Origin of the sequence: Pseudalkalibacillus decolorationis, assembly GCF_024609785.1 — a bacterium.
Lineage (GTDB): Bacteria > Bacillota > Bacilli > Bacillales > Fictibacillaceae > Pseudalkalibacillus > Pseudalkalibacillus decolorationis.
In genome coordinates, this window is the sequence record NZ_JANHJQ010000012.1 from 1 (window position 1) to 57,671 (window position 57,671).

Genomic DNA, 57,671 nt, shown 5'->3' on the forward strand with positions numbered 1-57,671 from the left:
AATATTAAAACTAATGGATTAAAAACGAGGTCATTATAGACAATTTTATTCAATAAAAAAGACGACTTTAAATTCAAAAAGTGAATTTAAGTCGTCTTTTTCAATACAGTAATCCATTTTACAGAAAATACGCTAGTTTTTCAGTGGCTTCGATTTAATGTTGGCGGGCTTTTCCTTTCTCACTCCATGTCATCTTTTTATTTCGAGTGAATGATTGGATTTGATCGACGTGCCTGAATCTTAAAGCTGACCAGTCTTCATCGATGGCTACCTGACGAACTGGCTCAAAGTCAACAGTTCCAAGCGGTTCCCAGCCTATATCTCTTGTTATATCTGATTTGTAACGTTTCGATGATTTTTTAGGGTAGGCGAGCCAGACTATCGCTTCCACAGCTAACAACGGAACTACTTCTGAGACATAACGTTCAATGTCACCTTTATTAATAGCAAATATGAGAACAAAGTTGATTTTCGTTTCTTTATCCACTTCCTCCAACACGGTAACTTCTTCAGCAAGTTCTTTCTTTAGAGGTTCAAATTCCTCAGGTGTATTCACAACCAAAACTTCATGTTGATTTTTAAAGTTCATCTTTTTTAAAAGTGGATGCATCGTTTTCCTCCCTGATCCATTTTCTATCATTAGAATACCCCATGTATACAAAAAAGCAACCTTCTAGAATCTTCGCTCAAGGTCGCTTCGATTCTTCGACAAACACAAAAGCATTTTATGGAAATATTTTTCAATTAGTACCTTGCAATGTATAGTAGCTGGTGGTATATTATATTTAGATCAGTACTATACATTAAACAATACTATATGAAAAGTAGGTGTTGAATTCAATGAACCCTCAGTTTAAGAAGGGTGTTCTAACATTGTGTGTCATGGTGATGGCTTCAAAAAAGGACCGTTATGGTTATGAACTAGCAAACAGCATTTCAGAGAAGTTCGCCATCTCTGAGGGCACAGTCTATCCGGTTCTTCGGAGGCTCACGAAAGATGATTATTTTACAACTTATCTAAAGGAATCTCAGGAAGGTCCACCGCGTAAGTATTACCGATTAACTGAGAGCGGAAAAGGGGAAATGCTCGAGTTGATCAATGAGTGGAGAACATTTTCAGACGGTGTGGAGAGGATTATTAAGGAGGGGTTAACGGATGTTGAGAAGTGAGTTTATGAATGAGCTTGAACGATTGCTTAAAGATCTTCCAGAAGCGGAACAACAGGAGATCCTTTTCGATTATAAAGAGCATTTTGAAATCGGCAAGCAAGATGGAAAATCTGAGGAAGAGGTTTCTGATTCACTTGGGAGTCCAAGATCGATAGCTAACGAACTTAAGGCAGACTTTCATATCAATCAAGCTAAAGAGAATCAATCAGTCAATACTATTTCGAAGGCTGTCATTGCTACATTAAGCTTGGGATTCTTCAATCTTATCTTTGTCTTGGGGCCGTTTATAGGACTTGTAGGAGTAATGCTTGGTCTTTACACAGCTACGCTTGCTCTTGTGGCTTCACCTATCTTCATCCTAATCAAAATAATTGTATCAAGTGATCCTGGAATTCTAGAAGCACTGTTTGTCATGATGACCACGGGTGGGCTCGGTGTACTTTTATCTATAGGCATGATTTATGTGACGAAGGCTTTCTATTTTGTAATCGTAAAATATTTACAGTTTAATTTAAAGATTATTAGGGGGGACAATTCGTGAATCTGAAAGAATTGAATTTGAAAAAAATTGTATTCACTGCACTTTCAATATTTGTTATTGGAGCAGTTGGTATGACTGTAATGGGCTTTCAATCATTTAATTCACCAGAAAAAAGTGAGGAGTATACTAAATCTGTTCCACTTAGTGGTGCAAAATCTGTGGAAGCCGAGATTGAATTGGGAGTAGCCGAACTAAGTGTAACTGGAGGAGCAGAGGAACTACTGAAAGGGTTCTTTCAATTCGATGACGATAGTGAAAAACCACAAATTGACTATGAAGTGGATGGAGAGAGAGGAGAACTTGAAGTTTCAAGCGAAGAAGATGATTCATTCTTTAACTTTGATATAGGGTTTAATTTTGGGAAATCCATAACTGAATGGGAATTAAAGCTTAATAATAAAGTCCCTCTTCACTTGAAAGTTGCGACAGGTGTTGGAGATAGTAAATTGAATCTAAGTGATTTAAACCTTACAGGATTACAGATTGATTCAGGTGTTGGGGATTCTGTAATCGACCTGAGTGGAGATTGGAAAAAAAGTTTCAATGTTAGGATCGATGGAGGAGTCGGAGATACAAAGTTAATTATCCCTAAAGATGCTGGTGTTCGAATTAAAGTAGATAATGGTGTCGGAGAGATGACAATGCAGGGATTAACGATCGATGGAGATTACTATATGAATGAAGCGTATGAAAAATCAGATGTAAAGATAGAAATTGATCTGAGCGTTGGTGTTGGAGACGTTGAAGTAATAACAGGAGTGTAAAAAGTAATTGAATTTTACACGAAAAACCTGACTGGATAATTTCCCCAGTTCAGGTTTTTTAAGTTAACAATTTACCCTTGTACGCTTCTATTTTCCTCGTTTTTATCATTATAGTTCGTTTCCATCAATTGCTGCTCTTGTTCTTCTTTAACCCCAGGGTGAATCGTTCGTTCATCCACCTCTCGGATTGTTGGATGTTCGATTTCAACTGTTTTTCGTTTCGGTTGATTTTTCATTTTTTTCATACCTCCTTATCCCTAGCTTCTCCAATTCGAACGTTCCCATCGATCTAAAAAATGGTACTTACTGTCGGACAATATTTACCTGTTATAAGGATTCAGTTCTTGCAAAAAAATATAATAAAAACTTGGAACGTAAAGGGAAATGGAGAAAAAGATGAAACACAAAATGATAATCAGTTCTTTGAGCTTGGTTCTTACATTCAGCTCCTATCAGACGACGATGGCACAATCAAAGGTAGATAAACTTCCTACAATTTTGGATGGAAGTAGTCATTTCCCATATGACATTGAATTAAAACCATGGAATGAAACAAATAAGATTATTCCTACGGGGGAGATTTTTGAAGTGATTGATCGGAAAACGGGGTTGATTTTTCAAGTCCAACGAAGGGCGGGTTCACAACATGCAGATGTCCAACCGTTAACCGAAACGGATACAGCAATTATGAAGGCTATTTATAATGGGAAATGGAGCTGGAAAAGAAGAGCCATTTACATCAAAAAGGGTAAGCATATGATTGCCGCTTCTATGCACGGCATGCCACACGGGGCTGGTGCGTTATCAAACAATTTTCCTGGCCATTTTTGCATCCATTTACCTGGAAGTACAGTTCATACGACAGATAAGGAAGACCCTACTCACCAATTAATGATTTTGAAAGCTGCTGGTAAGCTGGACGATTATTTAAATAATGCTACAAGTGAGGAAATGGCTGAAGTATTCACTCATGCAGTGAATCAGGAGGACTTCACCATTTTAAGAAAAACGATTATTGAGGATATAAACAAAAAGAAGCTTGATCGGTTGGTTCTCATTGATCCCGTGAAAGTTCAACAAGAGCATGAACCGACGTCGATCCTTAAAGTTGAATTTCCGGTTAAGGTACACTACATGACAGGGAGTGGCCAAGAGAGAAAAAAAACCAACGTAACGGTTTACCGAGACAGTATAACCGCACGTTGGTATATCGATATAAACGAACTATTCCATAAATTAGGGATGAATGACAAAGCTTAATGCAACAAAGCCAAATGTAAAAAGAAAAGCAGCAAGAATCGAAGTGATTAACGTAAACCCCCACCACGGAATCATACTGAGAACATCCTCTTCAACGTTAAGAGTAATCGAGGCTAGATGGTCACGAAAATTACGGTCATCTGCCTCTTTTCTAAGATGTGCTTTTTCCTTTTCAACGAACCGAAACATGAAACCGGGACTTGCAGCTATTAATAAACCGATCAACCAAAATCCAATAGGAATAACCCAGCCAATACCAACCATACACAGTCACCTCTAATAACAATATAGTTATCATTAGTATGTACGGTTTGAAAGGATTCATGAAAAAAGAATCTAACTCAAAGAACAGGTGAAAACAGACGGGCAAAGGATTCTTTTGTCCTTAGTAAAAGGTTCCGTTTAAAGTGTGTTTCTTTGTTGATTTCAATGCTATCCTCAATATCCTCAAGGTAATGGTTAGCTAACGATTCAATCGTGGCGGTTTGGAACATGAATAAATTGACCTCGAAGTTAAGGTGGAAGCTTCGTAAGTCTACATTAGCAGTACCAAGCGTTGCAAATGATCCATCAATAATAATTGTCTTTTGGTGATGGAATCCTTTTTGGTATAAATAGACCTTTACACCGTATCGTAACAACTCACTGAAGTAGGATCGAGTGGCGTATTGAGTAAGAAATCCATCGTTTGTTTCAGGGACGATAAGCCGAACATCAATTCCTTTTACAGCTGCAATTAATAAGGCAGTACGAATTTCCTTACTGGGAATAAAATAGGGTGTTACAATCCAAATCGATTTCTTTGCTGTAGTGATCATGCTGTAATAGAGATAACTCATGACACCTTGAGAAGTATCCGGGCCACTTGGAACGACCTGAACTCCACCATCTTCTTCGGCAGGCTGTACACTTAAATAGCGTTCGTTAAATAACGATTGTTCACTGACATAGTTCCAGTCGAGAAGGAAGATGCGATGAAGGTCCCGCAACGCTTCCCCTTTTACAATCATATGGGTATCACGCCAAAATCCAAAATATGGATTGCGTCCTAAATATTCATCACCTACATTCAATCCACCCGTGAATCCAATCCTTCCATCAATAACGACAATTTTTCTGTGATTACGAAAGTTTAATTTCTGATTAAAGAATCCTTTTTGGATTGGTAAAAAGCTATACACTTCAACACCGGACTTCTTCATTTGCATAATTGCCTTGTCCGATAATTTCAGACTACCGATTCCATCAAAAATAAACCGAACCTCCACACCATTTTCTGCTTTTTCACTAAGAACCGAAATAAGCTCATTACCAATCGTGTCAGCACGGAAGATATAGTACTCCATATGAATAAAGTCTTCTGCTGTTTTCAACTCATCGATCAGTCTGCGAAACTTCTCATCGCCATTTTTTAAGATCTCCGTACTAGAAAAGAAGCTGATCGTTTGACCACTGAAAGAGGTAATCATTTGTGAAAATTCTTGTTGGGATTCATTAAGAAGATTCCATTTTTCAGATGGACTGTTCGTATGGTGCATTCTCTCTATCTGCTCACTATCATGCGAGCGTTTTTGTTCAAATAAATGCCCTTTAACTTCTAATTGACCAGAATAAATAAAGAAGATATAACCGATGACTGGTAAAAATAATATTGCATATATCCACAATAATGTCTTGTATGGAGACCGATTTTCAAGCATAAGTACATAACAAATTGAGAACACAATACCTATATAGATTGCTGCAGCCGCTAGTTTAATGTAGAGTTGAAGTCCTGTAAAAAAAACAATTGCAAAACATAAAATGATAATAATACATAGCAAAAATTGCCGTGTCCGTTTCATTGAATTTCCTCCTGAAATCGTTGGTTGCTATACCTATAATACCTTTTTTGTGCAAGTAGAACGAACTTAACGGTTCATCGATCATTCTTTAGGTGATAGTCAATATTCAATTGTTAAAAGTTAGTCAAGAATGTAGAAGGGATATTATAAGGTTTATGGTACGGTATAGGGTAAGGAAAAAGAAGCAGTTAAAATAACATCAGGTGGTGGATAGTAAATGAAAATGAAGTGGATGGCTGCCTTAGTTATGGTCATGCTACTATTTGTAAGTGCATGTGGTAATAATGAGAAAGACAACCAACAAGATGAGTCTTCACAAAAGAACAATACTGAAAAAGAATCTCCAGAGCAAAGTGAACTGGGACCGAGGTTTTCGGTGGACAAGTCTGGTTATTATAAAAAGATTAATGAAATTCAGGTTGACCATGTCCACGGTCTCGGATATGCCGGAAACAATAACACGGTTTTCATTGCTTCTCATCATGGCCTAATTACGGTAAAAGATGGAAAATGGTATCGACCTAAAGGTAATCAGCATGATTTTATGGGCTTTTCCGCGACGGAGAAGGGCTTCTATTCAAGCGGACATCCTGGGGAAGGATCCACACTTCCAAATCCGATTGGCCTCGTTAGTTCCACAAATGGAGGAGAAAACCTCAAGAAATTAGGATTCACAGGCCAATCTGATTTTCACTATTTAACTGTGGGATATAATAGTAGTGCGATTTATTTAGTTAACCAGCATCCGAATGATCAGTTAGGTACAGGAATGTATTATAGCTTAAATGATGGTGGAAGTTGGGAGCAGAGTGAAATGAAAGGCATACCATCTGATGCGGCATACCTTTTTGCTCATCCGACTGACGAAAATAAAATTGGGCTGACTTCCTCTGATGGTGTTTATGTGTCAACCAATAACGGTGATACTTTTGAACGAGCGACAAAAAGTACTGTCGTTACGGCTGCCCATTTTACTGAAGAATCATTGTTATATACGACAGCTGAGGGCAAGCTTTTTGAGCAATCCTTTAAGGATAAAAGTAACCTGAAAGATTGGAATTCACCTGAACTGGGGCAGGAAGAGGCGATTATGTATCTTGCTCAGAATCCTCAACAAAATGAGGAGGTTACCTTTATTACTTCGAAAAATAATGTATTTCAGACAACAGATGGTGGGAAAACGTGGGTACAATTAATGGATAATGGAACGATATAACTTTCATTGGAATAACATTAAACGAAATCCACTTTGCCGTTGACATATCTCTAAGTTTCACTGCAACCCATGATTTATAGGGGCAAACTCCCTCTGCATGGCAACTTTTTTGATAAAGAACACGATATAACGAATAAAAAGGCTGATCCGCTATTTGCGAATCAGCCTCTTTAGCCATTACATTTGTACAATGTCTAGCTCAGCGCCTAACCCTTTGGATCACTTCTTGGCTAACCCGGGCGCTCGCTTTTCGGCCTGCTCCAGTGCTGTGCTTATCATACCTAAACAGAGGGCTTAGGCTTAAGCTCTTTCAGCTTCCTTTTTCTCCCAAATAAGGCTTGCACAATATTTAATAATGTCTCTGCGACGAATGATTCCAATAAAGTGTCCGTTATCATCAGTTATTGGAATGAAATTTTGGTCTGTGGCTAAAGGTATTAAATCTTCCATATTTGCATTAATTGTTATCGGAATATTTTTCACTCTTTGAGGGACATCTTTTAATCTGATTTTTTGGACTTCATCATATTCTTCTTCAGCTTCAAGATCTTCTTTTAATTTCCACAATAGGTCACCCTCGGTTAAGGTACCAGTGTATTTCCCTTCATTATCAACAAGGGGTACTGACGTATACTTATGAAAAGACATTTTTTCAAGCGCTTGACGTATAGTGGATTCAGGGTTCAAAAACTTCACTTCACTTTTCGGTAGTAAGTAAAAGCTAATATTCATCTGAACTCTTCCTTTCAAAAACAATAATTCCTGTTAGCCAGTCACTTTTTGAACAACCTCTTCTAGTATAGTATAAATTGAATGATTTTCATAACCGTAACTGTATGAATGTCGTTAACATATATAGATGCGTCTATTCTTTTCTTACACGTTAAGAAAGTATAAAAGTTTGCGGCATGGATGTAATGTCTAGCTTCAGCGCCTAGGTGCTCGAGGTCGCTTCGATTCTTCCACAAACACAAAAAGCGTGTTATGTTACAGAATCTCCAGCGCTTGTCGCACCTGGTCAAGGCGCTTCCGCTTTTCTTATTTTCTCAAGTCGTTTTATAATCCCTTTCCGCCAGCTGCTTGCAAGCGGTTTCAATTGGATGAGGCGTTCAAGTGCTGTTTCATTATCAGGGTCATGATATACAATATGATTCATAGTAGAAATTGAGAATTTTGAAGGATGCTCATAGGTTTTTATAAGCGGATCACCTGGCGTTACCCAGCCCTCTTTTTCAACACGTAAATAAAAGCCAGAATACCCTGTATCCTGTACATACTGAGCTAGCTTTGGTTCATTCCATTTAATTCCGAGCTTAAAGCAAGGTCTCCTAGGCTGTGAAACTTCAACGATTGCTTCGCCTAATTGAAATCGATCACCAATATAAATGTCCGTTTCCGTTATTCCCTCGAGAGTTAGGTTTTCACCGAATGCACCGTCCATCATTTGCTGTTGTAGTATAGATTCCCAATAAGGATAATGCTCAGATGAGTACACACAAATCGCTTTATCAGGTCCTCCGTGGTTTTTAAGGTCAGCTTGTTCGTCTCCATCAAAATTGACCTTTGACAGATAGACTTTTTCCGAAACGTTATATTTATAAATGCCTGACTTAACAGGATTGCGTGTTTCCCCGATTATTTTTGGTTTGCCAACAAGTATAGAACGTACTTTAATGGATTGTGCCGTCATGAATTCTCCTCTCCTTTTTGACACTCCTATTATACCAGATTGTGGAAGGCTATTGTGGGTAAATTCATCAATAACTGAGAATCGGTAAAAAGACGTATAAGGTTTCGAATAATATGTATCTTTGGTATGATAATAGTGATTCATTTTGAAGAACGATTTTGATATATTGGGTGTGGACTATGAATAATCGCCAGTTGTTAATTGCAGATTTAGAAAAGAGCTTTCGTAAAGTATTCCGTATGTTCCGTCGTGAACTAAACGATTTATTTCAGGATCAAATAACATCAATGGAATTTACGTATCTAAAGTTTATAATGGAGAAAAAACAAGTCATGACTTCGATGCTTTCTCAAGAATTTAACGTTTCGACAAGTCATATTACCGCTGTGACTGATCGACTAGTACAACGTGAGCTTGTTACACGGAAAAGAGCTGAGGACGACCGTCGGGTAATCAATCTTTGTATTACGGAAAAAGGCGGAACCTTAGTTCAGATGTTAGAAAAAAGAAAGCATACGTATATGAAAAATAAATTTCAAAATCTTTCTGATGAGGAAATTGAAAAGCTACTTCAATTATTCTCTAAAATTACGTAACTAAAATAGTGCTATCAGGAACGCTTCTGATGGTGCTATTTTTTTTCTTGAGAATAAAGGAATATTCCATCTTATTGTGAATATAGTTTTTATCCGGGCAAAAAGACGTGTTGTCAAAGAAATGTGGTAGCTCAATACAAAAAAATCACATCCCATAGATTAAAGGCCAACATTCTAATTAGATGGGTATCAGAGGGGGTAACAATGAAGAAGTTTCCTGAACTTCATTCAGAAAGGTTAGTTTTAAGAGAAATTAATCAAGGGGATTTAGAGGGAATTTTCGCAATTTTCTCTGATCCAGAGGTGCTTACTTATTATGGTATGGACCCTATCCAATCAAAAGAGGAAGTGAACGATTTAATACAAAAATATCGGGTTGGGTTCGAACATGGTACCGTTTACAGGTGGGCAATCGTCAGAAAAGAAGACAATCAATTTCTAGGGACTTGCGGCTACCATAATTGGCACCATCGTTATTATCGTGCAGAAATTGGTTATGAGCTTTCTCCTGCTTATTGGGGAATGGGATATATGCAGGAGGCGGCTAGTAAAATAATCGAATACGGACATTCTGAACTCGGTATTCATCGTATAGGTGCCTTAATTTCGCCGTTTAATAAAAGCTCGATTCGCTTGGTTGAAAGGCTAGGGTTTAGTAAGGAAGGGGTATTAAAGGATTATGCCTATAGTGGGGAAAGTTATCACGATCTGACCATGTACGCAAAAATTCATTCATGATATTGTATGAGGACAATCTAGCATTAAAAGTAGCAATACTAGGAAAAGATATAAGAACCACAGTACATTGTACTGTGGTTCTTTGGTCATTGTACGAGCTTGGTGTAAACGACTAGGCGATCTGCACGTTCTGTTGTTTCGGGATTATACTCACCAGTACATGTAATTAAGTTAAGTGTACTCGCATATGTGAAACCGAAAATATCCAAAAGTGGCGCGTCTAGGCGTGGGAAAATCTTCTTTTTATAGACTTCAAAGGTTAATGTCTTACCTTTTTTTCCCTTAACGTGAATTTTATCACCTTTTTCTAATTTATGAAGGTTATAAAAGACCGCGGGACTTGTTAAGTCATCTACATGGCCAGCAATTACGGCATTACCTGGGTCTCCTGGTTTGGTGCCAGGCTCATACCAAGCGACATTATCTGTATTATCGGGAACCCCCATACGACCATCCGGTAGCTTACCAACATGTTCGATGTCTGCTTTTACATCAATTGCTGGTATATCGATCGTTACAGGATTAATACCTTTCCGGTTATCCTTAATGATTTCAATATCTTCTGTAGATAGCTTTTCAGCTGACTCTGCTGACTCTTTTGATTCATTTGATTTAGTTTTATTATCAGCTGCTTCTTCATCCGTTTTTTCTTCTGCATTGGAGGATGGCTTCATCTGATTGTCTTCAGCACCTGGTGACTGAGACATGCATCCTGTCAAAAGTAAAATGAGGATAGCAAAGCTTGTTAAGAAAGAAAATCGTTTCATTTATTTTCACCCTTTAGGAGAAAAATAGAGAAGGGGAAGCCCTTCTCTCAATTGGAATTTTTGTTGCATGGATGTAGTCTAAGCTCCAGCGCCCAACCCCTTGATCGTTCGGGGCTAACCAGGGCGCTTGCGCTTTTCTTATTTCTGTTTGCTGAGACGACGAGATACTACAATCGCTGCAGCCATCATTGCAGTTAGTCCTGCTAGAATCATAGCTTCAGTAGACATTCCTTGATCAGCTGTACCGCCCATACCTGTTTTAGGCATTTCATCAGGCATTTCTCCAGCAAACTTATCAGGGAATTGAGCTACAATAGCTCCAGATAATGCTTTAGATGTTCCGAACATATGAGCATATGCTTCACGAATAGTAGGATAAGTTGTTGCATAGTCTTCAGCTACATAAGTGTCAAATGCTTTCACGAGTTGTTCCACATGCATTTGAAGTCCTTCAGCTAATACGTCAGCTGGTACGCGTCCTTCTGTTGCAGTTGAGATGAACTCAGAGAAATTCTTTTTGTATTCGGCAAGAGCATCAAGAGCTGCTTTCTTTGCATCTTCATCTTTTGCACCCGTTGCTTTTACATAATCAACGAAGTTACCAATGTGTGCGGACCACATGTCTTTGAACTTTTGACCAGCTTCTTCACCGTATACTGAACCAATTGCTGCACTTAGGTCTTCAGTGTTAGCAGCTAATGCAGCCGCAGAAGCTTCAAAGTCTTCAGATCCTTCAATACCATTTTGCATTGCCATTGCAGCTAGCCCAGCATGCTCAGAAAGTAGGTAATTTAAGTTTGAGCGTAAATCAGCTGCAGGTGTTACTGCTTTTGTGTTTTCGAATTTTTCAGGGAACTGTTGAACGATCGCACTTGATAGACCTTTACTTACCATGTACATATGATGGATCGCTTCACGTTCATATTTATATGCCTTTTCGAAATCACCTGCAACGTATGCGTTAAAAGCACCGATTAGTTGGTCAACGTGCATTTGTAAACCTTCTGCAAGGGCATCAGCTTCCAGACGCTCATCTGTTGCAGTTGATAGGAAATTAGAGAAATCTTCTTTATACTGTGCTAATTCATCAAGAGCTGCTTTTTTTGCGGCTTCGTCTTCACTAGCAGTTCCTTTTACATAGTCAACGAAGAAGCCAATGTGTGCAGACCACATGTCTTTAAACTTTTGACCTGCTTCATCTCCATAGACAGAAGCGATTGCCGCACTTAAGTCTTCAGTGTTTGCTTGGAGTGCTGCTGCAGATTGTTCGAAGTCAGGAGCGCCATCTACGCCTTTTCTCATTGTTTCAACTGCTAAGTACACGTGCTCACCTAGTAATTTATCAAGTGTTGTTCTCAAATCTACAGCCGGGTTTGTAACCGTTGGCTTGTGCTCGTGTCCTTCGTGTGCAAACGTTGTATTCGCAGCGACAGGGAGTAGTAGTGAAAAGCTGAGTGGTACAGCTACTAAAGTCTTTTTAATATTCATTCCTAAAATCTCTCCTTTATTTTTTATTTCACTAGGCTAACGAGAGAAGTTGAGAGTTTGGATCACTTTTTTTAGACATTTTTTTAAACATTTTTTAAAAGAACTTCCAAAACCCTACAGCGTGGGCTCTGAAGGCTATAATCTTTTTGGTTTTATTTTCAACTTTTGAGATAAAACGATATCATTCGACTTCGATTCCAAACTGAACCCACTCCTTCTCAAAGACACAAAAAACCTGAATGGAGAGGGTTTCTCTCTCATTCAGGTTCTTAATGCAAATGATGCTCAGTTGCGTCAGGTCTTGGCATCGGCCACGTTTATAATTTCGAAGCTAAAATAATATCTCCTTGAGGTTGTTCACTAGTTGGTGTCGGTTCGAGTGTGACTGCAATTGTATCCCAATCGTGTTCACCTTTATAATCTATCGGGAAGGATACAGCCCCTTCACCATTTTCGTTAGGTAGGAATGTACCTGCTCGAAACTTTGAACCGGATTTATCGATCAACCAAACTTGATAGGCTTCTGAACCAGTTAATTGGTTTAGATCGCTCGCTTGGACAACGAGGGCCATGCCACTCTCTTTTTGGATCATCGCTGCCTGTGCGGTTCCACTAAATCCTTCCGTAGCTGCTAATTCCACCCGGTTTACTACTTCATCTGTACCTTCTTCTTCTACCGTATCGATTGCCCCTTCATTAGGGCCTTCATCATTTAAGTAGAAATAGGCATTTGCAGAAAGCGAGAGTAACAGGGATGCGGCCAGGAGTGATTGAATCAATCCTTTATTTCTACGCATTGTACCAATTGAGCGAACATTACTTTCATTCGGCTTGCTTACTTCACTTGTCTGTAAATATTCAGGTGTTTGCTCATTTATTTCATTGTCGATTGGCTGAGCAAAAACGGAAGAAAGAATACGATTCTTCATTCCATCATTTGGTTCAATCGGTTCTGAAGAGAGAGGTAGGTCTTCTGTTAACATTTGCAATTCTTCGAGCTCTACTTGACATTCATTGCAACTAGCCAGGTGCTCTTTAAATTTAGTTTTGTCTATTTCATTCAGGCAATCATTGAAATAATCAAGTAACAAGTCACACGTATTATGCTCATTCATAACCTCTATCCCTCCCTTGCTCAGCGCTGGCTAAATCCTTTTTAAGATGCTTAAGAGCAAGACGAATTCGTCCCTTTACTGTGCCCAGCGGTATTTTTAATGTATCTGCGATTTTTTGCTGTGATAATCCTTTAAAATAAAATAGTTCAACCATTTGCTGTTGTTCTAAAGCCAATTGACTTATAGCAGATCGTATTTCTTTCCCTTTCTCTTTCCATTCCACCATTTCTTCAACAGAAGGTTCCTCGTTTTTAAGGGCATCACGGTCTTCTAATTCATACATGTTTTCATTCTTTTTACGAAGATAATCAATGCCTGTATTTCGAGTTACTGTCAAAATCCAGGATGAAAACTTTCCTTTGGATTCATCGTATATCCCAGGTTTTGTCCAGAGTTTGATAAATACTTCCTGAACGATTTCCTCAGATAGTTCTCTCCTGCGGGTGACCCGGAATGAGAATGAAAAGAGCAATTTCTCATAACGTTCGTATAGGAGCTCTAATGCGTGTTTATCTTGCTTTTGAATACGTTCATAGAGCTCGAGATCTCGTTCACTCATCCGATTCTCCTTTTGTTTACTTATTTACACCTGGCTAATGCTTGGTGTTAACCAAGTTTCCTAACCCAAGCATAAACTAGTTTTTGAATGTTTAAAAGTGAACTTATCTAGCTTACGTTTAAAATAGGGTTTCGGATCACAAAAATAGGGAAATTTCTTCCTAGAGGAGTGACTTTTTTGAGATAGACAGAGAGGAGTGAAGAATTGAAGGCTTGGCAAACACAGATTATCAAAACTGAAAGAGGAACATTTGAGGTATTTACAAAAGGGCATGGGAACCCGCTTTGTGTAACCCATCTCTATTCGGATTTCAATTGCTCGGGTGACCATTTTGCAGATACATTTACAGTAAGACATAAAGTAATACTCGTGAACCTAAAGGGCGCAGGTCAATCGGATCAGCCTCAAAGTGAAGACGAGTACAGTATGGAAGAAACGGTTAAAGATCTTGAGGCGATACGTGATTCAATGGATATAGAACGGTGGGCTTTTGCAGGCCATTCAACCGGGGGGATGCTCGGATTGCTTTATGGAATTCGGTATCCTGAATCCATTAGTCAATTAATAGTTGTCGGAAGTGCAGCCTCTGGAAATTATGCCGATGAATCGGATTGTATTTATCACCAAGACCATCCTAAATTCAATGATATGCAAGATGTGATAAACAAATTGAAGTTACCTTGTTTACATCCTGATGAAAGAAAGTTGTTATCTCGACAACGAACTAGATTATCCCTCTATCGACCTGAGCGTTATGAACGATATTTTTCAGCAAAGATTTTTAAAAAAATTGCGGTTGAACGTTTGGATTATTTTGCAGAAAAAGAGTTTCCACTGTTCGATTATCGAGTTCAATTAAGAGAACTTAAAGTTCCGACACTGATCATTTGTGGAGAGCATGATGTGCAATGTCCCATTCGCTGTTCGTATGAAATGAATCGATTAATCCCCACCTCTACATTCTTGTGTTTTCAAGAGAGCAATCATTATCCCTTTCTCGAGGAAAAAGAACGATTTCAATTTGCAATTCACTCATTTTTACTTTAAGTGCACGTTCAAAAGGAGGATAAAAAGAGCCGAGAAGTTCGAGGCGCGAAAAGTCTTGAGGACCGGAACGACGAGCGGTACTTGCATAAATACTACGAGTTGTACCGAGGAAGCTTACTTCCATGGACACGCATGTAGACGCAGGTACATATGGAACTTCGACTAACTACTTCACGTCCTGTGAAAACGTCGAAGTCAGCACGTCCTGTGCAAGTCCGAAGAGACCGAGCAACGAAGAAATTCGAAAGCTATTTTTACCGGACTTTTTGAACAACCTCTTTAAGTGCACGTTCTTTCTAAAAAGGAACGTTATGTGAACGAAGTAGAATCCGAACAGTACAGGTGGTAAGATGGATTCGTACAATTAAACGAAAGGATCTGACCATCTTATGCCAAAACCATTACTTTTAATTGCAACTATTATAATGACAATCTTACTAGTTCCGGTTGTATCATATGCACATTCTACATTAGAGGGTTCGACACCAGCTAGTGGAGAAACCGTTAACTATTCGGTTGATGTTCTTACACTTAAATTTAATACTCCTATTAAAGATGGAAGTACCGTTACGCTTACATCTGATAAAGGTGAGGATATAGAAGTTGGTTCAGTTAGTATTCAGGAGAATAACATGCTCGTACAGCTTTCTGAAACGCTACCATCTGGTGTATATACCGTTCATTATGAAATTGTCGGTGGAGACACCCATATTGTAGATGGAGATTATACCTTCACCGTCAAAGCGAATTCAGCCGAACAGAAAAATGGTGAAGAGAATGAACCAAAACCGGAAGCAGAGGAGCCTTCTTCTGAGCAGTCGACTGAAGACGATACGAACGAGAAAAATGCTGCAGAAAAAAGCTCAAATGCGCAGAATGTACCATCTGAACAACCCGAGGAAGATGGAGGCCTCTCTGGATCGATGATTGCTATTGCAACAGTTCTTATTGCCATAGGACTTGGTTTCATTTGGTGGGTGATGCGGAAGAAGGGTTCTGAATGATCATTTTCTTTAAAGGGATTCTTTATCTCGCATTCTCCTTTTTGCTTGGGGGATTAATACTTGAATCGATTCCGAAGCATAGGAAACCAAATGTGAAGGTTCCTAAAGAACTTCTACTTTGGTCAATCGTACTGATCCCTATTTTGATTTTTGTCCTCCTTTTACAGATTATCCAGTACCTATCACAAAGCATTGGCTATTGGGAAACATTTACCTCTGTATTGTTTAACTTTGATGTTGGAAAAGCATGGCTTGCAAGTATTTTAATAGCAGTCGTCCTGTATCTCTTAGTTCGACGAAACGAGTTGCAGGAAACAACATTTTACGCAAGATTAGGGGCATTTCTGACAGTTGTATTAATTAGCTCCTATTCCTTTTCAAGTCATGCTGCATCTCTGTATCCGTTGCTTGGATTTTTCGCACACTTTCTCCATGTAGTCGCTGTTTCAGCATGGATCGGCGTTCTTTTTTATGTCGCCTGGTTTTCGAATAAACGCTCAGAGTGGATTCCGTTTCTAAACTGGTATACTCCGTTTTCAATTGGTGCGGTTCTGCTGTTATCAGGCGGCGGTTTGCTCTTGACCGAAATAGTAGCGCCTCAATACATCGACGCATGGGTGCTCAGTTATGGACAAGCCCTTTTGATGAAACATTTGCTATTAATTCCAGTCCTGCTCTATGCGGTCTTACACGGATTCTTTTTGAAAAGATCATTGCTGAAAAAGGGAGAAGCCAACGTTAAACGTTCTCTGCAAGGCGAAGCGATTATCATTCTTGTTGTCTTCGGTGTTACGGGCTTTTTATCACAACAGACTCCTCCTCATGAGGTTTGGAGGACATTGTTGCAGAACTCTCCATCTCCATTTTTCTTAAAATGGTTTGACGGCTCGATTGATGAAAAATCCATCATTTCCTTTGTTGCAACATCTGAAACCTATATGTGGGCTGCCGGTGCATTGGTTATGTTACTGTTTACAGCTTACACAGTAATTAAACGGTGGCCAGGTTGGATAGGTGCACTACTCGGAGTCGCAGCATCCGCTCTAGCATATGCTGCATTAATGTCCGGTGTTGTATAGAATCTACAGCTTTAGTCGTAGAAAAGAATTAAACTTCTTAGACGAAAGTATTAGAGTAGAACCCTCCTTTTTCCGGAGGGTTTTTTCGTTCGTATAGGTTATGATGAAGCTAAAAGAGGTAGGTTCTCTGGGAGGGTGCTTCCGCTTTTCTTGTGGTAATCTGGAATTAGATTATAAATGATAGTTTTTTGAGCGATTGATGAGGGTGGTGTAGGTTTTGTCGAGGGTGAATACATTGAAAATCATTGCCGAAACATTGAATCAATCCAATGATTTACGCGAAGTGCTTCAATCAGTGCTTGAAAAGCTTTTAGAAATCACAGGGCTTTCCACAGGCTGGATCTTTTTAATAGATGAGGAGCCTATTTATTCTTTCGTTGCAGATGTGAACTTGCCTCCTGCTTTGTCGTGGGGTGATAAACAGCCGATGTGTAAAGGAAGCTGCTGGTGTTTGGAGAAGATTTGGGATGGACGCCTCCAAAAAGCAGTAAACATAATCAATTGCAAACGAATCGAGGATGCAATCGAACACGATTGGGGTGACACGCAGGCTATTACTCATCATGCAACAGTGCCCCTTATTGCAGGTGGTGAAAAATTCGGTGTCTTAAACATCGCTGCACCACATAAAAATGAATTTACGGAAGATGAATTGGATCTCCTGCAGTCGGTTGCGTTTCAAATTGGGACTGCTATTAAAAGGACCCGACTTTACGAGGCCCAACAACAACGTGCCGAACAGTATACGAAACTAGACGAGATCAGCCGAATGATTTGGAAGATGAACGATCTTCACCTTTTGCCCGAATATGCAGTCGAAAAGATTAGTCATGTCTTTGAACTTAATTCGCTCGCCTTTTTAATAAAAGAAGAGAATGTCCTTGCTTTGCGTTCAATCTCTCATAATGGAACCGCTCAGAATGTTCATAAGCGGTATCGAGTGGATGAATACAGTGCCCCTGAAGAAATTCTCCAATGCTCTTCATTCCGTGAAGATGTTGGACAATATGGTCTATCTCTGGATGATTCATTTATTATTCCTTTATCGATCGGTGAGGAATGGATAGGGTGTTTGATCGGCAATCATTCATCATCGCCGTGGAACAGTATTCATCCGGATGTGATCAAAGCACTTGGCGACCACTTATCGCTTGTGGTCGAAAATGCTCGATTGTACGAAAGAGGCAGGGAGCTCGCTCTGATCGAGGAAAGAAACCGATTAGCCCGAGACCTACATGATTCTGTTAACCAAAAGTTATTTTCGATCAGTTTAACTGCAAGAGGGCTGAAGGAACATGTGAAGCGACTACCAGATAACGATGTATTAATCGAGTCACTTGATGAAATGCAATCTCTTTCTCAAGAAGTCGTTGGGGAGATGAGAGCTATGATCTGGCAGCTTAGGCCTGTTGGGTTAGAAGAAGGGGTAGTCGTCTCGTTGAAAAAATACGGGGAGTCTCTCGGTTTGAAAATTTCAGAACAGATTGAAGGTGTCGGAAATCTACCTCGCCTTGTAGAAGAAACAATGTGGCGTGTCGGACAGGAAGCATTGAACAATGTCCACAAACATGCAAGAACAGATAGTGCCAGCATTAGTTTAAGACGAATGTCCGATCGAGTACAGCTTTCAATCAAGGATGAGGGGCGCGGATTTGTGACCTATTCAAATGGTACTCCTGAATGGTCATTCGGCTTATCAAGCATGAAAGAGAGGACAGAAATCATGGGTGGTTCGCTTGTAATTGATAGTCAAGCGGATGTTGGAACAACAATTATGGTTATCTTTCCAAATAGGTTATTCAAAAAGTAACCGAATGAAATAGGAAGCAGGTGATTGTATGGAAATTAAGGTATTGTTAGTAGATGACCATCTCATGGTACGAAAAGGGCTTCGTTTCTTTCTTGGTACGCAGGATGAGATTGAATTGATTGGGGAAGCCAGCAATGGGGAAGAAGCAATTGAAAAGGTTCATACCCTTCAGCCGGACGTTGTGCTAATGGATTTGACGATGCCCGTTATGGACGGCATTGAGGCGACAAAGCAAATTAAAAACCAATCTCCTGAAGTGAAAATTATCGTACTTACTAGCTTTTCGGATCAAGATCATGTAGTGCCTGCTTTACAGGCAGGTGCGGATGGTTATCAATTGAAAGATATTGAGCCTGATGAGCTTGTAAAATCGATCAAAGCTGTGTACAGCGGAGAAACCCAGTTACATCCTGCAGCTACGACCCAATTGTTAAACCATGTTTCAACAGGTACGAACGGGACAGATTCAGAGCGCGATTTCAATGAGTTAACTCCTAGAGAGAAAGATGTCCTACGCCAAATCACCCTCGGTAAAAACAATAAAGAGATCTCATCGGAACTTTTTATAACTGAAAAAACAGTAAAAACACACGTAAGCAATCTATTAAGTAAACTTGAGCTTCATGATCGAACACAGGCAGCTATCCTCGCGATGAGAAATAAATGGTTCGATTGAGAAAAGGGTCATGATCATTCTTTACATTTAACTTTCATATGGTAAAATGGCTTCAAAAAGCAGGTGAATTGAATGGATGAGAAACTTCGCGAACAGTTCGACGGTCTTCTTACAAAATATACAGAATTGCTGCTTGGTGAATCGGATGATGAATTGAAAGAGAAGGTTCAAACTTGGGCTCTGTATACATATATGTCAAAATCAATGCCACCACTTGTGAAGCACTGGAATGAGCAGTACCCAGATGCCAAAGATGGTATAAAAGAACTCATTAACGAGATTAAAGAGCGGAATGAGCAACACCGTAAAGATCAGCAATGAATTAAGAAGAAAGCGCCCGTTCAGGTGATAAAGAAAAATTGGCTCAGCCAAGCCTTGGCGCCGGCTGAGCCTTAGCTACGCTTATACTATAGAAAGTATTTTTATACTTTCTTAACGTGTAAAGAAAACTTGGCAAGATTTCGCCTTACCAAGTTTCTGTATAATTTTGATAGATATCTACTTTTCGCGATTTGATAGCTCGGATAAACGTTCATTAGCTTCGTCCTCGTCAAATGAACTGTACCACCGATGGTTTTCTCGGTCGAGTATCCGGAAGTGTTTGCTAACGACATTCTGCTGAAGACGATAACCATCTCTACCACTTTCCACCACACTTTTCCTCCCATCGTTCGATCCCTGGGTCGTTCAATACCTTGGTGAGCAAAAATTTCTACGAGCTCAACAGGATCTCCTCCAACCGCACTATGAAGAATTTCACCTTCACGAAAAAGAAAACAACTGACACATCGAAATAAATGCAAACACAAGAAGTTTTCAGGTGATCGTTTCAACCGTATATAAGAGGTCTCAATGTCAACTTTTAAAGCAAGTTCCGGGTGTTGTTCACTTTTCTGAAATTGGAAAAAAATATTTTTTAAAAAACGTAAAAAATTTGTCGAAAAAGTGATAAAATGTCCTAGAACGTTTAACCAAAAGAGATTACGTTCACATAGATTGTAAGAGCCTTTTGTATGCGGTTTCAGTATAGGGGGATTAGGATGGAAAAGATATTAAAAAATTTCTTTCTTTTCATGGGTAAAAATAAAGCGGCGACTAAGATGGCTAAAAAGTATGGTCTTCGCTTTGGTGCAGGGCGGTTTGTTGCGGGAGCCTCATTGCAAAGTTCGATTGATGTAATTAGAAAGCTTAATGCTGAGGATCTATATGTAACGATCGATCATCTTGGTGAATTTGTTGATAATGAACAGGAAGCTAAAGAGATGACAGATCATTGCATTGAGGCAGTGAAAGGAATTGCAGAGAATAACCTGAATTCTCAGCTTTCGCTTAAATTGACTTCATTGGGGCTCGATATTAGTAGAGAGCTTGTGTTGTCGAATATGAAACGACTTCTAGCTGCGGCGGAAGAATACGATGTTTTCATTACCATCGATATGGAGGATGAAGCTCGTTGTCAGGCAACGATTGATATTCTCAAAGAGTTGAGATCTGAGTATGAAAACATAGGAACTGTATTACAGGCTTATTTATATCGAACAGTAGCAGATATACAGGATCTAGATTCATATAATCCGAACCTTCGACTGGTGAAGGGTGCCTATAAAGAATCACCTTCTGTTGCTTTTCCAGAAAAGAAAGATGTCGATGAGAACTTCAAAAAGATTATTAAAATGCATTTATTAAATGGGAATTATACAGCTGTAGCTACCCATGACGACAACATTATTTCATACACAAAAGAACTTGTGAAAGAACATAATATTCCGAACGATCAATTCGAATTTCAAATGTTATTCGGAATTCGTGTGGAACGTCAACGCCAGCTTCGGGATGAAGGCTATAAGATGAGAGTGTATGTTCCATACGGTAATGATTGGTATGGTTACTTTATGCGCCGTCTTGCCGAGCGTCCAGCTAATGTTGCCTTTGTTCTAAAAGGCGTGTTTGGAAAATAAATAGAGCAAGCAACCGTCACATTTCTTATTAAAATTGAAATATTGAAAGGACCAAAGCGGCTTAAAGCCAGCTTTGGTCCTTTTTCATCCGGAAATTAGTTTTTTCATCCGGAAATTATCTGATTACAAAGAGATTCGTACTGTTATAAAGAACATCGATGATCCGGACTTGTTACAAAAAAGATCGTTCGCACATCCGATTTTCAAGGAAATGCAGTTAGCACAATGGATTGAGTTTATTGGCTACCATGAAAGAAGGCACATTAAACAAATCGAGGAAATCCTTTCAAAAGGGGATTAAGCAGCGATAACATCAAAATAAAAGACGAAATGGTATAAATTTTCTGAAATTTGTGTTGCGAAATTGGAATCTTTTTTTTATAGTAGAGGTAGGAAGTTTAATTTTTCGCTCTAAAAATGAATGAGTATTCATTCAGACAAGGGAGGTACATTATGACCTATCAGATTCGAAAAGCAGCGGTGATCGGGTCAGGAGTTATGGGATCGGGAATTGCTGCACATTTAGCGAACATCGGGATCCCTAGTATATTGCTCGACATAGTTCCAAAAGAACTTAATGAAGAAGAGAAAAATAGGGGGCTGACTCTTGAGGATGCAAAAGTAAGGAATCGTGTTGCTGCTTCCTCGAAACAAAAGCTCTTAAAGCAGAAACCTGCACCACTCAGTTCCAAAGACCATATCGAGATGATTGAGGTCGGAAATCTTGAGGACGATCTTCAAAGGCTTAGTGAGGTCGATTGGATCATCGAGGTGGTTGTTGAAAATTTAAATGTAAAGAAGGTTGTTTTCGAACAAGTCGATCATTACCGGAAAGAGGGAACGATCATAAGCTCCAATACATCCGGAATATCGATTAATGCAATGGCAGAAGGACGAAGTGAAGATTTTAAGGCGCATTTCCTTGGGACCCACTTTTTTAATCCGCCACGGTATTTAAAGCTGTTGGAGATAATTCCAACTCAACATACGAAACCAGAAGTTTTACAGTTTATGAATGTGTTTGGAGAAGGAGTGCTTGGAAAAGGCGTTGTCGAGGCAAAAGATACGCCGAACTTTATCGCAAACCGGATTGGGACGTACGGTCTGCTTGTAACCGTTCAAGAGATGTTGAAAAACAACTATTCCGTAGGAGAGGTTGATTCACTCACAGGACCTGCGATTGGGCGGCCGAAAAGTGCGACGTTCCGAACGCTTGATGTCGTTGGACTCGATACATTTATACATGTTGCAAATAATGTACATGAACAAGTATCCGGCCATGAAAAGGATGTGTTTGATGTACCTGACTTTATGTTGAAAATGCAAGAAAATGGCTGGATCGGAAGCAAGTCTGGTCAAGGGTTTTATCTGAAAAAGAAATCAAATGGGAAAAGTGAAATCCTTGAACTGAACCCAGAAACCTTAGACTATGAACCTCGTAAAAAGTTAAAAACATCATCTACAGAAATGAGCAAACAGGCAAAATCGGTTCAAGATAAAATAAAAACACTTGTTTATGCTGATGACCGAGCAGGAGAGCTCATATGGTCGATTTTAAAACCTGTTCTCCTATATTCAGCCGAGAAGGCGTATGGGATTGCCGATGATATTAAAGCGATTGATGAAGCGATGAAATGGGGGTTTGGCTGGGAAATAGGTCCTTTTGAAACGTGGGATGCAATCGGGTTGGAAAAATCAGTTGAACGGATGAAGACAGAAAGAGAAACTGTCCCTCAGTGGATCCATGACATGCTGGATTCAGGTAATAAGCAATTTTACAAACAATCCGGAACATCTCTGCAATACTATCATCACGGAGATTATGTGTCGGCGCAAGAAAGTGAGAAGATCATTCACTTGCATCGTTTAAAAGGTGAGGACCGAGTAATTAAAAAGAATTCAGGAGCTAGTTTAATTGATGTAGGTGATGATATCGCGCTACTTGAATTCCACTCTCAGAACAATGCAATCGGTCCAGATATTATTCAGATGATTCAATATTCGATTGATGAGGTTGAAAATAATTACAAAGGACTCGTTATCGCAAACCAAAGTAAGAATTTCTGTGTTGGAGCGAACCTGATGCTGATCATGATGGAAGCACAGGACGACAATTTCTTTGAGATCGACTTCATGGTCCGTCAATTCCAAGAAACGATGGCGAAAATTCGATATAGTGCAAAGCCAGTAGTCGTTGCACCGTTCAATATGACACTCGGCGGTGGGGCAGAAGTTTCCTTACCTGCTGCGGGATTACAGGCTTCCTTTGAAACGTATATGGGACTTGTGGAAGTCGGTGTTGGAATTATTCCAGGCGGTGGTGGCAATAAAGAGCTTTATACAAGACTGCTCGAGCAAACACCTAAAAATGCTAAAGTTGATCTACAAAAAATTGCGATTCAAACGTTTGAAATGATTGCGATGGCAAAGGTTTCAACCTCAGCTCATGAGGCAAAAGAAAACGGGTTTTTACGAGCACAAGATGGAATAAGTGTAAATGCCGATCATCTGATTTATGATGCCAAACAGCAAGTTCTATCGATATATAACAGGGGGTATCGTCCTCCGCAACGCAAAAAGATTCCGGTCGCCGGAGAACCAGGATACGCTACATTGGTCCTTGGTGCACAAACGTTGAAATTCGGAAATGCAATCTCAGATCATGATCTGAAAATTGCTAAAAAGCTTGCGCACGTCATTGCAGGTGGAAAGGTTCCAGAAGGCACACTTGTTGATGAACAATATTTGTTAGACCTTGAGCGTGAAGCCTTCCTAAGCTTGGCAGGTGAACCACTCAGCCAACAACGAATGCAGTATATGCTTGCAAAAGGAAAACCACTTCGCAACTAAGGAGGGAAGAAGATGCAGGACGCAGTTATCGTTGCAGGTGCAAGAACACCTGTCGGAAAAGCAAAGAAAGGTACATTCGCAAATGTACGTCCAGATGATCTAGGCGCACTTACAGTAAAAGAAACATTAAAACGAGCTGGTGGATATGATGGGCCAATTGATGACCTCATAATCGGATGTTCCATTCCCGAAGCAGAGCAAGGAATGAACATGGCCCGAATGATTGGCGGACTCGCTGGACTGCCAGATAATGTGCCGGCAATTACGATTAACCGGTATTGTTCATCAGGACTTCAAAGTATTGCTTATGGGGCTGAAAAAATTATGCTCGGCCATGCGAATTCAATACTTGCAGGTGGAGCAGAAACGATGAGTTTAATCCCAATGCCAGGCCATGTTGTGAAACCGAATCCAACCTTGCTTGATTCGCGACCAGAATACTACATGGGTATGGGCTATACAGCAGAAGAAGTAGCAAACCGCTTCGGGATTACAAGAGAAGATCAAGATGCCTTCGCTGTACGCAGTCACCAAAAAGCGGCAAAAGCAATTGCTGAAGGAAATTTTAAGGACGAAATTGTTCCGGTTGATGTTCCGCTCAGGTGGGTGGATGAAAAGAATAAGCTTCAAGAAAAATTGGTTACACTTACCACAGATGAAGGCGTTCGAGCCGAAACGTCTGTTGAGGTACTCGGCAAGTTACGCCCGGCCTTTTCACCAAAAGGGACTGTCACGGCAGGGAACTCCTCGCAAATGAGTGACGGGGCAGCGACAGTTCTTGTGATGAATCGGGAAAAGGCGGAAGCGGAAGGACTTAAGCCACTCTTGAAATTTCATTCATTTGCGGTTGCTGGAGTGGCACCAGAAATTATGGGTGTCGGACCAGTTGAAGCAATTCCGAAAGCATTGAAGCTTGCGGGTATTGAGCTATCTGATGTCGGATTGTTCGAACTAAATGAAGCTTTTGCTTCTCAATCGCTTCAGGTTATCCGTCAATTAGGTCTTGATGAAGAAAGGGTCAACGTGAACGGAGGTGCGATTGCATTAGGTCATCCATTAGGCTGTACTGGAGCAAAACTGACATTAACGTTATTGCACGAAATGAAGCGTCGAAATGAGCAGTTCGGAGTTGTCACGATGTGCATTGGAGGCGGGATGGGTGCCGCTGGTGTATTTGAGTTAGTCCATTAATAGAAAAGCGAAAGCGTCCATCTTACGATAAGCGTCGAATTTCTTCGTCAGTCTTGTTTCACCGGTCCTCATTTAGTGAACCTAAACTCCGGTCCTCAAAACTGCACTTCCTTGAACTTCTCGCTTCTCGTAACCTGACATTATTCATCGGAGTAGTGCGAAAAGCGCTGGAGATTCTGGAGCACAACACGCTTTTTGTGTTTGAGGAAGAATCGAAGCGACGATCTGCGCACCTAGGCGCAGGAGCTAGACATTATTTTCTAAAAACGCAGGAATTAGACATTACAATTATTTTATGGATAAAGGGAGGTCATCGATCATGTCAAGCAGTGTTGATAAAGCAGCAAAAGGCGGAAGTTTTCTGCTAGAGGAAGTGGATGCACAACATATTTTTACACCTGAAGACTTTTCAGAAGAGCAACTTTTAATGGGCAAAACGACCGAAGATTTTGTAGTGAAAGATGTTGTTCCGAAGCTGGAAAAAATTGAACAACATCAATTCGATCTTTCAAGGGATTTGCTAACAAAAGCCGGGGCGCTTGGTTTGCTTGGGGCAGATGTGCCAGAGGAATACGGCGGACTTGCTCTTGATAAAATCAGTTCAGCGTTGATTACTGAAAAATTTGCTCGAGCTCGATCGTTTTCACTCAGTTACGGAGCACATGTCGGAATTGGATCACTGCCGATTGTTTTATTTGGAAATGAAGATCAGAAACAGCGTTATTTACCCGATCTGTCTGTCGGAAAGCGTATTGCGGCTTATGCACTAACAGAACCAGGTTCTGGATCCGATGCACTTGGTGCAAAAACGGTAGCAAAATTGAACGATGCTGGAACCCATTATATTTTAAACGGTGAAAAACAATGGATCACGAACTCAGCGTTTGCTGATGTTTTCATCGTCTATACAAAAATCGATGGCGAACAGTTCACTGCTTTTATTGTAGAACGTGATTTCACAGGTGTTTCTACTGGACCAGAGGAAAAGAAGATGGGAATCAAGGGGTCTTCAACTCGTACCTTAATTCTGGAGGATGTTAAAGTACCGAAAGAAAATTTACTTGGTGAAGCCGGTCGCGGTCATGTAATTGCTTTCAACATATTGAATATCGGTCGTTATAAGCTTGCTGTTGGTTGTGTAGGGGCAGCCAAACGTGCGCTTGAAGTCTCGATCAAATATGCAAATGAACGACAGCAATTTAAACAGCCAATTGCAAAGTTCACGCTCATCCAAGAAAAGCTAGCTTCGATGGCAGCAGCAGCGTATGCATCAGAAAGTTCTGTCTATCGAACTGTTGGCATGTATGAAGAGCGGCTAGGTGATTTATCTGCGGAAGATCAAAAGGATGGTTCGTTACTCGCGAAAGGAATTGCGGAATATGCAATTGAATGTTCATTAAATAAGGTTTTTGCGTCTGAAGCACTTGACTATATCGTCGATGAAGCAGTACAAATTCATGGAGGATATGGTTTCATGTCTGAATATGAAGTTGAAAACATGTATCGTGATTCGCGCATTAACCGAATTTTTGAAGGGACGAATGAGATTAATAGACTGCTCGTTCCAGGAACTTTATTACGTAAGGCGATGAAAGGTGAACTTCCGTTACTTCAAAAGGCGACGGAGCTTCAAAATGAATTAATGATGCTCATGCCTGAGGAAGTTGACAATGAACCGCTTGCCCAAGAAAAGCAATTTGTAAAAAATGCGAAAAAGATCTTTTTGATGATTGCTGGAATTGGTGCACAAAAGTATGGTCCGAAGCTTGAACACGAGCAAGAAATTCTCTCGAATGTTGCAGATATTGTCAGTGAAGCATATGCAATGGAATCGGTTGTGTTACGTACGGAAAAGGCGATGCAAAAGCAAGGATCCGAAAGAGCAGCCCAAAAGATTTTATTAACCGAAGTCTATTGTCAGGAGGCTTTCGAGCGTATTGAGTCACATGCGAAGGAATCTGTTGTTGCAATGGAGGAAGGTGACCAATTACGAATGATGCTTTCCGCACTCAAAAAGCTGACTCGCTACACCCCGATGAACGTGATTAAGAAGAAACGTGAAATTGCTGTAAAACTGTTGGAAGAAGGAAAATACGTCGTTTAATATACGCTTTATTCCCTGAAAAACGAAACTCTCTCTCTGGATGGGGCTGATCCATTTTTATGGGTCAGCCCTGATCTATTGGACCTAAAACAGCGCAAAAAAAATTGATTTACATTTTTCTAGCACGTTAAGAAAGTATAAAAGTTTGCGGCATAGATGTAATGTCCAGCTTCAGCGACAACCACTTGGATCACTTCAGTCCTCCTGCGGCGGCAACAGCCTCCTCGTCGGTCTTCCAGTGACCTTCGTGGCTAAGCAGGGCGCTTGCGCTTTTCTTACCTGGTTTATCAGCCAAATCCAGAATTTAAACCTCAACTAGTCTAGCAAAAGCTCTTTGTACCATCGACAAAAAATTACTGTTTTTTCGACCCGTTTGTCGTTTGTCCCGATCATTATTATGGTAAAATGGAATAGAAGCTCATCAGTATATACAGAATATGTTCAGTAAGGAGTGTCGGTTATTGTCCTTGACGGTATATGAGTATCCTAGCTGTTCCACATGCAAGAAGGCAAAGAAGTGGTTGGATGCAAACGATGTGTCCTATAAAGCTGTACATATCGTTGAAGAGACGCCATCAAAAGATGAACTTTCTTCACTTCATCAACAAAGTGACTTAGAACTTAAGAAATTTTTTAACACGAGCGGGAAAAAGTATCGTGAGCTTGGTGTGAAAGAGAAAATGAAAACAGCAACAGTAGAAGAGTTGCTCGATCTGCTTGCATCAGACGGCATGTTAATTAAACGACCGATTGTTACAGATGGGAAAAAGGTAACAGTAGGTTTTAAAGAGGACATGTTTGAACAAACTTGGAAGTAGACCTGATTGCAGGGAAGCACTGTTTTGTAATATTATAACGGTTAGAGGTATGAAACTATAGTTGAAATTTTGGAGGGATTAAATATGAAACATCCAAAGGAATTGCGTTATTCAGAAGAACATGAGTGGGTAAAAGTTGAAGGAAACAAGGCGTACATCGGAATTACAGACTTTGCACAGGACGAGCTTGGTGATATCGTTTTCGTAGAGCTTCCTGAACCAGGCGATGAGATTGAAGCAGATGAGCCGTTTGGTAGTGTTGAGTCTGTCAAAACAGTATCTGAACTTTATGCACCATTAAGTGGTAAAGTAGTTGAAATTAATGAAGACCTTGAAGACAATCCTGAGTATGTGAATGAATCTCCATACGACAAAGCATGGATGGTCGTTGTCGAATTATCAGATGAAGCCGAATTGGAGAAGCTAATGAACTCTGATGATTACGAAAAAATGGTAAGTGAGGACTAATTTTAAGAACTAAATAGTTAAATTAGGCTAAGGATTGACTTCTCAGGGTAGCATATTCTTCATATAAACATAAGTGTATCGGTTGAATTAGACCTACATAAATGTTCTTTTGGAGATGCCTGTTTACTGAGAGGGTCAATCCTTTTTTTACACGTTGTATAGATGTACATTAAAAATGCATTTTTTTCAGGTGGGATTCGAATGGATGACAGCGTTGAAAAAGTACTAATCGTGGAAGGAAAGACGGATCGTAAAAAGATACAAGAGTTACTCAAAGAACCAGTTGATATTATATGTACAAATGGAACGATCGGTTTTGACAAAATGGAAGCATTGATCGACTCACTTGAGCAAAAAGATGTTTATATCCTTGTTGATGAAGATGATGCTGGTCAAAAGCTTAGAAAAATCTTTAAACGTGAACTACCGAACGCACACCACTTGTACACGCATCGAATGTATAAAGAAGTTGCGGAAACTCCATTGATGTATCTCGCAAAAATTCTCATGAACGCACATTTCAATATTGATCAGAGTTCTTTATTAGGCGGTGGTCCAAAATGAAATTCTTGTATCCTTTCATCGTATTTCTTATTCTCGCAGGGTGTATGGCGGAAGACCAAAAGAACAATACTTTAGAACCTAGTGTGCCAACAGATGGTGAAGCCACACAACAGAATAAGGGACAGGTGCTTGTTAAAAAGCTGAATGTACCATGGCAAATAAATAGGGTGCAGTCCGGAGAATTTTATCTTCCTGAACGAAGTGGAAGTATTGTGCATATAAAGGATGGATCAACCGAACGAGAAACTCTTCAACTAAATAGAGAGATTGTTGCAGAAACGGTGGGCGGATTGCTTGGACTTTTAGTAGTTGAAAACACAAACCCAGTGGAGGCCTATGTGTACCATACCTACGCAGGTAACAATGACCTTGACCTTCTTAATCGTGTTGTAAAAGTGGAAAAAGAGGGTACAGTTTGGCGGGAAACCGACGTCATTATAGAAAACATTCCAGGCGGTCAAATTCATAATGGCGGGCGAATCAAAATAAGTCCCGACAACCATCTCTACATAACGACGGGCGATTCAGGTAATGAATCTCTTGCTCAGGATCTAAATAGTCTTGCCGGGAAAATCTTACGAGTTAATCTGGACGGAAGTATTCCTGAGAATAACCCATTTGAAGATTCTCCAATTTACTCTTATGGCCATCGAAACCCTCAAGGGGTTACCTGGACAGCAGGGGGACAAATGTATAGTGCTGAGCATGGATCGAGCAATCGTGATGAAATTAATAAAATTGTTCCTGGTGGAAATTATGGGTGGCCGATCATTCGTGGGGATGAGGAGAAAGAAGGTATGATTTCACCACTTTTTCATTCAGGAGATCAAACGTGGGCGCCTTCTGGTATGGATGCACATGGATCTAAATTATACGTCGCTTGCCTCGGGGGCCAGCAGATTCGAGTATTCGATCTAGATAGCGAAACTGATCAGAAGTGGGCGAGTGGCTTTGGTCGAATGAGAGACATAAAAATTATCGATGATACGCTTTATGCGATAACCAATAATCGAGATGGAAGAGGGAACCCAATTGAGGAGGATGACCGCCTTTTAAAATTTTCCTTGTCCGATTCCGAGCGTTGAACAACTTTTACATTTAAAGGGGATTAGTTTGTTGTGCTAAAAGAAATCAGTCAGAGTGAAATTTCGGTATTAGAGGCGTCACAAATAGGGAGTTATGTGTTATTTATTTACACCCCTCTGTGCGGAACCTGTAAGTTAGCTAACCAAATGCTACATGTTGCAGATGAGGCGTTAAGTGATAGAAGCCCGAATGAAATATATGAGTGTAACATTAACATATATCCAAGGTTTGCGGAGAAATGGAAAATTGAAAGTGTACCTTGTTTACTGTTTATTAAAAATGGAAAGGTCCAGGAAAGGCTTTATTCTTTCCAATCAGTGGATCGGATTTACCAGAAACTGCAACTTTTAATAAGGTGACTGTTAGTTAGTATCGTTATACCTATAAAAAACAAGAAAAAACATGGCTAATTTTCCCTTGTTTATGTCAAAATTGCAAATCTAGGATAAGTCTGAAAACATTTTATGGAATAGTGAAGAATCGTAGAAGGCGTTTTCGAAGCGATGGAGAAAAGGAATTTAAAACATTTAAAATTAAAACTATAGTTATCAGAAAATTAAATGAAATCTGTCATAATAAGAAAATATTACAAATGTTAAAGTGCTTGTAACATTGTTATCAAATTGTATCCTCCAAACATTGCAAACAATGGTATAACTGTATTACGGGATTATTTTTCCGGGTACGAAAAGGAATACGATTGAAAAAAGCAAACTGAACTCCTCAAGCATAAAGTTTGATACTTGAACGTAGCGAGGTGGATATAAAATGACATCAATGAACTTAAACTTACTTGTTAAACCCAAATATAATAAAACAATAACCATAGAAGATAAAGTAAAGAAAATAGCTCAGGGTGATGAGTTTCTTCGTAATGAGCTTTTAGAAGACTATCAGCCATTCATAAAAAAGGTTACATCTAAAGTATGTAACCAGTATATTGATCATTCTAGAGACGAATACAGCATTGGACTTTCTGCTTTTAACGAAGCTATTAATCAGTATCAAGAGGGACAAGGCAGCCGATTTCTGACCTTTGCAGATATGGTTATTCGCCGACGGGTAATTGACTACATTCGTAAAGAAGCACGCCAGAATCGATATATTTTTCTTGAGCCCGAAGAGACTGATGAAGAAGGAAGACTTGAAGATAGCTATGCAGAGCAAAAAGCTGCAATTGAACATTTCGATCATCAGCAGCAAATTGAAACGCGTGTTTATGAGATTGAGGAATTTCAAGAACTGTTAAAGGATTACGGAATTACATTTAAAGTGCTTAGCAAGAACTGTCCTAAGCATATTGACGCCCGTGAAAATGCAAAACAAATCGCCAAGTTGCTTGCCGAGGACAAGCAGCTTGCATCCTATCTATCCGAAAAGAAGCAATTACCGATAAAAGATTTATTAAATATGGTTTCATGCAGTCGTAAAACAATTGAACGTAATCGAAAGTATATAATAGCGATTGCATTAATTTATCTTGGAGGGTATACTTCGCTGAAGTCCTACATTGAACCCTCTTAAATATCGGAAAGAAAGGAGGCGACAATGAGTGAAACGCGGAGTAATTATGGAAGTATCAAAGCGTAAAGCTATCATTCTTACAAAGAATGGAGGCTTCGAGCGTATCCGACTGCGAAATGGAGAGCGTCCTGAAATTGGTCAGGAATATATTTATCCATTGGAGCAATCACTGTCACGGTCATACATGCCATTTAAACGGATGGTTGTTCCATCTTTTTCAGTTGCGTTAACACTGCTGATTATTTTCGTATTGGTTGCAGGTGCATTTCCATTTAGCTCAAACAAAGCTTCTGCTGCAGCATACGTTAGCTTTGATATTAATCCAAGCATCGAAGTTGCGGTTGATGACAATATGAATATTATTAAAGTCCGTGCATTGAATAAAGATGCCGAGGAACTATTAACGAATTCTGATTATCAAGACACGTCCTTATTGTATTTTTCTCAATCATTATTTGAAATATTAGAAAAAAATGGTTATCTTGACTCATATCATGATCTTTTGATCACAACGTCCTTAGATGATCAATCGTTACCTACGGAAGTTGAACAGTTATTGGAAGAATCGATTAACACGATAAAGCAAAACTCTAAATTACAGGGTACAAGTGTCGTTGTTTCAGTAATGACAACAACATTAGCAACGCGTGAAAAAGCGAACAAGCATGGTGTTTCTATCGGGAAATACCTTGTTTATCAAGATGCAGTGAAGAATGGCAATGCCTTATCACTTGATCAGGCAAGTAGTCTCTCTTACACAGAGTTGAGGCATATTGTAGCGAAGGATCCTCAGGAGGAGTCTGAGCAAACGGAAGCTACGATGAAGCCCTCTGTTAAACCTGAACATGTAAACCGTACAAATAACGATGTCGAAATGGCGAATCCAGAAGCTCCAAAATCCTCCAATCCAGCAACAGACGAGGTGAAAAAGGTTAATCAAGAAGTGATTAAGCCTGAACCAGTCGATGCAGCGCAAGGAAAGAAGGATAAGGAAAAGAAAGAGAAGACATCGATGAAGATGGAACGAAAAAACGATCATACTCAAGATAAAAAGCATGATGATAAGTTGCATAAAAAGCTCGAGCTTTACTTGCCTGAATGGAATGGGGAGCATCATCCACCTGGCCAGCTGAAGAAGCTCGAGCGCTTGCAATTAAACAATAAAAATTCCGGCGATGATAAGGACCAGCCGAAAAAGCACCCATTGAAACATGAGCATCCTAAGAATAAGCATGGGAAGTAAGTCATGGCAATTGTCATGGCCTTTTTGGCATGTAAAAATGTAAAAGGCTTTAGTCTTTAAAACACTCATTGTAAGTCGGAAAATGGTGAATGCTGCAAAGCTTTGGAATCCTACAGAAAACTGTCGAAGGGTTTTTAGAGGATTTACCGCTCTAGCCAACGAAAGGTATTGGTGGAAAGCGAGGGGAAAAGATGAGCATTTATCATTTGATCGAAATGTACTCAGACCACTACAATCGGCGTGGACAACTATCGCCTTTTTTTCGGATTAAAGACCTTTATGTGTCTATAAATGATACTCAGGAAACGGTTACGCTTCACCTTTGTAAAAGTTCTTGTGAGGTCGTTCAAGACAAGGATATACATGATGATATCATTCAAATCTTCGGGAGCTATGGTGCAATTCAGATCCTTCTAAATGGAGAGGTATTGCTTTCCCAACTGGTAAAAGACAAGAAAGTAAAAGTGATGGGCTCTTATCGAACACTTTTAAAATTAGAAGCCATCTTTTATCTACTCAGAGCTACAAAACCCCCACTTCAAGCGCAAGGGTAAGCTCATAATGAGATGAGGGGTCCATCTTAATGTTGCCTAGATGTAATGTCTAGCTCCAGCGCCCAGGTACTCGAGGTCGCTTCAATTCTTCCACAAACACAAAAAGCGTGTTCTGTTACAGAATCTCCAGCGCTGGTCGCACCTGAACAGGGCGCTTCCGCTTTTCGGACTAGCTTCAGCACCCAGGTGCTCGAGGTCGCTTCGATTCTTCCACAAACACAAAAAGCGTGTTATGTTACAGAATCTCCAGCGCTGGTCACACCTGAACAGGGCGCTTCCGCTTTTCGGACTAGCTTCAGCACCCAGGTGCTCGAGGTCGCTTCGATTCTTCCACAAACACAAAAAAGCGTGTTATGTTACAGAATCTCCAGCGCTGGTCACACCTGAACGGGCGCTTACGCTTTTCTTATCGCGAGCTGTTTTGAAATTCCGGATAGAATGTCCTGAAAGCGATTGCGATCTGTATACGTTTCAATGATGTTATGTTTTCTATCAAGCAAGATGGTCGTAGGAACGGATTGACAACCAAACTGATCATAAACGGTTGTTCCTTCATCAATTAAGACGGGTACTGATAGAGAAAGGTTTTTGATAAATTTGTCTCTCTGTTCTGTGGTACCTTCTCGACCAGTAACATTTACTGTCAAGATGACGAAATCATCACTTGAAATCGAACGATGAAATTGCTCGATTAATGGAATTTCACGTATACAGTCCGGGCACCAAGCGACCCAAAGGTGTATAAGGACTGGTTTTTCTTTATAGTCAGTAAGACAGATACTCTCATCCGTTCTATACTTCTTTAAGCAAAAGGAAGGAGTTTGCTCCATATTTCTTCGCCCCTTACATCAATTTCTTCTAAAATCCCTTTCTAAAACAACGTAACATAGGAAAGTGAAAATTTCATCTCGATGAATTTTAATTGTTGACACGGTATTTTTACCCATGCTACAATTCTCACATGCTTGAAAAACAAACAAATTGAATAAACTAGATCTTATCTAGAGAGGTGGAGGGACTGGCCCTTTGAAGCCCGGCAACCGTCAAACCATTATATGGTTTGAAAAGGTGCCAAATCCTGCAAAGCGGATGCTTTGGGAGATGAGATGAAAGGCTTTATATACTTAAACCTTTCTGCTCATTTTTTAGAGCGGGAAGGTTTTTTTGCATCATGACAATGAACATAGGAGGGTTGAGATAAATGATCACACTACAAAATATAAATAAGATTTTCCAAACAAAAGATGGGGTTGTAAACGCAGTTAATGGGGTCGACCTTAATATTGAAAAGGGAGAAATCTTTGGGATAATCGGATACAGTGGAGCGGGGAAAAGTACATTGATTCGTATGTTGAACATGTTGGAGCGACCGACTGAGGGCTCAGTTAATATTAACGGAAATCAGCTTACAAAGTTGAACGGAAGAAAACTACGGGAAGCGCGACAAAATATTGGGATGATCTTTCAGCATTTTAATCTGCTTTGGTCTCGAACTGTACGGGAAAACATTTCCTTTCCACTCGAAATATCAGGTTTCGAAAAAGAAGAACGTGAACAACGAGTAAGTGAACTTATTCAACTCGTAGGGCTTGAAGGCAGAGGTGATTCATACCCGGCTCAATTAAGTGGTGGGCAGAAGCAGCGTGTCGGTATTGCAAGGGCATTAGCGAATAAACCAGATATCCTTCTATGCGATGAAGCTACATCTGCACTCGATCCGAAGACAACCGATTCAATCCTTAGCTTACTTGTAGACATTAATCAGAAGTTAGGATTAACGATCGTCCTTATCACACATGAAATGCATGTCATCCGTAAAATCTGTCACCGGGTTGCAGTTATGGAGGATGGAAGAATCGTTGAACAGGGTCCGGTGTTAGAAGTCTTTAAGACGCCGAAGCAACGGATAACGAAAGAATTTGTCAAACAGGTAACTGAACCTGAGGAAACTGACGAAACAATTCAGCATTTGGTCAATGGAAGTGACACAAATACAGTTGTCAAACTTACCTTTGTTGGTGGTTCGACTGAACGTCCACTAATCACTGAGTTGATTCGATCATTTAATGTTAGTGTAAATATTTTGCAAGGAAAGATTTCACAAACCCGGGATGGCGCCTACGGAACACTGTTTATCCAATTTGAAGGTGACCCAGGTGAGCTTGAACGTGCGATTCAATTTATAACTGAACAGGATGTAGAAGTTGAGGTGATTAATAATGCTAACAAATCTATTTCCTAATGTTGATTGGGCTGACATGTGGGAGGCGACAGTCGAGACGCTTTATATGACCGTCATATCAGTAGGTGCAACCTTTTTGTTAGGAATCATTTTAGGTTTGTTGTTGTTTTTAACAGAGAAAGGGAACTTGTGGCAAAACAATCCGGTTAATAAAGTAGTAGCAGCGTTCGTCAATATTTTTCGATCGGTTCCCTTTATTATTTTAATCATCTTGCTTATCCCATTTACAACTTTGCTACTCAATACTATGCTTGGGGCGAATGCAGCGTTACCAGCTTTAATCATTGGTGCAGCACCATTCTATGCAAGGATGGTCGAGATTGCACTTCGAGAAATTGACAAAGGAGTAATTGAGGCAGCTAAATCAATGGGTGCAACCGACAATCAAATCATTTTTAAAGTGTTATTACCTGAATCCTTACCAGCCTTAGTATCAGGAATCACGGTTACGGCTATTGCACTTATTTCGTATACAGCAATGGCAGGTGTGGTTGGGGCTGGTGGTCTTGGAACTCTCGCTTATTTGGATGGATTCCAGCGTAACCAGAACGATGTTACCTTTGTAGCAACCGTCATTATTTTAATTATTGTTTTTATCATTCAATGGATTGGCGATTTTTTTACACATATTACAGACAAAAGATAAAACGGAGGGACTTATATTATGAAAAAATTACTTTTAACATTATCAATTGGTTTAGGAATTTCAGTGTTAGCAGCATGCAGTAATGGGGATGACAAAGATACGTTGGTTGTGGGTGCGTCAAACGTCCCGCATGCAGAAATTCTTGAGGAAGCAAAACCGATCCTTGAGGAAAAAGGCATTGAATTAGAAATTGAAACATTCCAGGATTATGTACTACCGAATAAGGCTTTGGCAAATGAAGAAATTGATGCAAACTATTTTCAGCATATCCCGTACATGAAGTCGCAAATGGAAGAAAACGAAAAATATGATTTTGTAAACGCAGGTGGAATTCATATCGAGCCAATCGGAGTATACTCCAAAGAATATGACAGTCTTGAAGAACTTCCAGAAGGTGCAGAAGTAATTATGAGTAACTCTGTTGCAGATCATGGCCGTATGCTCAGTATGTTAGAAAGTAATGGTGTGATTAAGCTTAAGGAAGGCATTGAAAAGACGGAAGCTACAGTTGACGATATTGTTGAGAATCCGAAAAACTTGAAATTCCGTACAGATGTAGAAGCAGGTCTACTTCCTAAAGTTTATAAAAATGGAGAAGGGGACGCTGTTTTGATAAATACAAACTATGCGATCGACGCTGGACTTGATCCGAAGAAAGATGCGATTGCGTTAGAAGGCACTGATTCTCCATATGTAAATATTATTGCAGTAAATAAAGGGGACGAGGACAAAAAGAATATCAAAACATTAGTTGAGGTCCTCAAATCTAAGGAAATTCAAACGTTTATTGAAAAAGAGTATGAAGGTGCAGTTGTTCCTGTAACTGAATAATTTTCAGAAGAGTACTGTGATTTTAGTCGCGGTACTCTTTTTTTTACGTTTAGAAAGTATAAGTGTTCTAAGGCTCAGCCCACACCAAAAGTTTGCCATTGCTAAGTATTCTAATCAGCCTAACTACGAATTTATCAGCTGAAAACTTATTTTATTAGCCGCGTTGTTTCGGAAAAGTATTTAGGATACTTTTGGCGGAAGAATCCATACTAACAGTGATATTGACTTTTAAGGAGTGGAGTTTACTGGTGAAACAAAACGACAAACAAAATCAAGAACCCGGCACACCAACAGAAGCTGCTTTAATGGACTTTAAACATGGAATGGGTGTCTTTACAGAAAAGATGCCAGACCTAGCCCGTAAATATAATGCGTTTTCAGAAGCCTGCTTTAAGGAAGGTAAGTTGTCTAAAAAGGAAAAACAATTAATTGCACTAGGTATAAGCATTTTTTCACAAGATGAGTATTGCATTATTTACCATACAAAAGGATGCTTAGATCAAGGTTGCTCTGAAAAAGAAATTCTTGAAGCGATTGGTGTATGTGCAGCCTTTGGTGGAGGCGCTGCGATGAGCCAGTCGGTGACGCTTGTGCAAGAAGCGATTACAGATCTAAGCCAGGAAAACGACAAGCTCCATTAATTGGACAAGCTAGGATTCCGGATGAATATGGTGGATATATATAGTAGAGTTTCCTAACATGACTCCAGAGTGTCTAAAGGAGACAGAAGGATCATTATACCTTCATATCACATTTGGAGTTTAACCTGATAATTGGTAGGGTATATATTAATGATAATGATTGAAAAAACCCGAAAGGATTGATTTATTATCCATCATATTGACACGAACCATACAGGTGAAATGGAGAAAGCTATGCACCAGTCACATGGGATCGGTTACGCAGAGTATGAGCGCAGCCTAGAAAAGCGTTTAAAGATTGAACAAAAACGTGAGCGAGACTACAGACAAAGTCAACAGGTGCTTCACCAATTAACGGGTAAAGTCAATAAGTCATAATGTATAACGTCATAATGAGTATATAAATTAAAAATTGAGCGGGGATTGGCCCAATTCGGGTCAATCCCCTTATTTTTTACATGTTAAGAAAGTATAAGGGCAACTAAGGGACAGCCTGCGCATTGCTAAGTTTTCCTTATTTTGGAAAATATAAAAAATAATTATGGCAATTGACTAAAAACCTTAAACAGATGGCTTGCCATAATCCATTTACTTATCCAGAAGATTCTGAATAATAAACGAGGTTTCTATCAATAAGAGAGTTTCATTCTCAATTAGCTAACGATTCTTCCTTGAAAAACCGTATTTGTTATTGAGAATTATTTTAATTTGTTATAAAATTAGAATGATAATAAATTAAAGAAAATCGATTATTTCATTTTTCCGTCGTTTTTCGTTACAATGGAGAATGGAATCGAAATAAGAAGACGAAAATGGAGGGTTAAATTCATGTCTGCACCAAATTTAAAGATCGAAAACCTACACGTTTCCATTGAAGGAAAAGAAATTATAAAAGGTCTTAACCTTGAAATAAACGGTGGTGAAATCCATGCAGTTATGGGGCCGAACGGAACGGGGAAATCTACTCTAGCTTCTGCCTTAATGGGTCATCCGAAGTATGAAATTACTGAAGGAACTGTCACTTTTGATGGAGAGGATCTTCTAGAGATGGAAGTAGATGATCGTGCGAAAGCCGGACTATTTCTTGCAATGCAATACCCAAGTGAGATCAGCGGAGTAACAAATGCCGATTTCCTACGTTCTTCCATTAATGCTCGACGTGAAGAGGGAAAAGAAATTTCATTAATGAAGTTTATCCGTAAAATGGATTCAAAAATGGAACTTCTTGATATGGATGAGTCCTTTTCTCAACGTTACCTTAACGAAGGGTTCTCAGGCGGAGAGAAAAAACGTAACGAAATCTTACAGTTGTTAATGATTGAGCCCAAAATTGCAATCCTTGATGAAATTGACTCTGGTCTTGATATCGATGCATTGAAGGTCGTTTCTAAAGGGATCAATGAAATTCGCTCTCCTGAGTTCGGCGGCTTGATTATTACACACTACCAGCGTCTATTGAACTACATTACACCAGATAAGGTACATGTAATGATGCAAGGTCGTATTGTAAAATCTGGTGGACCTGAGCTTGCACAGCGCCTTGAAGCAGAAGGTTATGATTGGATTAAAGAAGAGCTCGGAATTGAAGACGAAACAGTAGAACAAGCGTAGGCATTGAAGGAGGATAATTATGTCAGTGGAAACGAACGAAACGAAGATTGACTTCGATCAAACCTATATAAGTGAATTTTCGAAAAAACGCCAAGAGCCTGAATGGCTTACAAAGCTTCGTCTTCGTGGATTGGAACTGGCCGAAAGCCTACCGATGCCGAAGCCAGAAAAAACGAAGATTGATAACTGGAATTTCACAAATTTCAAGCATGATGTTCAAGCAGATGCATTTAGTAAGGTAGAGGATCTTCCTGAACATATTCTGAACTTAGTTGGGAAAGAAGATCGTACGGATAACTTTATCGTACAACGTAACTCGACTACTGCGTTCACACAGTTATCAAAAGAATTGCAGGATAAAGGTGTTATTTTTACAGATATCGCAACAGCAGTTCAAGAGCATAGTGATCTTGTTGAAACGTATTTTATGAACAAAATGGTTTCACCTGATGAACACCGCTTAACTGCTTTACATGCAGCTTTATTCAATGGTGGCGTTTTCGTGTATGTCCCAAAAAACGTTGAAATTGAAGTTCCTCTTCAGTCTGTTTTCTGGCAAGAAGATCAGGAAGCTGCTCTTTTTAACCATGTGATCGTTGTAGCGGAATCCAATAGTTCTGTAACGTATGTGGAAAATTATTTATCCCACGGTACTGAGAAGCAATCTGTAGCGAACATTGTTGCAGAAGTTTATGCAGGACCTAATGCACGTGTGCAATTCGGGGCGGTTGACAACCTGGCTAATGGGGTTACAACATATGTGAACCGTCGTGGCCATGCTGAACGTGATGCAAAGATTGAATGGGCGCTCGGTCAGATGAACGATGGCAACACAATTTCTGAAAATACAACGAATTTAGTTGGCGATGGTTCAGTCGGTGATACGAAAACGGTTTCTGTTGGTCGCGGTGATCAAAAGCAAAACTTTGTTATCCGTGTGAACCAATGGGGTAAAGAGTCTGATGCACAACTTATGGCTCATGCAGTTATGAAAGATAGTGCAAGCTCCATCTTTAACGGAATTGCCAAGATTGAGCATGGCGCTACTAAAGCGAATAGTGAGCAAACGGAACGCGTACTGATGCTTAGTGAAAAGGCACGTGGGGATGCTAACCCGATTCTCTTAATCGATGAAGATGATGTAACAGCAGGTCACGCTGCTTCTGTTGGACGTATAGATCCAGTGCAGATGTTCTACTTAATGAGCCGCGGAATTTCCCGTAAAGAAGCAGAACGTTTGGTTATTCACGGATTCCTTGCACCTGTTGTAAACCAGCTTCCAATTGAGGGAGTTAAGAAAATGTTGACCGACGTGATCGAAAGGAAAGTTACGCAATGATCACAAAGGAAATTCGAGAACAGTTTCCTATACTCGGCCAAGAGGTAAACGGCAAACCGCTCACTTATTTAGACAGTGCCGCAACGTCTCAAAAACCGATTTCAGTTATCGAGACGCTGGCTCACTATTATAAAAATGATAACTCGAATGTTCACCGTGGCGTCCATACTCTTGGAACCCGGGCAACAGATGGATATGAGGGCTCTCGTGAAAAGGTTCGCCGATTCATAAACGCCTCTTCAACAGAGGAAGTCATTTTCGTTCGTGGTACAACGACTGCGATTAATACAGTAGCGTCAAGCTATGGACGTGCAAACATTGGAGAAGGTGATGAAATCGTCATCACTCCGATGGAGCACCATAGTAATATTATACCGTGGCAACAGCTCGCTAAAGAAACAGGAGCAACGTTGAAATACATCCCTCTACAAGCGGATGGAACGATTAGCTTGAGCGATGTTGAAAATACGATTACCGCGCATACTAAGATTGTATCGGTCATGTATGTTTCGAACGTACTTGGAACCATTAACCCAATTAAAGACATCACGGAAATTGCTCATAGAAATGATGCGGTAATGATGGTTGATGGGGCGCAAGCAGCTCCGCACATGAAGGTGGATGTCCAAGAATTAGATTGTGATTTCTTTGCCTTCTCTGCTCATAAAATGTGTGGGCCTACAGGCATTGGGGTACTGTATGGTAAGAAACAACTTCTAGACAAAATGGAACCCGTTGAATTCGGCGGTGAAATGATCGATTTTGTTGGCCTATACGACTCGACATGGAAAGAACTTCCGTGGAAATTTGAAGGTGGAACGCCAATCATCGCTGGAGCAATCGGTCTTGGAGCCGCTATCGACTTCTTAGAGCAGATTGGCCTTGATGAAATTGAAAAGATTGAGCATGAGCTTGTAGAGTATGCAATGGAACGAATGTCTACAATTGAGGGCTTAACTATTTTCGGGCCTAGAAACAGAGCTGGTCTTGTGACGTTTAATTTGGATGATGTCCATCCACATGATGTTGCAACTGTATTAGATACAGAAGGAATTGCGGTCCGTGCAGGTCATCACTGTGCACAACCATTGATGAAATGGTTAGACGTAACTGCAACTGCACGCGCAAGCTTTTACTTGTACAATACGAAAGATGATGTAGATGCATTGATTGAAGGACTAAAGACTACAAAGGAGTATTTCGGTCATGTCTTCTAATTTAGATCAACTGTACCGTCAAGTCATTATGGATCATTATAAGAACCCCCGTAACAAAGGGGTCATTGAAGACGGTTCATTAACTGTAAATCTGAATAACCCGACGTGTGGAGATCGAATTCAAATTTCGATGGACGTAGAAGATGGAAAAATCAAAGATGCTAAGTTTGATGGAGAAGGCTGTTCGATTAGTCTTGCCTCTGCATCGATGATGACACAATCCATTATAGACCTCCCTGTGGATGAGGCCCTACGTTTATCAAAGGTTTTTTCGGATATGATGCAAGGGAAAGAGTATGATGATGGTGACCTGGATCTTGGTGATCTTGAATCTTTACAGGGAGTATCCAAGTTTCCAGCACGGATCAAATGTGCCACACTCGCATGGAAGGCCCTTGAAAAAGGGGTTTACGAGAAAGATGGCGAACAACAATAGTTCTGTGGTTGTCATATTGCAGCATTCGGCTTACAATAGAACTATACAGAAAAAATGATACAGACTGATTCGGCCCTGGATGTACTGTGTATCCTTTAAGGAGGGATTAAACCATGGCAAAGAAAATGCCAGAAATCGGTGAATATAAATATGGCTTTAAAGACAAAGACGTCTCCATTTTCCGATCTAAGCGTGGCTTAACGAAGGAAATTGTTGAAGAAATTTCTCGTATGAAGAGTGAACCTCAATGGATGCTTGATTTCCGTTTGAAGTCACTTGAGTATTTCTACAATATGCCGATGCCACAATGGGGCGGCAACCTAAGAGACTTAAATTTTGATGATATCACGTACTATGTAAAACCATCTGAAAAGTCCGAGAAATCTTGGGATGAAGTACCTGAAGAAATCAAGCGTACGTTTGATAAGCTTGGTATTCCAGAAGCAGAACAAAAGTATTTAGCTGGTGTCTCTGCTCAATATGAATCTGAGGTTGTTTATCATAATATGAAAGAAGACCTCGAAGATTTAGGGATCGTTTTTAAAGATACAGATACAGCTCTTAAAGAAAACGAAGACATTTTCAGAGAACATTTCGGTAAAATTATACCGCCGACAGATAATAAATTCGCAGCACTGAACTCTGCTGTTTGGTCTGGTGGATCGTTCATCTATATTCCTAAGGGAGTTAAATGTGATACGCCGCTTCAAGCGTACTTCCGTATTAACTCTGAAAATATGGGTCAATTCGAACGTACACTGATCATCGCAGACGAAGATTCTTCTGTACACTATGTAGAAGGTTGTACAGCGCCGGTTTACACAACAAACTCACTTCACAGTGCAGTCGTTGAAATTGCGATCAAGAAAAACGCATACTGTCGTTATACAACGATCCAGAACTGGGCAAACAACGTTTACAACCTCGTTACTAAGCGTGCGGTTGCAGAAGAAAATGCGACAATGGAATGGATCGACGGTAATATCGGATCCAAGCTTACGATGAAGTATCCCGCTGTCATTTTAAAAGGTGAAGGCGCTCGTGGTATGACACTTTCAATCGCAATTGCTGGTAAAGGTCAGCACCAGGATGCAGGGGCGAAGATGATTCATCTTGCACCAAACACGTCTTCAACAATTGTTTCGAAGTCGATTTCTAAAGGCGGAGGTAAAGTTACTTACCGCGGAATCGTTCACTTCGGTCGTAAAGCAAGTGGAGCACGTGCAAACGTTGAGTGTGATACGTTGATTATGGATAATGAATCCACTTCTGATACGATTCCATTCAACGAAATCTTGAACGAAAATATTTCACTTGAGCACGAAGCTAAGGTTTCTAAGGTTTCTGAGGAACAATTATTCTACCTCATGAGCCGAGGAATCTCTGAAGAAGAAGCAACTGAAATGATCGTAATGGGCTTCATTGAACCATTTACGAAAGAGTTACCAATGGAATATGCAGTTGAAATGAACCGCTTGATCAAGTTCGAAATGGAAGGTTCCATCGGATAACACCCAATAAACCTTGGTATAATAACGATTATACCAAGGTTTATTTTTTATGAACTGAACTTGATCGGATCAAAATACACACTCGGATTGTATTTGAGACCATGAACGTGTTTGTTATACATGCTATAATAAAAAGGCAATAGAATAGGATTTCTCAAGGGTGGTCGGCACACTCCCAGCAGAAAGGGGGTGATGCTGTATGACGGTATTTGAAGCGTTGATGTTCGCATGCGCGTTTACAACTTTAATCGTTGTAGTACTGTCGTTTAACCATAAAAAATAATCCACCCTTGAGTTAGAGGCTCAGGTGGATTATTCCGCTCTGACGCTGATCCCCCTTTGAGGGAACCTGCTATTGTATGACCGTTGGTGTTACCAGCACCGACGGTCTTTTTTATTGTATTCAAACTTTCTAGTTTTATTATACCCGATATATCTCAAAAAGGAAACAACTGTACTCATTGATAAATAGGTAAACTGTTTTGAAAACAGGATTCTATAAAACCTTTATATATTAACGTTTTTACACAACTTGAAAAGCGTTTGATAGTGCTTTTTAATTAAGTTCGAAATGGAAGGTTCCACCGGATAAAGATTAATTTGGATAGAGAACGCGCTCTCGTTATGGGGGCATTTCAATTGCTTTTAATCGGAACAGCACTGGAGCTCACCATTTTATTGTTTGAAAGTATCACTGGTGTCTTGGCAGATACATACAGTCTTTGGTTTAGCAGGTAATTTTGCTGTTGCTTTAGGCTGTTATTGGCTTTTGACCATATTGATGGCAATTAGTTTTCCACTGCTCGACACGTGGGTCAATCAGAACATAGATCGTAACGTTCGTGCCACTGTGCTTTCGTTCTTAAGTCAAGCGGACGCGCTCGGTCAAGGTGCTGGTGGACCTGTTGTAGGTGCTGTAGGAACTCGCTATACGTTGCGTGCTGCTATGGTTCTCTCAGGGGTTTTGGTTAGTACCAGCGGCAATCGTGTACAGGAAGATTACAAAACATAAGGATAGCAAGACGTTCCATACAGTCGAAAAAGAATTTGTTTGAATGGTTAGCAGCACGGTCTATGTTCCACGTTCGAACGAACCGTTAGTTTTTCTTTGTTAAAGTAAATACGATTAGGAAAAAGCGGATTTTGGTCCGCTTTTTCATTTTTATCATAGAACCGTGGTCCATAATTTGATGAATAATTCCTGTATCCTATTACTTGAATTTTTTTCGGATACAACTCAAAATAATATACATAACATTAGATTATCGAATCGAAAGGAATCGATCTTTCATGATAGAAATCGGGCTAACAGGTTGGGGTGATCACGATACGCTTTATCCAGCAGATATCAGACCTTCTGAAAAGCTTCAAACGTATAGTAGTTTCTTTCCTACAGTAGAAATTGATTCTTCCTTTTATGCTGTTCAGCCAGTTAAGAACTATGAGAAGTGGGTACGGGAGACACCAGGTCGATTTTCGTTTGTTGTAAAGGCGTATCAAGGGATGACAGGACACTCTAGGGGAGAGATTCCTTTTTCAAGTGAGGAAGAGATGTTTCGTCTTTATAAAGAGTCGATAAAACCACTCCAAGACGCTAAGAAGCTCAAAATGATCCTTTTTCAATATCCACCATGGTTTGATTGCAAACGTGAAAATGTAGAGCACTTAAGAAAAACCCGTGAACGAATGATGGATTTTCCGGTTGCACTAGAATTCCGCCATCAATCATGGTTTCACCCAGACTTTCGGGAAAAAACACTGAGTTTTATGGAGAAGGAGAATTGGATACACAGCATATGTGATGAACCCCAGGCAGGCTCAGGTTCAGTACCAACTGTCTTAGTTCCAACACATCCGGATCAGACACTTATCCGTTTCCATGGTCGAAATACACACGGTTGGCAAAAGAAAGGCAACCCAAATTGGCGAGATGTCAGGTATTTATATAGGTACTCGCACGATGAACTAGTGGAGTGGAAGGAAAAACTACAGCAACTCAATCAGCCTGGGCACGAGGTTACTGTGTTGTTTAACAATAATTCGGGTGGAGATGCAGCAGATAATGCACGCCAGATGGTTGAACTCCTTGGAATCGAATACGAAGGGCTTGCACCAAGGCAGCTAGACTTATTTTAATAAAAGGAGACGATGTTATGGGCTCGATTTGTAAGCTTAATCTATATCATACAAATGATTTACATAGTAATCTCGATCAATGGCCTAAAATCATCGCTTACTTAAAAGATCAACGGCATAAGCATGAAGCAAATGACGAGCCGTGGATCTGTTTTGATATCGGGGACCATGTTGACCGTTTCCATCCTGTTACAGAAGGCACGGAAGGACGAGGAAATGTAGAGCTAATGAATGAAGCGGGATTTCTAAATGCAACAATCGGAAACAATGAAGGGATCACGTTTTCAATGGAGGAGCTTAACCGACTTTATGAGGATGCAAACTTTCAAGTGCTTCTGGCCAATTTAGAACTTCCAAATGGCGAGTTACCACAGTGGGCTAAACCGTACGAAGTTCATACACTTCCAAACGGTTTAAAGATTGGCGTTATCGGTGTGACAGCTCCTTTTACGACTTATTATGAGTTGCTCGGTTGGCGCGTGCTTGATCCATTTGTGGTACTTCGAAAGTGGGCAGATTATTTACGTAATGATGTCGATATCTTGATTCTTCTTTCACACCTTGGACTTGAAGCGGATAAACAGATTGCTACTGAACTGGGTCAATTCGATATCATATTAGGCGCCCATACACATCACGTCCTACTGAACGGTCTCCATCAAGGTAAAACGACGATTGGGCAGGCAGGAAAATTCGGATTTAATGTTGGGAAAATGGAGATTGACTGGGATGTTAATCAAAAGAAAATTCTTAATGTCACTGCAGAATGTATGGATGTACAATCCTATGAACGAGATGAAAGATGTGAGATGAAGCTTCTTGAATTAAATGAACGAGCAGACCAAATGTTACAAGAAAAAGTGACGGTACTCACTCAACCGCTCGAATTAGATTGGTTTAATCCCTCTCCATTTTCTACTCTGTTATCAAAAGCAACACGGGAATGGTGTAATGCAGAAATCGGGATGATCAATTCTGGGTTACTATTAGATCGATTACCAGAAGGTCCTGTTTCAAAAGCAGACCTTCACCGCATATGCCCGCATCCAATCAATCCGTGCAAGCTTTTTTTAAAGGGTGAGTATCTAAAGGAAATGATTCAGCATGCACTAACGAATGAGATGGAACAACTTCAAATCAAAGGCCTTGGATTTCGAGGCAAAGTGATGGGGACAATGATTTTTGACGGTGTAGATGTCCAAGGACAAACGCTTTCCGATAATGAATACCATGTTCAGAAAATAGTAATAAACGGTGAGCACCTGGACCCCGATCGGATCTATTCAATTGGAACGGTTGATATGTTCACCTTTGGACGCTTGCTACCCTCAGTAGCATATGCTAAAGAAAAGGCCTACTACCTTCCAGAAACACTCAGGGACGTGCTAGGCTGGAAGTTAAAAAGCATGAATAACTAGGTGGATTGCCAACACTCTTTCTCCAAATTGTCATACTGATAATAGAGGATGTTCAAAAAGTAACCGTGCTACCAGGAAATTTCTATAGTGTCACGAATTTTTTGAATACACACTAATGGGGACAAGGAGAGGAAAGATATGATCTCGATTACTCCAATTGAGATAGAGGGTCACTTATTTACTGCAGTCACAATTGCGCTTCCGAAGACCAATTTCATGTCAATTAGTAATGATAAGGGATATATAATGTGTGGTGCTCTGGACGTAGCACTCTTAAATGAAAAGTTAAAAGATCGGAAAATTATCGCAGGTAGAGCGGTTGGTGTAAGGACTCTGGACCAATTGTTAGACGCTCCGCTTGAATCGGTCACATATGAAGCAGAAACATTAGGTATTACAAAAGGAACGGTTGGCCGAGAAGCATTACTTAAGATGGCAACACACATACTTTAAGAAAAAATTAGCGATACAACCCCCTCAAGTTGCATACACATAGCAATAGACAGGGGGTATATTTATGTGGAAAATACGGAGACGTCCCCGAAACGGTCCACTTCCTTTTAAATATGCGTTTGTAATTTCAGCAATAATTTTTATCGTATTAACATTTATGGGTCTGCTATATGTAAATAAAGGACTCGAGCCGATTATTATGAGCATAGCGGAAACGAAAAGCAGGCAAATTGCAACACGAGCAATCAATGATGCGATTTCTAAAAAAATTGTAGAAGAGATGGATGTAGAGGAATTATATATTGTACATGAAGGAGCAGACGGTGTATATAGTTTTAATGGAGAAGTGTATAACCGAATTGTATCGGAAGCTACGATACGAGTCCAAAAGTATTTAGACTATGTTGAAGCAGGAAAGCTAGATGAACTAGATACTGCAATGAATGATATCCAAATTGAATACGAGCGGGTCGGTGATACGGAAGGAATAGTCTTTGATATTCCGTTAGGAGCTGCCACCAAAAATGCCCTTTTTGAAAACTTAGGACCTCGTATACCGGTGAGATTTGAAATCATTGGATCTGTTGAATCTGAAATTCGAGCAGATAAAGTGGAATTGGGGATTAACAATACGTATTTAGAACTTTACATTGATTTTAAAGTAATTGCCAATGTAGTTATTCCTTTTTCAAGTGAGAATACAGTCATCGAAAACTCTGTTAGAATTGGAGATTTATTTATAGAAGGTGATGTACCGTATTATTACAGCCCAGGTGCTCGAGAAGGTGCACAACCAGTAATACCGGTAAAACCGGAGAAGGAACGAGAAGGAGATAATAACGAAGGAAATCGACCACCTAGATAAACGTTAGAGTACCTTATTTATAGGTTTGTATTTATATAGCCTTCCTGTTATAATAATACCTGTCCGAAAAATTAAATAAACCTTGTCATCCGATGAGGTAGAGGCGCATTTATCAAAAGTATCTGGTGTAAGAATGACATCTATGACCATCAGCGAAAGGGATATTTGCCGAAGCAATAAGCATTCGTCGAAGTGCTTGTTGTTGGGGCTGCATCTAACAGGTGTAGTACTGTCACTATTCGGTAAGAATGAATAGTGGTGAACTACGTGATCCGATGGGGGATAACCGTTACGTATATAAAGGTAACGATAGGTTATTTTCTATCTATCGTTACCTTTTTTGTTATCTGATAAACTACGAATTTCTGCGTTAGTTGAACTTCATTAACAATATAAGTCGTTGATTATTATACACACTAGGAGGTTTACTTACTTAATGGAGAACACGATTTATTCTTTAATTCCACCTTTATTGGCGCTGTTGATGGTTGCGCTAACGAGGAGAGTATTATTGTCTTTAGGTGCTGGTATTATTGCAGGTGCCTTAATGCTGAATGATTTTAACGTAGGAAATACCGCAATACATGTTTGGGAAATCCTACGCGGCTTGTTTGTAACACAATCTGATGCAGGAACATGGGAATTAAATAAGTGGACAATATTTATTCTTTTGTTCTTACTACTTTTAGGGATTATGACTTCTCTGATTGCGATTGCAGGTGGAAGTCGTGCTTTTGGGGAATGGGCGAGTAAAAAAGTTAAGTCACGTGTCGGGGCACAACTTTTAACGATATTTTTAGGACTAATTATTTTTATTGATGATTACTTTAATTCCCTTGCAGTCGGTAATGTCAGTCGTCCTTTGACAGACCGCCACCGTATTTCGCGCGCAAAGCTTGCTTATTATATTGATTCGACAGCAGCACCTGTGTGTGTCATCTCACCAGTTTCTAGTTGGGGAGCTTATATCATCGGATTGATTGGTACTATATTAGCAACTCATGAAGTGACGAACATTGGAGCACTTGAAGCATTTATGAAAATTATTCCAATGAATATTTATGCATTATCTGCATTGCTTTTAGTGTTTGCAACAGCAATTCTTAACATTAATCTGTTCTCAATGAAAACACATGAAGAGCGTGCGATTAATGAAGGTCTGGTCGTAGACCCAGCTAGCAAGTCTGTCCCTGGACAACAAATGGATTTGCCTGAGAGTGATAAAGGAACAGTCGGCGACCTGATATGGCCGATCATTGCATTAATTATTGGCACAGTTGGAGCGATGCTATACACAGGTGCTCAAGCAACTAAGGGAGACGTGACGCTTCTAGCGATGTTTGAAAATACAGATGTCGCAAAATCACTTGTTTGGGGAGCGTTAATTGGTCTAGCAGTTACTCTTATTTTTTTCTTAACGAAAGGGCTACCTGGTAAGCACTTAAGACTTGGAATCTGGAAAGGACTCCAATCAATGCTTCCGGCGATATATATTTTAGTTTTCGCCTGGGTTATTGTCGAAATTATTGATGAAATCGGTACAGGTAAATATTTAGCAGGTATAGTCGATGGTAATATTAACATTGCCTTTCTACCTGTATTACTTTTCATTATTTCTGGCATTATGGCATTTGCGACAGGAACATCATGGGGAACCTTTGGTGTCATGATGCCGATTGCTGGAGAAATTGCAGCTGCAACTGATATCACCTATTTGCTTCCAGTACTTGCTGCTGTACTAGCGGGATCTGTGTTTGGAGACCATTGTTCACCAATTTCTGATACCACGATCTTATCATCAACTGGTGCAGGGAGTAATCATATTGATCATGTTATGACACAGCTTCCTTATGCGCTGTTAGCAGCATTGATTAGTGCTGCTGGGTTCCTTGTACTCGGATTTACACAGAGTATATTAATCACACTACTTGTCTCAATCGTACTCTTAGTTATCGTTTCACTTGCTCTGAAAAATGTAGGTTCCGTAAATGTAGAAGCATCAACGGAAACCAGTTCAAACAAATAAAGAAAACTTGGCAAAGCCAAGCCTTGGCATAGGCTGAGCTTTAGTTGCGCTTATACTTGGGACGTAAGTAAACTTTTCCTCAACGTCGCTTATACTTCTTGTTGAAAAGTTATACTTTCCTAACGTATAATAAAATCAAGTTCATAAACATGTACTTCAAGGATTGGCACATTGCTGCCAGTCCTTTTATCTTGAAGGCAAGTAGAAAGTATAAAAATTTGCGCATGGATGCGATGTCTAGCTCCAGCGCCCAGGTGCTCGAGGTCGCTTCAATTCTTCCACAAACACAAAGAGCGTGTTATGTTGCAGAATCTCCAGCGCTTGTTGCACCTGAACAGGGCGCTTCCGCTTTTCTTTATACTTAGGGATTTCCTACTAAATTGCTAGGTGTTAAACGTAGTCACATATAACTAAAATTTTAAAGAATACTTTGACATGGTCAAGCGTAATAGATATACTAATAAGCGAAATAGTCAGAAAAGACTAAAGGTTTAAAAACTTTTAGTGTACTAACATTAGGAATGGGGGAACTTTAATGGAGAATCGTGCACAATGGGGGACAAGAGCAGGATTTGTATTAGCTGCTGTCGGTTCTGCAGTAGGTTTAGGCAACATATGGAGGTTTCCATACGTAGCCTATGAAAATGGTGGGGGAGCCTTTTTCTTACCGTACTTATTTGCACTGCTTACTGCCGGAATTCCAATCTTAATTATGGAATTCACCTTAGGTCATAAATACCGGGGATCTGCACCACTATCCTTCTTTAGAATGAATAAGAAGATGGAGTGGGTCGGATGGTGGCAAGTTGCAGTAGCATTCGTCATTGCTACTTATTATTCCGTTATTATTGGTTGGGCCTTATCGTATACGATCTTTTCCTTTTCAAAAGAGTGGGGAGAAGATACAGGCGGATTTTTAATGGGAGAGTATTTAAATATTGCCGCTACACCTGGTGAATTTGGTAGTATTGTTCCAGGCGTCTTTATTCCATTAGTTATTGCATGGGTTATTACACTAGGTATTTTATTTAAAGGTGTTAAAAAAGGAATCGAGAAAGCAAATAAAATCTTTATCCCAACACTTGTGGTGATGTTTATCATTATTGTCATTCGTGCCATCACACTTGAAGGTGCAACAGTAGGGTTAGAAGCTTTCTTTCAGCCGAACTGGGATTCGATCTGGGACGGAAAAGTATGGGTAGCTGCCTATGGACATATTTTCTTTAGTTTATCAATCGGATTTGCCATTATGATTACTTATTCGAGTTATTTACCAAAGAAATCCGATATTACCAACAATGCGTTTATTACAGGTTTCGCCAACTCAGGATTTGAGTTATTAGCAGGAATCGGGGTTTTTGCTGCGTTAGGATTTATGGCAACTCAGGCTAACTTACCGGTATCTGAAGTAGCGGATGCAGGCGTGGGCTTAGCTTTCGCGGTATTCCCACAAATTATAAATGAAATACCAGTCTTTGGAGAAGTGTTTGGTGTCTTATTCTTCCTATCATTAGTTTTCGCAGGGTTTACATCATTAATTTCAATATGTGAAGTGTTTGTTGCAGGTATTCAAGAGAAGTTTAATATTTCTCGAAATAAGGCTGTTCTATTTGGTGGTGGTGCCGCTTCAATCATTTCAATCGTTTACTCTACACAAGGCGGATTGTTCTTCCTAGATGTTGCAGACTATTTTATTAATCAGTTTGGAATTGCATTGGCTGGATTAATCGAAGTTGTCTTAATTGCATGGGTATTTAAACAGCTTAACCCATTACAGGAACATGCAAATGGTGTCTCTGATATTCGAACTGGATTATGGTGGAAGATCTGTCTATCTGTTATTACTCCGGTCGTTCTAGGTTATATGATGTTCGATCTGTTGAAACAAAACTTCCTACAGCAATTTGATACAGAATCCGGGAACTATGGAAGCTACACAGATTCATTTATCCTTTTCCCAGGCGCTTTCATTGCTGTTGCGGTTATCGTTGTAGGTGTTCTTCTTTCTCTTAAAAAATGGAGCAAATCAACAGAAGAGAAAAAGGAGGTAGGATAACATGTCTGGTGGCGCTATTACAATGATGGTGATCGGGATGGTAATCCTTTGGGGTGGCCTTATCGCCAGTGTCGTGAATGCTGTTAAAGTAGAGAAGGCAAAGAAATAATTAAAAAAAGGGATTGACTCGATTAATGAGTTAACCCCTTTTTCTTTTTGAATCGAATTTCCCTGTTATTTACGGTTTTTAATTCGTTCAAGCCTTTCCCACGCTCTCAAATATGGATAAGGATCAAACGACCACTCACTGAATCCATTATCACGGTACATCCCATAGTGAAGGTGTGGTGGAAACTTACCTTGGGTTCCTGGTGGTCCATAACCAGAACTCCCAACATAACCAATCACTTGTCCAGGCTTTACAACGGAACCTTTACCTATTCCTTTTTCAAATCCTTTTAGATGGGCGTAATAGTGATAAACGTTATTTAAGTCACGGATACCAACACGCCATCCTCCGAATCGATTCCAACCAGCAACTTCTACGACCCCGTATGTTGTAGCCCGAACAGGAACTCCATAATCAGCAAAGATATCTGTCCCCTCATGAATTCTTAATCCACCAAATCCACGTCGGTCTCCCCAGGTGTTTCGATAGCTGTAATTTGCGTTTAATGGAACGGGGAAAGCCCTTTCATTGAGGCTTAACGTTTGGTATTCTTTATAGACTTTTGCCATCCCCAAAATAATATCTACGGTCTTATCACGTTGATAATATTCCCACAATCCAATTTTAAGGTTTTCTTCATCAAACCCGTATGATTGCAAATAATGAGCAAACGTATAAAGAACATCCTCATCGTTTTCCCGTTCAGCTTTTCCATCTCCATTCCCATCTAGACCTATTCCTTCAAATAATGCAATTGTAGCTGGATTTGTATCATTTAGATTAGGGTTTAATGGACCAACCCATTGCCGTGGAGAGTAATATATACCGACCAAACCTTTTTCCTCAGGTAAATCCTTCTGAGTTTTACGGATTGAACGTTCATATTGATCAACAGCAGCTAAATAATACCAAGGTACGGAGGTAATTGCCTCTATTTTATGGTAGAGAGCAAACCTGTCGACGTCTTCTTTTTGGTACTTTGATTTTGCAGAAACATCAGTTGTTAACATTATAGATCCCATTATGATAAACATTAAAAACACAACGAAATATCTCATACAGGGAGTTCATTCCTTTCCTGTATCTTTTCATAATGTTAGTTTGTATTGAACAGAACAAAACATTTATCTCAAATGTTGGAAATGAACGTTAGAGAGCAGTTGAGATGGAACTTTAAATAACATTATGATACAGTATAGAAGTATTAGATTGGTGCATCAGAGTAAGTATGAACTCAATGCCGAATCTTAAATCAAATCCAACATTGGAGTGAATAAGATGGCAAAAAAAGAAGAACATCTTCGAAAGCCAGACTGGCTAAAAATTAAATTAAATACGAATGAAAACTATACAGGTCTAAAAAAGATGATGCGCGAGAAAAACCTACATACCGTTTGTGAAGAAGCAAGATGTCCGAACATTCATGAATGCTGGGCTGTTCGAAAGACGGCTACCTTTATGATCCTTGGGGACGTCTGCACTCGTGCCTGCCGGTTCTGTGCTGTTAAGACGGGACTTCCAAACGAGCTAGACTTAAATGAGCCTGAACGTGTGGCTGATTCAGTCGAGTTGATGGGTCTTAAGCACGCGGTCATCACTGCGGTTGCACGAGATGATTTAAAGGATGGCGGTTCAGGCGTATACGCAGAAACTGTACGAGCTGTCCGACGTAAAAGTCCGTTTTGTACAGTCGAGGTTCTGCCATCAGATATGATGGGGAGATATGAAAATTTAAAAACATTGATGGACGCAAAACCAGATATATTAAATCATAATATAGAAACCGTCAAACGTCTTACTCCAAGAATTCGTGCTAGAGCAACCTATGAGCGATCACTTGAATTCTTGCGTCGTGCAAAAGAAATGCAACCGGAAATTCCTACAAAATCAAGCATTATGATTGGTCTTGGTGAGACGAAGGAAGAAATTATCGAAACAATGGACGACCTTCGTGCGAACAATGTAGACATTATGACAATCGGACAATACTTGCAACCGACGAAAAAACACCTGAAAGTGATAAAATACTATCACCCAGATGAATTCGCTGAATTGAAAGAAATTGCATTATCAAAAGGATTTAGTCATTGTGAATCTGGGCCTCTTGTCCGTTCTTCTTATCATGCGGATGAGCAGGTTAACGCAGCATCTAAAAGACAGCAAGAAGCAAATTAATATAATATAATATAAAACGGGGTGAAGCGCTTCACCCCGTTTTTATATGTTTACTTAGCTTGGTCATTATTCTTGTTATCGTTCATTTCACCGTCATGAACACCATTTTCATCTTCGCCTTCACTCATTCGTTTCCCTTGAGGAGATTTTTTCATTTCTTTAATTAAAGCATTAAGACTGCTTTCTACATTTTCAGTGTTATCATCTAAATTTTTATAACGCTCAATAGATTCAAATAATGTTGTGTCATCGGAAACATACACATGATAATATCTTGGTACAACGGATATAGCAGACCTTTTAACTTTATCTGCCATTTGATTGCGATTTTCAGCATCTGTATCATAAACAATTAGAACTTCTTCTGATGTAACCAAAGTGGCAGCATCATTGACTTCTTCCATTTGCATCACTAAACGTGAAATGATCGTGGACAACTGTTTTTTATCAATTTTAGGTGAATCTCCAAATATACGACTTCCATTACCAAGTGGAGATTGAATACGTGTGTATCCGTAATCATCCATTCTTTCCGCTTGTCCCTCACCTCGTGTTCCAGCTTGGTTTTCCAACTCATTGGTCTTTGTCGGATTGACGCCATTTCCGTTTGCACCCTCATACTCATCATTTGTCATTCCACAGCCAGTAAGTCCTAATATACTGAACAGAAATACGGTCATGAATAATTCTTTCATTCATTTCACCTCCTGAGTATAGATTTTGCTGGAACCTGCAAGGTTATACAAAATGAACAAGAGGCATCTTATAGCAAATCGTGATAAAATAAAGAAGTGAAACGGAGTGATGGAATTGATTAACATTCAGGGAAATCTTTACGAAATCATTGAAGACTATAGAGAAGGCTGGAATGAAGAAGAATTTAAATCTAGATACAGTGAAATTTTACATAAATACGATTATATTGTTGGCGATTGGGGTTATAATCAGCTTCGACTAAGAGGCTTTTTTGATGATAGCCATGACAAAGCATCTTTTGATACGAAGTATAGTACAGTGCCTGAATACATTTTGGAGTACTGTAATTTTGGTTGCGCCTATTTTATTATAAAAAAAGTAAAAACGAAGAAAAGCAAAGAAAAATAAAGAAAACTTGGCTAACGCCAAGCCTTAGCGCAGGCGATCGCCTTAGTTGCGCTTATACTATAGAAAGTATTTTTTATACTTTCTTAACGTGTAAAGAAAGAGCCGACCCATAGGGTCAGGCTCTTAGTACTAGCGGCCATAAGGGGGTTCATCATTTTGGTTCGGGTCATCATGTGTAGGATGTGCACCTGGATATTGTCTTGGAGTTCCTTGATGAAGCGACTTGTTCTCATAGTTGAATGCACTATAGGTTCGTTGGTCTTCATCAAATGGGGTTGTTTTTCCAATCGAGGAAACAACTGGTGACCCATACGGACCTTCAGGTAAATCTTCGGGCAGTACAAATCGATGCATTGTTTCTACATTCGAGAAATCGGAATATTGTTCTGCTTCCTTATGATAACCTTTTTTTCTTGCCAAACGGTACCACTCCCCTCGGGCATTTTGTTTAAATAAAGATGTCGTTGGAGTACTATGATTATACGTTTATCGGAAAGAAGGTATGACTTTTTTCCCCACTTTTATCTTGCCCTTGGAAAGTGATAATTAAGTGGTTTGATGTGTTTACAATTTTTTCTCGGATTGTGTTATATTAGGGTTATTATAAGTTGTATTTATCTTTTTTGTTTCGATACAAGGTTTCGTATTGGTTTTTATCTGGCTTGACAATACATTATTTATACAACATAATGAATGATAGTCATTCATAATGAGGATGGAGTGTTTAAGATATGGTAAGTAATTCTGATGGGAAATATAATAAAATCTTATCAGCGTCGATTGACGTCATTTCTGAAAAAGGACTTGATAAAACTTCCATTTCAGATATTGTTAAAAAAGCGGGGGTTGCGCAAGGTACTTTTTATTTATATTTTTCATCAAAAAATGCATTAATACCAGCTATTGCGGATAGCCTTCTCACCACTACATTGGAAGGTATTAAAGGGAGAATCCAAGGGAAAGAAAGTTTTTGGGATAAAATGGAAATCGTAATTGAAGAAACATTTACTATTACAGATTCGTACAAAGACATTATCGTCCTTTGCTATTCGGGTCTTGCGATTGATTATTCAATGGAAAAATGGGAGTCGATCTATCAACCTTATTATAATTGGCTTGAGGATAATATAA

61 protein-coding genes and 2 riboswitches (1 of these 63 running past the window's edge) are annotated in these 57,671 nt (G+C 39.7%); of the genes, 46 read left to right on the forward strand and 15 right to left on the reverse strand.

All coding sequences use genetic code 11. The features are described 5' to 3' along the window. Positions 1-154: 154 nt before the first annotated feature. Positions 155-610: a DUF3052 domain-containing protein gene (locus tag NON16_RS12630; protein ID WP_257349490.1), complete on the reverse strand. Its 456-nt coding sequence runs from the start codon at positions 608-610 to the stop codon at positions 155-157. A 230-nt stretch (positions 611-840) separates the two neighbouring features. On the opposite strand from NON16_RS12630, the gene NON16_RS12635 reads away from it, so the two are divergent. The 3 genes from NON16_RS12635 to NON16_RS12645 are packed head-to-tail and all read left to right on the forward strand — an operon-like array spanning position 841 to position 2,475. Then, entirely contained in the window at positions 841-1,170 is a 330-nt protein-coding gene (locus NON16_RS12635; protein ID WP_257349491.1) for a PadR family transcriptional regulator, read from the forward strand. Beyond that, positions 1,157-1,711 (forward strand): DUF1700 domain-containing protein, encoded by a 555-nt coding sequence (locus NON16_RS12640; RefSeq protein ID WP_257349492.1) that lies wholly within the window; start codon positions 1,157-1,159, stop codon positions 1,709-1,711. The genes NON16_RS12635 and NON16_RS12640 overlap by 14 nt, the downstream gene beginning before the upstream one ends. Continuing rightward, positions 1,708-2,475 (forward strand): toast rack family protein, encoded by a 768-nt coding sequence (locus tag NON16_RS12645; protein ID WP_257349493.1) that lies wholly within the window; start codon positions 1,708-1,710, stop codon positions 2,473-2,475. Before NON16_RS12640 ends, NON16_RS12645 begins: the two co-directional genes overlap by 4 nt. Positions 2,476-2,546: 71 nt before the next feature. Here NON16_RS12645 and NON16_RS12650 read toward each other — a convergent pair whose 3' ends face one another. After that, complete coding sequence (locus NON16_RS12650) at positions 2,547-2,711, reverse strand: hypothetical protein (protein WP_257349494.1); 165 nt, start codon at positions 2,709-2,711, stop codon at positions 2,547-2,549. 160 nt (positions 2,712-2,871) lie between these two features. On the opposite strand from NON16_RS12650, the gene NON16_RS12655 reads away from it, so the two are divergent. After that, entirely contained in the window at positions 2,872-3,735 is an 864-nt protein-coding gene (locus NON16_RS12655) for a hypothetical protein (protein ID WP_257349495.1), read from the forward strand. Here NON16_RS12655 and NON16_RS12660 read toward each other — a convergent pair. Next, entirely contained in the window at positions 3,712-3,999 is a 288-nt protein-coding gene (locus NON16_RS12660) for a hypothetical protein (RefSeq protein ID WP_257349496.1), read from the reverse strand. The genes NON16_RS12655 and NON16_RS12660 overlap by 24 nt on opposite strands. A gap of 77 nt (positions 4,000-4,076) precedes the next feature. Beyond that, positions 4,077-5,579, reverse strand: coding sequence for a cardiolipin synthase (gene cls, locus NON16_RS12665; RefSeq protein ID WP_257349497.1), 1,503 nt, complete (start codon positions 5,577-5,579; stop codon positions 4,077-4,079). A gap of 217 nt (positions 5,580-5,796) precedes the next feature. Between cls and NON16_RS12670 the strand changes: the two genes are divergently transcribed. Next, on the forward strand, positions 5,797-6,795 hold the full coding sequence (locus NON16_RS12670) for a F510_1955 family glycosylhydrolase (protein ID WP_257349498.1): 999 nt from the start codon (positions 5,797-5,799) through the stop codon (positions 6,793-6,795). Between the two features lie 300 nt (positions 6,796-7,095). Here NON16_RS12670 and NON16_RS12675 read toward each other — a convergent pair whose 3' ends face one another. Together NON16_RS12675 and NON16_RS12680 are read right to left on the reverse strand one after the other, a co-directional pair. Continuing rightward, the gene (locus NON16_RS12675; RefSeq protein WP_257349499.1) at positions 7,096-7,527 is read right to left on the reverse strand and encodes a CBS domain-containing protein; all 432 of its coding nucleotides are present in this window, start codon (positions 7,525-7,527) and stop codon (positions 7,096-7,098) included. A gap of 286 nt (positions 7,528-7,813) precedes the next feature. Then, on the reverse strand, positions 7,814-8,485 hold the full coding sequence (locus tag NON16_RS12680) for an MOSC domain-containing protein (protein ID WP_257349500.1): 672 nt from the start codon (positions 8,483-8,485) through the stop codon (positions 7,814-7,816). Between the two features lie 179 nt (positions 8,486-8,664). On the opposite strand from NON16_RS12680, the gene NON16_RS12685 reads away from it, so the two are divergent. Together NON16_RS12685 and NON16_RS12690 are read left to right on the forward strand one after the other, a co-directional pair. Next, a complete protein-coding gene (locus NON16_RS12685; protein ID WP_257349501.1) occupies positions 8,665-9,081 on the forward strand; it encodes a MarR family winged helix-turn-helix transcriptional regulator in 417 nt (138 codons plus the stop codon). 204 nt (positions 9,082-9,285) lie between these two features. Further along, positions 9,286-9,819, forward strand: a complete 534-nt coding sequence (locus NON16_RS12690) for a GNAT family N-acetyltransferase (protein WP_257349502.1) — start codon at positions 9,286-9,288, stop codon at positions 9,817-9,819. Positions 9,820-9,905: 86 nt separating this feature from the next. Here NON16_RS12690 and NON16_RS12695 read toward each other — a convergent pair whose 3' ends face one another. From NON16_RS12695 to NON16_RS12710, 4 genes are all read right to left on the reverse strand, one after another. Next, entirely contained in the window at positions 9,906-10,586 is a 681-nt protein-coding gene (locus NON16_RS12695) for a class F sortase (protein ID WP_257349503.1), read from the reverse strand. A gap of 138 nt (positions 10,587-10,724) precedes the next feature. Next, complete coding sequence (locus tag NON16_RS12700; RefSeq protein ID WP_257349504.1) at positions 10,725-12,074, reverse strand: copper amine oxidase; 1,350 nt, start codon at positions 12,072-12,074, stop codon at positions 10,725-10,727. A 317-nt stretch (positions 12,075-12,391) separates the two neighbouring features. Further along, complete coding sequence (locus tag NON16_RS12705; protein ID WP_257349505.1) at positions 12,392-13,189, reverse strand: anti-sigma factor; 798 nt, start codon at positions 13,187-13,189, stop codon at positions 12,392-12,394. Further along, positions 13,182-13,748 (reverse strand): RNA polymerase sigma factor, encoded by a 567-nt coding sequence (locus NON16_RS12710; RefSeq protein WP_257349507.1) that lies wholly within the window; start codon positions 13,746-13,748, stop codon positions 13,182-13,184. Before NON16_RS12710 ends, NON16_RS12705 begins: the two co-directional genes overlap by 8 nt. Before the next feature lie 204 nt (positions 13,749-13,952). Here NON16_RS12710 and NON16_RS12715 point away from each other — a divergent pair, with 204 nt between their 5' ends. The 6 genes from NON16_RS12715 (at position 13,953) to NON16_RS12740 (ending at position 19,685) form a co-directional block, all read left to right on the forward strand. Then, complete coding sequence (locus NON16_RS12715) at positions 13,953-14,795, forward strand: alpha/beta fold hydrolase (protein WP_257349508.1); 843 nt, start codon at positions 13,953-13,955, stop codon at positions 14,793-14,795. Between the two features lie 389 nt (positions 14,796-15,184). Further along, positions 15,185-15,799, forward strand: a complete 615-nt coding sequence (locus NON16_RS12720) for a copper resistance CopC family protein (protein WP_257349509.1) — start codon at positions 15,185-15,187, stop codon at positions 15,797-15,799. Continuing rightward, entirely contained in the window at positions 15,796-16,878 is a 1,083-nt protein-coding gene (locus NON16_RS12725; RefSeq protein ID WP_257349510.1) for a copper resistance D family protein, read from the forward strand. Before NON16_RS12720 ends, NON16_RS12725 begins: the two co-directional genes overlap by 4 nt. A 226-nt stretch (positions 16,879-17,104) precedes the next feature. Beyond that, a complete protein-coding gene (locus tag NON16_RS12730; protein WP_257349730.1) occupies positions 17,105-18,688 on the forward strand; it encodes a GAF domain-containing sensor histidine kinase in 1,584 nt (527 codons plus the stop codon). Between the two features lie 28 nt (positions 18,689-18,716). Beyond that, positions 18,717-19,364 carry a response regulator gene (locus NON16_RS12735; protein WP_257349512.1) on the forward strand — a complete coding sequence of 216 codons (648 nt, stop codon included), beginning with the start codon at positions 18,717-18,719 and terminating at the stop codon, positions 19,362-19,364. A gap of 72 nt (positions 19,365-19,436) precedes the next feature. Continuing rightward, entirely contained in the window at positions 19,437-19,685 is a 249-nt protein-coding gene (locus NON16_RS12740) for a YusU family protein (protein WP_257349513.1), read from the forward strand. A 177-nt stretch (positions 19,686-19,862) separates the two neighbouring features. On the opposite strand, the gene NON16_RS12745 is transcribed toward NON16_RS12740, so the two are convergent. Continuing rightward, the gene (locus NON16_RS12745; RefSeq protein WP_257349515.1) at positions 19,863-20,015 is read right to left on the reverse strand and encodes a hypothetical protein; all 153 of its coding nucleotides are present in this window, start codon (positions 20,013-20,015) and stop codon (positions 19,863-19,865) included. A gap of 389 nt (positions 20,016-20,404) precedes the next feature. Between NON16_RS12745 and NON16_RS12750 the strand changes: the two genes are divergently transcribed. From NON16_RS12750 to NON16_RS12810, 12 genes are all read left to right on the forward strand, one after another. After that, entirely contained in the window at positions 20,405-21,322 is a 918-nt protein-coding gene (locus NON16_RS12750) for a proline dehydrogenase (protein ID WP_257349516.1), read from the forward strand. A gap of 453 nt (positions 21,323-21,775) precedes the next feature. Then, complete coding sequence (locus NON16_RS12760; protein ID WP_257349518.1) at positions 21,776-24,172, forward strand: 3-hydroxyacyl-CoA dehydrogenase/enoyl-CoA hydratase family protein; 2,397 nt, start codon at positions 21,776-21,778, stop codon at positions 24,170-24,172. 12 nt (positions 24,173-24,184) lie between these two features. After that, the gene (locus tag NON16_RS12765) at positions 24,185-25,363 is read left to right on the forward strand and encodes an acetyl-CoA C-acetyltransferase (RefSeq protein WP_257349519.1); all 1,179 of its coding nucleotides are present in this window, start codon (positions 24,185-24,187) and stop codon (positions 25,361-25,363) included. 319 nt (positions 25,364-25,682) lie between these two features. Further along, entirely contained in the window at positions 25,683-27,467 is a 1,785-nt protein-coding gene (locus NON16_RS12770; protein WP_257349520.1) for an acyl-CoA dehydrogenase family protein, read from the forward strand. Between the two features lie 461 nt (positions 27,468-27,928). Then, positions 27,929-28,285 carry an arsenate reductase family protein gene (locus NON16_RS12775; RefSeq protein ID WP_257349521.1) on the forward strand — a complete coding sequence of 119 codons (357 nt, stop codon included), beginning with the start codon at positions 27,929-27,931 and terminating at the stop codon, positions 28,283-28,285. 84 nt (positions 28,286-28,369) lie between these two features. Next, positions 28,370-28,753, forward strand: coding sequence for a glycine cleavage system protein GcvH (gene gcvH / locus NON16_RS12780; RefSeq protein ID WP_257349522.1), 384 nt, complete (start codon positions 28,370-28,372; stop codon positions 28,751-28,753). Positions 28,754-28,954: 201 nt separating this feature from the next. Beyond that, positions 28,955-29,317: a toprim domain-containing protein gene (locus tag NON16_RS12785; RefSeq protein ID WP_257349523.1), complete on the forward strand. Its 363-nt coding sequence runs from the start codon at positions 28,955-28,957 to the stop codon at positions 29,315-29,317. Further along, positions 29,314-30,402 carry a PQQ-dependent sugar dehydrogenase gene (locus NON16_RS12790; protein ID WP_257349524.1) on the forward strand — a complete coding sequence of 363 codons (1,089 nt, stop codon included), beginning with the start codon at positions 29,314-29,316 and terminating at the stop codon, positions 30,400-30,402. Before NON16_RS12785 ends, NON16_RS12790 begins: the two co-directional genes overlap by 4 nt. 96 nt (positions 30,403-30,498) lie before the next feature. Then, positions 30,499-30,762: a thioredoxin family protein gene (locus NON16_RS12795; RefSeq protein WP_257349731.1), complete on the forward strand. Its 264-nt coding sequence runs from the start codon at positions 30,499-30,501 to the stop codon at positions 30,760-30,762. A gap of 409 nt (positions 30,763-31,171) precedes the next feature. Further along, on the forward strand, positions 31,172-31,927 hold the full coding sequence (gene sigI / locus NON16_RS12800; RefSeq protein WP_308216608.1) for an RNA polymerase sigma-I factor: 756 nt from the start codon (positions 31,172-31,174) through the stop codon (positions 31,925-31,927). Positions 31,928-31,955: 28 nt separating this feature from the next. Further along, positions 31,956-33,170: an anti-sigma factor domain-containing protein gene (locus NON16_RS12805; protein ID WP_257349525.1), complete on the forward strand. Its 1,215-nt coding sequence runs from the start codon at positions 31,956-31,958 to the stop codon at positions 33,168-33,170. A 191-nt stretch (positions 33,171-33,361) separates the two neighbouring features. Continuing rightward, positions 33,362-33,724: a hypothetical protein gene (locus NON16_RS12810; protein WP_257349526.1), complete on the forward strand. Its 363-nt coding sequence runs from the start codon at positions 33,362-33,364 to the stop codon at positions 33,722-33,724. Positions 33,725-34,119: 395 nt separating this feature from the next. Here the strand turns inward: NON16_RS12810 and NON16_RS12815 are convergent, their stop codons facing one another. Continuing rightward, entirely contained in the window at positions 34,120-34,554 is a 435-nt protein-coding gene (locus NON16_RS12815) for a TlpA disulfide reductase family protein (protein ID WP_257349527.1), read from the reverse strand. A 164-nt stretch (positions 34,555-34,718) separates the two neighbouring features. Then, positions 34,719-34,832, forward strand: a riboswitch (SAM riboswitch). Positions 34,833-34,925: 93 nt separating this feature from the next. Between NON16_RS12815 and NON16_RS12820 the strand changes: the two genes are divergently transcribed. From NON16_RS12820 to NON16_RS12905, 18 genes are all read left to right on the forward strand, one after another. Next, a complete protein-coding gene (locus NON16_RS12820; RefSeq protein ID WP_257349528.1) occupies positions 34,926-35,966 on the forward strand; it encodes a methionine ABC transporter ATP-binding protein in 1,041 nt (346 codons plus the stop codon). Further along, entirely contained in the window at positions 35,944-36,612 is a 669-nt protein-coding gene (locus NON16_RS12825) for a methionine ABC transporter permease (protein WP_257349529.1), read from the forward strand. Before NON16_RS12820 ends, NON16_RS12825 begins: the two co-directional genes overlap by 23 nt. Positions 36,613-36,630: 18 nt before the next feature. After that, positions 36,631-37,443, forward strand: a complete 813-nt coding sequence (locus tag NON16_RS12830; protein WP_257349530.1) for a MetQ/NlpA family ABC transporter substrate-binding protein — start codon at positions 36,631-36,633, stop codon at positions 37,441-37,443. Positions 37,444-37,748: 305 nt separating this feature from the next. Beyond that, entirely contained in the window at positions 37,749-38,084 is a 336-nt protein-coding gene (locus NON16_RS12835) for a carboxymuconolactone decarboxylase family protein (protein WP_257349735.1), read from the forward strand. Between the two features lie 234 nt (positions 38,085-38,318). Continuing rightward, positions 38,319-38,462 carry a YuzK family famiily protein gene (locus NON16_RS12840; protein ID WP_257349752.1) on the forward strand — a complete coding sequence of 48 codons (144 nt, stop codon included), beginning with the start codon at positions 38,319-38,321 and terminating at the stop codon, positions 38,460-38,462. Between the two features lie 450 nt (positions 38,463-38,912). Continuing rightward, a complete protein-coding gene (sufC, locus tag NON16_RS12845; RefSeq protein ID WP_257349531.1) occupies positions 38,913-39,695 on the forward strand; it encodes a Fe-S cluster assembly ATPase SufC in 783 nt (260 codons plus the stop codon). 19 nt (positions 39,696-39,714) lie between these two features. Next, positions 39,715-41,034, forward strand: coding sequence for a Fe-S cluster assembly protein SufD (gene sufD, locus NON16_RS12850; RefSeq protein ID WP_257349532.1), 1,320 nt, complete (start codon positions 39,715-39,717; stop codon positions 41,032-41,034). After that, entirely contained in the window at positions 41,031-42,251 is a 1,221-nt protein-coding gene (locus NON16_RS12855; RefSeq protein ID WP_257349533.1) for a cysteine desulfurase, read from the forward strand. Before sufD ends, NON16_RS12855 begins: the two co-directional genes overlap by 4 nt. Then, entirely contained in the window at positions 42,241-42,687 is a 447-nt protein-coding gene (gene sufU / locus NON16_RS12860; protein WP_257349534.1) for a Fe-S cluster assembly sulfur transfer protein SufU, read from the forward strand. Before NON16_RS12855 ends, sufU begins: the two co-directional genes overlap by 11 nt. 113 nt (positions 42,688-42,800) lie before the next feature. Further along, positions 42,801-44,198: a Fe-S cluster assembly protein SufB gene (gene sufB, locus NON16_RS12865; RefSeq protein WP_257349537.1), complete on the forward strand. Its 1,398-nt coding sequence runs from the start codon at positions 42,801-42,803 to the stop codon at positions 44,196-44,198. A gap of 697 nt (positions 44,199-44,895) precedes the next feature. After that, on the forward strand, positions 44,896-45,210 hold the full coding sequence (locus tag NON16_RS12870) for an MFS transporter (RefSeq protein ID WP_257349539.1): 315 nt from the start codon (positions 44,896-44,898) through the stop codon (positions 45,208-45,210). A 278-nt stretch (positions 45,211-45,488) separates the two neighbouring features. Then, positions 45,489-46,334 carry a DUF72 domain-containing protein gene (locus NON16_RS12875; protein ID WP_257349540.1) on the forward strand — a complete coding sequence of 282 codons (846 nt, stop codon included), beginning with the start codon at positions 45,489-45,491 and terminating at the stop codon, positions 46,332-46,334. 17 nt (positions 46,335-46,351) lie between these two features. Then, on the forward strand, positions 46,352-47,752 hold the full coding sequence (locus NON16_RS12880; RefSeq protein WP_257349541.1) for a bifunctional metallophosphatase/5'-nucleotidase: 1,401 nt from the start codon (positions 46,352-46,354) through the stop codon (positions 47,750-47,752). 138 nt (positions 47,753-47,890) lie between these two features. Then, a complete protein-coding gene (locus NON16_RS12885; RefSeq protein WP_257349543.1) occupies positions 47,891-48,205 on the forward strand; it encodes a YunC family protein in 315 nt (104 codons plus the stop codon). Between the two features lie 64 nt (positions 48,206-48,269). Next, a complete protein-coding gene (yunB, locus tag NON16_RS12890; RefSeq protein WP_257349544.1) occupies positions 48,270-49,070 on the forward strand; it encodes a sporulation protein YunB in 801 nt (266 codons plus the stop codon). Positions 49,071-49,160: 90 nt separating this feature from the next. Further along, positions 49,161-49,344, forward strand: a riboswitch (Lysine riboswitch). Positions 49,345-49,506: 162 nt separating this feature from the next. After that, positions 49,507-51,096 carry a Na+/H+ antiporter NhaC family protein gene (locus NON16_RS12895; RefSeq protein WP_257349546.1) on the forward strand — a complete coding sequence of 530 codons (1,590 nt, stop codon included), beginning with the start codon at positions 49,507-49,509 and terminating at the stop codon, positions 51,094-51,096. Positions 51,097-51,631: 535 nt separating this feature from the next. Further along, entirely contained in the window at positions 51,632-53,152 is a 1,521-nt protein-coding gene (locus NON16_RS12900) for a sodium-dependent transporter (RefSeq protein ID WP_257349548.1), read from the forward strand. 1 nt (position 53,153) lies between these two features. Beyond that, complete coding sequence (locus tag NON16_RS12905; RefSeq protein ID WP_257349550.1) at positions 53,154-53,261, forward strand: methionine/alanine import family NSS transporter small subunit; 108 nt, start codon at positions 53,154-53,156, stop codon at positions 53,259-53,261. A gap of 65 nt (positions 53,262-53,326) precedes the next feature. On the opposite strand, the gene NON16_RS12910 is transcribed toward NON16_RS12905, so the two are convergent. Further along, positions 53,327-54,271, reverse strand: coding sequence for a M23 family metallopeptidase (locus tag NON16_RS12910; protein WP_257349551.1), 945 nt, complete (start codon positions 54,269-54,271; stop codon positions 53,327-53,329). 268 nt (positions 54,272-54,539) lie between these two features. Between NON16_RS12910 and lipA the strand changes: the two genes are divergently transcribed. Further along, on the forward strand, positions 54,540-55,436 hold the full coding sequence (lipA, locus tag NON16_RS12915) for a lipoyl synthase (protein WP_257349552.1): 897 nt from the start codon (positions 54,540-54,542) through the stop codon (positions 55,434-55,436). Positions 55,437-55,486: 50 nt separating this feature from the next. Here the strand turns inward: lipA and NON16_RS12920 are convergent, their stop codons facing one another. Continuing rightward, entirely contained in the window at positions 55,487-56,131 is a 645-nt protein-coding gene (locus NON16_RS12920) for a YhcN/YlaJ family sporulation lipoprotein (RefSeq protein WP_257349553.1), read from the reverse strand. Between the two features lie 115 nt (positions 56,132-56,246). Here NON16_RS12920 and NON16_RS12925 point away from each other — a divergent pair, with 115 nt between their 5' ends. After that, complete coding sequence (locus tag NON16_RS12925) at positions 56,247-56,540, forward strand: YutD family protein (protein ID WP_257349554.1); 294 nt, start codon at positions 56,247-56,249, stop codon at positions 56,538-56,540. Between the two features lie 129 nt (positions 56,541-56,669). Here the strand turns inward: NON16_RS12925 and NON16_RS12930 are convergent, their stop codons facing one another. Then, positions 56,670-56,894 (reverse strand): hypothetical protein, encoded by a 225-nt coding sequence (locus NON16_RS12930; protein ID WP_257349737.1) that lies wholly within the window; start codon positions 56,892-56,894, stop codon positions 56,670-56,672. Between the two features lie 377 nt (positions 56,895-57,271). Between NON16_RS12930 and NON16_RS12935 the strand changes: the two genes are divergently transcribed. Beyond that, positions 57,272-57,671: the 5' portion of a TetR/AcrR family transcriptional regulator gene (locus NON16_RS12935; RefSeq protein WP_257349556.1), read on the forward strand. The gene runs 185 nt beyond the window's last position; the window shows 400 of its 585 coding nt (coding positions 1-400); the start codon lies at positions 57,272-57,274; its stop codon lies off the right edge, out of view.

What these genes read in the sequence shown, in the direction of transcription:
- NON16_RS12670 (WP_257349498.1), top strand. Translation starts at nt 5,797, where the DNA reads ATGAAAATGAAGTGGATGGCTGCCTTAGTTATGGTCATGCTACTATTT.
- NON16_RS12760 (WP_257349518.1), top strand. Translation starts at nt 21,776, where the DNA reads ATGACCTATCAGATTCGAAAAGCAGCGGTGATCGGGTCAGGAGTTATG.
- NON16_RS12705 (WP_257349505.1), bottom strand. Translation starts at nt 13,189, where the DNA reads ATGAATGAGCATAATACGTGTGACTTGTTACTTGATTATTTCAATGAT.
- NON16_RS12630 (WP_257349490.1), bottom strand. Translation starts at nt 610, where the DNA reads ATGCATCCACTTTTAAAAAAGATGAACTTTAAAAATCAACATGAAGTT.
- NON16_RS12820 (WP_257349528.1), top strand. Translation starts at nt 34,926, where the DNA reads ATGATCACACTACAAAATATAAATAAGATTTTCCAAACAAAAGATGGG.
- NON16_RS12690 (WP_257349502.1), top strand. Translation starts at nt 9,286, where the DNA reads ATGAAGAAGTTTCCTGAACTTCATTCAGAAAGGTTAGTTTTAAGAGAA.
- sufB (WP_257349537.1), top strand. Translation starts at nt 42,801, where the DNA reads ATGGCAAAGAAAATGCCAGAAATCGGTGAATATAAATATGGCTTTAAA.
- gcvH (WP_257349522.1), top strand. Translation starts at nt 28,370, where the DNA reads ATGAAACATCCAAAGGAATTGCGTTATTCAGAAGAACATGAGTGGGTA.
- NON16_RS12885 (WP_257349543.1), top strand. Translation starts at nt 47,891, where the DNA reads ATGATCTCGATTACTCCAATTGAGATAGAGGGTCACTTATTTACTGCA.
- NON16_RS12835 (WP_257349735.1), top strand. Translation starts at nt 37,749, where the DNA reads ATGGACTTTAAACATGGAATGGGTGTCTTTACAGAAAAGATGCCAGAC.
- NON16_RS12765 (WP_257349519.1), top strand. Translation starts at nt 24,185, where the DNA reads ATGCAGGACGCAGTTATCGTTGCAGGTGCAAGAACACCTGTCGGAAAA.
- NON16_RS12830 (WP_257349530.1), top strand. Translation starts at nt 36,631, where the DNA reads ATGAAAAAATTACTTTTAACATTATCAATTGGTTTAGGAATTTCAGTG.
- NON16_RS12930 (WP_257349737.1), bottom strand. Translation starts at nt 56,894, where the DNA reads ATGCATCGATTTGTACTGCCCGAAGATTTACCTGAAGGTCCGTATGGG.
- NON16_RS12750 (WP_257349516.1), top strand. Translation starts at nt 20,405, where the DNA reads ATGGAAAAGATATTAAAAAATTTCTTTCTTTTCATGGGTAAAAATAAA.
- NON16_RS12680 (WP_257349500.1), bottom strand. Translation starts at nt 8,485, where the DNA reads ATGACGGCACAATCCATTAAAGTACGTTCTATACTTGTTGGCAAACCA.
- NON16_RS12790 (WP_257349524.1), top strand. Translation starts at nt 29,314, where the DNA reads ATGAAATTCTTGTATCCTTTCATCGTATTTCTTATTCTCGCAGGGTGT.
- NON16_RS12770 (WP_257349520.1), top strand. Translation starts at nt 25,683, where the DNA reads ATGTCAAGCAGTGTTGATAAAGCAGCAAAAGGCGGAAGTTTTCTGCTA.
- NON16_RS12875 (WP_257349540.1), top strand. Translation starts at nt 45,489, where the DNA reads ATGATAGAAATCGGGCTAACAGGTTGGGGTGATCACGATACGCTTTAT.
- sufC (WP_257349531.1), top strand. Translation starts at nt 38,913, where the DNA reads ATGTCTGCACCAAATTTAAAGATCGAAAACCTACACGTTTCCATTGAA.
- NON16_RS12910 (WP_257349551.1), bottom strand. Translation starts at nt 54,271, where the DNA reads ATGTTAACAACTGATGTTTCTGCAAAATCAAAGTACCAAAAAGAAGAC.
- NON16_RS12895 (WP_257349546.1), top strand. Translation starts at nt 49,507, where the DNA reads ATGGAGAACACGATTTATTCTTTAATTCCACCTTTATTGGCGCTGTTG.
- lipA (WP_257349552.1), top strand. Translation starts at nt 54,540, where the DNA reads ATGGCAAAAAAAGAAGAACATCTTCGAAAGCCAGACTGGCTAAAAATT.
- NON16_RS12695 (WP_257349503.1), bottom strand. Translation starts at nt 10,586, where the DNA reads ATGAAACGATTTTCTTTCTTAACAAGCTTTGCTATCCTCATTTTACTT.
- NON16_RS12855 (WP_257349533.1), top strand. Translation starts at nt 41,031, where the DNA reads ATGATCACAAAGGAAATTCGAGAACAGTTTCCTATACTCGGCCAAGAG.
- NON16_RS12905 (WP_257349550.1), top strand. Translation starts at nt 53,154, where the DNA reads ATGTCTGGTGGCGCTATTACAATGATGGTGATCGGGATGGTAATCCTT.
- NON16_RS12640 (WP_257349492.1), top strand. Translation starts at nt 1,157, where the DNA reads ATGTTGAGAAGTGAGTTTATGAATGAGCTTGAACGATTGCTTAAAGAT.
- sufU (WP_257349534.1), top strand. Translation starts at nt 42,241, where the DNA reads ATGTCTTCTAATTTAGATCAACTGTACCGTCAAGTCATTATGGATCAT.
- NON16_RS12920 (WP_257349553.1), bottom strand. Translation starts at nt 56,131, where the DNA reads ATGAAAGAATTATTCATGACCGTATTTCTGTTCAGTATATTAGGACTT.
- cls (WP_257349497.1), bottom strand. Translation starts at nt 5,579, where the DNA reads ATGAAACGGACACGGCAATTTTTGCTATGTATTATTATCATTTTATGT.
- NON16_RS12710 (WP_257349507.1), bottom strand. Translation starts at nt 13,748, where the DNA reads ATGAGTGAACGAGATCTCGAGCTCTATGAACGTATTCAAAAGCAAGAT.
- NON16_RS12810 (WP_257349526.1), top strand. Translation starts at nt 33,362, where the DNA reads ATGAGCATTTATCATTTGATCGAAATGTACTCAGACCACTACAATCGG.
- NON16_RS12840 (WP_257349752.1), top strand. Translation starts at nt 38,319, where the DNA reads ATGCACCAGTCACATGGGATCGGTTACGCAGAGTATGAGCGCAGCCTA.
- NON16_RS12685 (WP_257349501.1), top strand. Translation starts at nt 8,665, where the DNA reads ATGAATAATCGCCAGTTGTTAATTGCAGATTTAGAAAAGAGCTTTCGT.
- NON16_RS12660 (WP_257349496.1), bottom strand. Translation starts at nt 3,999, where the DNA reads ATGGTTGGTATTGGCTGGGTTATTCCTATTGGATTTTGGTTGATCGGT.
- NON16_RS12900 (WP_257349548.1), top strand. Translation starts at nt 51,632, where the DNA reads ATGGAGAATCGTGCACAATGGGGGACAAGAGCAGGATTTGTATTAGCT.
- yunB (WP_257349544.1), top strand. Translation starts at nt 48,270, where the DNA reads ATGTGGAAAATACGGAGACGTCCCCGAAACGGTCCACTTCCTTTTAAA.
- sigI (WP_308216608.1), top strand. Translation starts at nt 31,172, where the DNA reads ATGACATCAATGAACTTAAACTTACTTGTTAAACCCAAATATAATAAA.
- NON16_RS12740 (WP_257349513.1), top strand. Translation starts at nt 19,437, where the DNA reads ATGGATGAGAAACTTCGCGAACAGTTCGACGGTCTTCTTACAAAATAT.
- NON16_RS12815 (WP_257349527.1), bottom strand. Translation starts at nt 34,554, where the DNA reads ATGGAGCAAACTCCTTCCTTTTGCTTAAAGAAGTATAGAACGGATGAG.
- NON16_RS12720 (WP_257349509.1), top strand. Translation starts at nt 15,185, where the DNA reads ATGCCAAAACCATTACTTTTAATTGCAACTATTATAATGACAATCTTA.
- NON16_RS12635 (WP_257349491.1), top strand. Translation starts at nt 841, where the DNA reads ATGAACCCTCAGTTTAAGAAGGGTGTTCTAACATTGTGTGTCATGGTG.
- NON16_RS12825 (WP_257349529.1), top strand. Translation starts at nt 35,944, where the DNA reads ATGCTAACAAATCTATTTCCTAATGTTGATTGGGCTGACATGTGGGAG.
- NON16_RS12785 (WP_257349523.1), top strand. Translation starts at nt 28,955, where the DNA reads ATGGATGACAGCGTTGAAAAAGTACTAATCGTGGAAGGAAAGACGGAT.
- NON16_RS12650 (WP_257349494.1), bottom strand. Translation starts at nt 2,711, where the DNA reads ATGAAAAATCAACCGAAACGAAAAACAGTTGAAATCGAACATCCAACA.
- NON16_RS12675 (WP_257349499.1), bottom strand. Translation starts at nt 7,527, where the DNA reads ATGAATATTAGCTTTTACTTACTACCGAAAAGTGAAGTGAAGTTTTTG.
- NON16_RS12735 (WP_257349512.1), top strand. Translation starts at nt 18,717, where the DNA reads ATGGAAATTAAGGTATTGTTAGTAGATGACCATCTCATGGTACGAAAA.
- NON16_RS12880 (WP_257349541.1), top strand. Translation starts at nt 46,352, where the DNA reads ATGGGCTCGATTTGTAAGCTTAATCTATATCATACAAATGATTTACAT.
- sufD (WP_257349532.1), top strand. Translation starts at nt 39,715, where the DNA reads ATGTCAGTGGAAACGAACGAAACGAAGATTGACTTCGATCAAACCTAT.
- NON16_RS12655 (WP_257349495.1), top strand. Translation starts at nt 2,872, where the DNA reads ATGAAACACAAAATGATAATCAGTTCTTTGAGCTTGGTTCTTACATTC.
- NON16_RS12700 (WP_257349504.1), bottom strand. Translation starts at nt 12,074, where the DNA reads ATGAATATTAAAAAGACTTTAGTAGCTGTACCACTCAGCTTTTCACTA.
- NON16_RS12725 (WP_257349510.1), top strand. Translation starts at nt 15,796, where the DNA reads ATGATCATTTTCTTTAAAGGGATTCTTTATCTCGCATTCTCCTTTTTG.